General features: G+C 33.1%; 52 protein-coding genes, 3 tRNA genes, 1 other RNA gene and 2 pseudogenes (1 of these 58 running past the window's edge). 49 read left to right on the plus strand and 9 right to left on the minus strand.

The annotated features are described in order from the left end of the window. On the minus strand, positions 1-211 hold a 211-nt coding region (locus A3I1_RS0101505; protein WP_018369556.1), incomplete at its 3' end, for a helix-turn-helix domain-containing protein. Between the two features lie 193 nt (positions 212-404). Between A3I1_RS0101505 and parE the strand changes: the two genes are divergently transcribed. From parE to A3I1_RS07725, 8 genes are all read left to right on the plus strand, one after another. Then, on the plus strand, positions 405-2,354 hold the full coding sequence (gene parE, locus A3I1_RS0101510; RefSeq protein ID WP_018369557.1) for a DNA topoisomerase IV subunit B: 1,950 nt from the start codon (positions 405-407) through the stop codon (positions 2,352-2,354). Between the two features lie 15 nt (positions 2,355-2,369). Next, positions 2,370-4,829 (plus strand): DNA topoisomerase IV subunit A, encoded by a 2,460-nt coding sequence (parC, locus tag A3I1_RS0101515; RefSeq protein ID WP_018369558.1) that lies wholly within the window; start codon positions 2,370-2,372, stop codon positions 4,827-4,829. Between the two features lie 67 nt (positions 4,830-4,896). After that, the gene (locus A3I1_RS0101520; RefSeq protein ID WP_018369559.1) at positions 4,897-5,127 is read left to right on the plus strand and encodes a DUF2969 domain-containing protein; all 231 of its coding nucleotides are present in this window, start codon (positions 4,897-4,899) and stop codon (positions 5,125-5,127) included. Positions 5,128-5,184: 57 nt separating this feature from the next. Next, positions 5,185-5,265: transfer RNA gene (locus A3I1_RS0101525), tRNA-Tyr, on the plus strand. 5 nt (positions 5,266-5,270) lie between these two features. Next, positions 5,271-5,342, plus strand: a tRNA-Gln gene (locus tag A3I1_RS0101530). 126 nt (positions 5,343-5,468) lie between these two features. Then, a complete protein-coding gene (gene rpsA / locus A3I1_RS0101535) occupies positions 5,469-6,668 on the plus strand; it encodes a 30S ribosomal protein S1 (protein WP_018369560.1) in 1,200 nt (399 codons plus the stop codon). Between the two features lie 95 nt (positions 6,669-6,763). Next, positions 6,764-7,110: a transfer-messenger RNA gene (gene ssrA / locus A3I1_RS08320) on the plus strand. 40 nt (positions 7,111-7,150) lie between these two features. Further along, the gene (locus A3I1_RS07725; RefSeq protein WP_018369561.1) at positions 7,151-7,807 is read left to right on the plus strand and encodes a DUF3862 domain-containing protein; all 657 of its coding nucleotides are present in this window, start codon (positions 7,151-7,153) and stop codon (positions 7,805-7,807) included. A 25-nt stretch (positions 7,808-7,832) separates the two neighbouring features. On the opposite strand, the gene A3I1_RS0101545 is transcribed toward A3I1_RS07725, so the two are convergent. The 4 genes from A3I1_RS0101545 to A3I1_RS0101560 all read right to left on the minus strand — a co-directional run bounded on the left by A3I1_RS0101545 (position 7,833) and on the right by A3I1_RS0101560 (position 9,846). Next, positions 7,833-7,904: transfer RNA gene (locus A3I1_RS0101545), tRNA-Arg, on the minus strand. Between the two features lie 53 nt (positions 7,905-7,957). Then, positions 7,958-8,767, minus strand: a complete 810-nt coding sequence (locus tag A3I1_RS0101550; protein WP_018369562.1) for a hypothetical protein — start codon at positions 8,765-8,767, stop codon at positions 7,958-7,960. Positions 8,768-8,781: 14 nt separating this feature from the next. Then, positions 8,782-9,480 (minus strand): ABC transporter ATP-binding protein, encoded by a 699-nt coding sequence (locus A3I1_RS0101555; RefSeq protein ID WP_018369563.1) that lies wholly within the window; start codon positions 9,478-9,480, stop codon positions 8,782-8,784. Further along, complete coding sequence (locus tag A3I1_RS0101560) at positions 9,481-9,846, minus strand: GntR family transcriptional regulator (protein WP_018369564.1); 366 nt, start codon at positions 9,844-9,846, stop codon at positions 9,481-9,483. A gap of 160 nt (positions 9,847-10,006) precedes the next feature. Between A3I1_RS0101560 and A3I1_RS0101565 the strand changes: the two genes are divergently transcribed. The 11 genes from A3I1_RS0101565 (at position 10,007) to A3I1_RS0101615 (ending at position 22,105) form a co-directional block, all read left to right on the plus strand. Beyond that, the gene (locus A3I1_RS0101565; RefSeq protein ID WP_018369565.1) at positions 10,007-13,111 is read left to right on the plus strand and encodes a DNA polymerase III subunit alpha; all 3,105 of its coding nucleotides are present in this window, start codon (positions 10,007-10,009) and stop codon (positions 13,109-13,111) included. An 81-nt stretch (positions 13,112-13,192) separates the two neighbouring features. Then, a complete protein-coding gene (gene pfkA / locus A3I1_RS0101570; protein WP_018369566.1) occupies positions 13,193-14,203 on the plus strand; it encodes a 6-phosphofructokinase in 1,011 nt (336 codons plus the stop codon). 53 nt (positions 14,204-14,256) lie between these two features. Beyond that, on the plus strand, positions 14,257-15,759 hold the full coding sequence (pyk, locus tag A3I1_RS0101575; RefSeq protein ID WP_018369567.1) for a pyruvate kinase: 1,503 nt from the start codon (positions 14,257-14,259) through the stop codon (positions 15,757-15,759). Positions 15,760-15,850: 91 nt separating this feature from the next. Continuing rightward, positions 15,851-16,408, plus strand: a complete 558-nt coding sequence (gene lepB, locus A3I1_RS0101580) for a signal peptidase I (protein WP_018369568.1) — start codon at positions 15,851-15,853, stop codon at positions 16,406-16,408. Positions 16,409-16,566: 158 nt separating this feature from the next. Then, positions 16,567-18,384 carry a glutamine--fructose-6-phosphate transaminase (isomerizing) gene (gene glmS, locus A3I1_RS0101585; protein WP_018369569.1) on the plus strand — a complete coding sequence of 606 codons (1,818 nt, stop codon included), beginning with the start codon at positions 16,567-16,569 and terminating at the stop codon, positions 18,382-18,384. A gap of 379 nt (positions 18,385-18,763) precedes the next feature. Continuing rightward, positions 18,764-18,883 (plus strand): hypothetical protein, encoded by a 120-nt coding sequence (locus A3I1_RS08580; RefSeq protein WP_233275089.1) that lies wholly within the window; start codon positions 18,764-18,766, stop codon positions 18,881-18,883. Between the two features lie 298 nt (positions 18,884-19,181). Beyond that, complete coding sequence (locus tag A3I1_RS0101595; RefSeq protein ID WP_018369571.1) at positions 19,182-19,661, plus strand: hypothetical protein; 480 nt, start codon at positions 19,182-19,184, stop codon at positions 19,659-19,661. Positions 19,662-19,672: 11 nt separating this feature from the next. Next, on the plus strand, positions 19,673-20,485 hold the full coding sequence (locus tag A3I1_RS0101600; RefSeq protein ID WP_018369572.1) for a hypothetical protein: 813 nt from the start codon (positions 19,673-19,675) through the stop codon (positions 20,483-20,485). Positions 20,486-20,705: 220 nt separating this feature from the next. Further along, positions 20,706-21,014 carry an Imm26 family immunity protein gene (locus A3I1_RS08585; protein ID WP_018369573.1) on the plus strand — a complete coding sequence of 103 codons (309 nt, stop codon included), beginning with the start codon at positions 20,706-20,708 and terminating at the stop codon, positions 21,012-21,014. A 62-nt stretch (positions 21,015-21,076) separates the two neighbouring features. Further along, positions 21,077-21,565, plus strand: coding sequence for an Imm51 family immunity protein (locus tag A3I1_RS08590; protein WP_018369574.1), 489 nt, complete (start codon positions 21,077-21,079; stop codon positions 21,563-21,565). A 207-nt stretch (positions 21,566-21,772) separates the two neighbouring features. Continuing rightward, positions 21,773-22,105 (plus strand): zinc ribbon domain-containing protein YjdM, encoded by a 333-nt coding sequence (locus A3I1_RS0101615; protein ID WP_018369575.1) that lies wholly within the window; start codon positions 21,773-21,775, stop codon positions 22,103-22,105. Positions 22,106-22,126: 21 nt separating this feature from the next. Here A3I1_RS0101615 and A3I1_RS0101620 read toward each other — a convergent pair whose 3' ends face one another. Then, on the minus strand, positions 22,127-23,329 hold the full coding sequence (locus A3I1_RS0101620; RefSeq protein ID WP_149031787.1) for a cation diffusion facilitator family transporter: 1,203 nt from the start codon (positions 23,327-23,329) through the stop codon (positions 22,127-22,129). 189 nt (positions 23,330-23,518) lie between these two features. Between A3I1_RS0101620 and pcrA the strand changes: the two genes are divergently transcribed. The 19 genes and pseudogenes from pcrA (at position 23,519) to A3I1_RS0101710 (ending at position 42,643) form a co-directional block, all read left to right on the plus strand. Then, entirely contained in the window at positions 23,519-25,771 is a 2,253-nt protein-coding gene (pcrA, locus tag A3I1_RS0101625; RefSeq protein WP_018369577.1) for a DNA helicase PcrA, read from the plus strand. Between the two features lie 69 nt (positions 25,772-25,840). Continuing rightward, positions 25,841-26,803 carry an aromatic acid exporter family protein gene (locus A3I1_RS0101630; RefSeq protein WP_018369578.1) on the plus strand — a complete coding sequence of 321 codons (963 nt, stop codon included), beginning with the start codon at positions 25,841-25,843 and terminating at the stop codon, positions 26,801-26,803. Positions 26,804-26,858: 55 nt separating this feature from the next. Further along, positions 26,859-27,036, plus strand: a pseudogene (locus tag A3I1_RS08670) (DUF2130 domain-containing protein); the annotation flags it as partial. A gap of 173 nt (positions 27,037-27,209) precedes the next feature. Further along, positions 27,210-28,112: pseudogene (locus A3I1_RS0101635) on the plus strand (DUF2130 domain-containing protein); the annotation flags it as partial. A gap of 39 nt (positions 28,113-28,151) precedes the next feature. Then, positions 28,152-29,039: a tRNA pseudouridine(55) synthase TruB gene (gene truB, locus A3I1_RS0101640; protein WP_018369580.1), complete on the plus strand. Its 888-nt coding sequence runs from the start codon at positions 28,152-28,154 to the stop codon at positions 29,037-29,039. A 42-nt stretch (positions 29,040-29,081) separates the two neighbouring features. Then, positions 29,082-29,993 carry a bifunctional riboflavin kinase/FAD synthetase gene (locus A3I1_RS0101645; RefSeq protein ID WP_018369581.1) on the plus strand — a complete coding sequence of 304 codons (912 nt, stop codon included), beginning with the start codon at positions 29,082-29,084 and terminating at the stop codon, positions 29,991-29,993. A gap of 122 nt (positions 29,994-30,115) precedes the next feature. Further along, entirely contained in the window at positions 30,116-30,532 is a 417-nt protein-coding gene (locus tag A3I1_RS0101650; protein WP_018369582.1) for a Spx/MgsR family RNA polymerase-binding regulatory protein, read from the plus strand. After that, the gene (locus A3I1_RS0101655; RefSeq protein ID WP_026216729.1) at positions 30,522-30,803 is read left to right on the plus strand and encodes a UPF0223 family protein; all 282 of its coding nucleotides are present in this window, start codon (positions 30,522-30,524) and stop codon (positions 30,801-30,803) included. Before A3I1_RS0101650 ends, A3I1_RS0101655 begins: the two co-directional genes overlap by 11 nt. After that, positions 30,790-31,545: an inositol monophosphatase family protein gene (locus A3I1_RS0101660; RefSeq protein WP_018369584.1), complete on the plus strand. Its 756-nt coding sequence runs from the start codon at positions 30,790-30,792 to the stop codon at positions 31,543-31,545. The genes A3I1_RS0101655 and A3I1_RS0101660 overlap by 14 nt, the downstream gene beginning before the upstream one ends. Before the next feature lie 76 nt (positions 31,546-31,621). Beyond that, a complete protein-coding gene (locus A3I1_RS0101665; RefSeq protein ID WP_018369585.1) occupies positions 31,622-32,929 on the plus strand; it encodes an RsmF rRNA methyltransferase first C-terminal domain-containing protein in 1,308 nt (435 codons plus the stop codon). A 77-nt stretch (positions 32,930-33,006) separates the two neighbouring features. After that, positions 33,007-33,882: a phosphate ABC transporter substrate-binding protein PstS family protein gene (locus tag A3I1_RS0101670; RefSeq protein WP_018369586.1), complete on the plus strand. Its 876-nt coding sequence runs from the start codon at positions 33,007-33,009 to the stop codon at positions 33,880-33,882. Continuing rightward, the gene (gene pstC / locus A3I1_RS0101675) at positions 33,875-34,807 is read left to right on the plus strand and encodes a phosphate ABC transporter permease subunit PstC (RefSeq protein ID WP_018369587.1); all 933 of its coding nucleotides are present in this window, start codon (positions 33,875-33,877) and stop codon (positions 34,805-34,807) included. The genes A3I1_RS0101670 and pstC overlap by 8 nt, the downstream gene beginning before the upstream one ends. Continuing rightward, positions 34,797-35,681, plus strand: coding sequence for a phosphate ABC transporter permease PstA (pstA, locus tag A3I1_RS0101680; protein WP_018369588.1), 885 nt, complete (start codon positions 34,797-34,799; stop codon positions 35,679-35,681). The genes pstC and pstA overlap by 11 nt, the downstream gene beginning before the upstream one ends. 12 nt (positions 35,682-35,693) lie before the next feature. Then, the gene (pstB, locus tag A3I1_RS0101685; protein ID WP_018369589.1) at positions 35,694-36,494 is read left to right on the plus strand and encodes a phosphate ABC transporter ATP-binding protein PstB; all 801 of its coding nucleotides are present in this window, start codon (positions 35,694-35,696) and stop codon (positions 36,492-36,494) included. A gap of 16 nt (positions 36,495-36,510) precedes the next feature. Further along, positions 36,511-37,269: a phosphate ABC transporter ATP-binding protein PstB gene (gene pstB, locus A3I1_RS0101690; protein ID WP_018369590.1), complete on the plus strand. Its 759-nt coding sequence runs from the start codon at positions 36,511-36,513 to the stop codon at positions 37,267-37,269. Positions 37,270-37,277: 8 nt separating this feature from the next. Next, on the plus strand, positions 37,278-37,931 hold the full coding sequence (gene phoU / locus A3I1_RS0101695; RefSeq protein WP_018369591.1) for a phosphate signaling complex protein PhoU: 654 nt from the start codon (positions 37,278-37,280) through the stop codon (positions 37,929-37,931). A 43-nt stretch (positions 37,932-37,974) separates the two neighbouring features. Next, a complete protein-coding gene (locus A3I1_RS0101700; RefSeq protein WP_018369592.1) occupies positions 37,975-40,521 on the plus strand; it encodes a M1 family metallopeptidase in 2,547 nt (848 codons plus the stop codon). Between the two features lie 159 nt (positions 40,522-40,680). Beyond that, positions 40,681-41,355: a response regulator transcription factor gene (locus A3I1_RS0101705; protein WP_018369593.1), complete on the plus strand. Its 675-nt coding sequence runs from the start codon at positions 40,681-40,683 to the stop codon at positions 41,353-41,355. Continuing rightward, a complete protein-coding gene (locus tag A3I1_RS0101710) occupies positions 41,345-42,643 on the plus strand; it encodes a sensor histidine kinase (RefSeq protein ID WP_018369594.1) in 1,299 nt (432 codons plus the stop codon). The genes A3I1_RS0101705 and A3I1_RS0101710 overlap by 11 nt, the downstream gene beginning before the upstream one ends. 22 nt (positions 42,644-42,665) lie before the next feature. Here the strand turns inward: A3I1_RS0101710 and rpsT are convergent, their stop codons facing one another. Continuing rightward, positions 42,666-42,902 (minus strand): 30S ribosomal protein S20, encoded by a 237-nt coding sequence (rpsT, locus tag A3I1_RS0101715; protein ID WP_018369595.1) that lies wholly within the window; start codon positions 42,900-42,902, stop codon positions 42,666-42,668. A 67-nt stretch (positions 42,903-42,969) separates the two neighbouring features. Further along, positions 42,970-43,890, minus strand: a complete 921-nt coding sequence (gene coaA / locus A3I1_RS0101720; RefSeq protein ID WP_018369596.1) for a type I pantothenate kinase — start codon at positions 43,888-43,890, stop codon at positions 42,970-42,972. Between the two features lie 171 nt (positions 43,891-44,061). Here coaA and A3I1_RS0101725 point away from each other — a divergent pair, with 171 nt between their 5' ends. The 9 genes from A3I1_RS0101725 to nox all read left to right on the plus strand — a co-directional run bounded on the left by A3I1_RS0101725 (position 44,062) and on the right by nox (position 53,372). Beyond that, positions 44,062-44,685: a class I SAM-dependent methyltransferase gene (locus A3I1_RS0101725; RefSeq protein ID WP_018369597.1), complete on the plus strand. Its 624-nt coding sequence runs from the start codon at positions 44,062-44,064 to the stop codon at positions 44,683-44,685. Then, a complete protein-coding gene (locus tag A3I1_RS0101730) occupies positions 44,672-45,949 on the plus strand; it encodes a pyrimidine-nucleoside phosphorylase (protein WP_018369598.1) in 1,278 nt (425 codons plus the stop codon). The genes A3I1_RS0101725 and A3I1_RS0101730 overlap by 14 nt, the downstream gene beginning before the upstream one ends. A 26-nt stretch (positions 45,950-45,975) precedes the next feature. Beyond that, on the plus strand, positions 45,976-46,638 hold the full coding sequence (gene deoC, locus A3I1_RS0101735) for a deoxyribose-phosphate aldolase (RefSeq protein ID WP_018369599.1): 663 nt from the start codon (positions 45,976-45,978) through the stop codon (positions 46,636-46,638). Continuing rightward, entirely contained in the window at positions 46,625-47,014 is a 390-nt protein-coding gene (locus A3I1_RS0101740; RefSeq protein ID WP_018369600.1) for a cytidine deaminase, read from the plus strand. Before deoC ends, A3I1_RS0101740 begins: the two co-directional genes overlap by 14 nt. Before the next feature lie 85 nt (positions 47,015-47,099). Continuing rightward, positions 47,100-48,161, plus strand: a complete 1,062-nt coding sequence (locus A3I1_RS0101745) for a BMP family lipoprotein (protein WP_018369601.1) — start codon at positions 47,100-47,102, stop codon at positions 48,159-48,161. Positions 48,162-48,293: 132 nt separating this feature from the next. Then, positions 48,294-49,826 (plus strand): ABC transporter ATP-binding protein, encoded by a 1,533-nt coding sequence (locus A3I1_RS0101750; RefSeq protein WP_018369602.1) that lies wholly within the window; start codon positions 48,294-48,296, stop codon positions 49,824-49,826. Next, positions 49,819-50,892, plus strand: a complete 1,074-nt coding sequence (locus A3I1_RS0101755; RefSeq protein ID WP_018369603.1) for an ABC transporter permease — start codon at positions 49,819-49,821, stop codon at positions 50,890-50,892. Before A3I1_RS0101750 ends, A3I1_RS0101755 begins: the two co-directional genes overlap by 8 nt. A gap of 1 nt (position 50,893) precedes the next feature. After that, entirely contained in the window at positions 50,894-51,850 is a 957-nt protein-coding gene (locus A3I1_RS0101760; RefSeq protein WP_018369604.1) for an ABC transporter permease, read from the plus strand. Positions 51,851-52,001: 151 nt separating this feature from the next. Beyond that, entirely contained in the window at positions 52,002-53,372 is a 1,371-nt protein-coding gene (nox, locus tag A3I1_RS0101765; protein ID WP_018369605.1) for a H2O-forming NADH oxidase, read from the plus strand. Between the two features lie 70 nt (positions 53,373-53,442). On the opposite strand, the gene A3I1_RS0101770 is transcribed toward nox, so the two are convergent. Continuing rightward, positions 53,443-54,426 carry an L-lactate dehydrogenase gene (locus tag A3I1_RS0101770; RefSeq protein ID WP_018369606.1) on the minus strand — a complete coding sequence of 328 codons (984 nt, stop codon included), beginning with the start codon at positions 54,424-54,426 and terminating at the stop codon, positions 53,443-53,445. Positions 54,427-54,612: 186 nt separating this feature from the next. Here A3I1_RS0101770 and gyrA point away from each other — a divergent pair, with 186 nt between their 5' ends. Both gyrA and A3I1_RS0101780 read left to right on the plus strand, forming a co-directional pair. Further along, positions 54,613-57,084 carry a DNA gyrase subunit A gene (gene gyrA / locus A3I1_RS0101775; protein WP_018369607.1) on the plus strand — a complete coding sequence of 824 codons (2,472 nt, stop codon included), beginning with the start codon at positions 54,613-54,615 and terminating at the stop codon, positions 57,082-57,084. Then, positions 57,077-57,671: the 5' portion of a class A sortase gene (locus A3I1_RS0101780; protein WP_018369608.1), read on the plus strand. It continues 146 nt past the right edge of the window; 595 of the gene's 741 nt are visible here — the first part of the coding sequence; it begins with the start codon at positions 57,077-57,079; the stop codon falls past the right edge of the window. The genes gyrA and A3I1_RS0101780 overlap by 8 nt, the downstream gene beginning before the upstream one ends.

The following is a 57,671-nucleotide window of genomic DNA, read 5'->3' on the forward strand; positions in this document are numbered from 1 at the left end:
GTCGGAAGTAAATTTTCTTTGCATTGACCTGTTTGACTTGTTTAACAGTCCCGCGTTTGAGCTCACGAGAGATGGTAGAGCGATTTCTTCCAAGACGTCTTGCAATTTCAGCGGGTTTCAAACTTTCCGAGAGATAGGCTTCAATTTTCCCTCGTTCAGCTTCTGAAAGGTGGCGATAGGACTGTTTTGTGGTAGAATAGTGAGTGGACATGTTCATCTTTCCTTTATACTTTGTTCGCAACTTTAGTATATCAGATGAACATGTCTTTTTTGTTGCACCTCATTTTACAACGGGGCATTAAAAAATTTTTCAATTTTTCAAAAAATATTAAAAATAAAATTTTTTTTGCAAAAAAAGGAAAAAACTTGTAATATTAAAAGGATGAGAAAAGTGGAGGTCATAGATGCCTAAAAAGGAAATTAATTTAAGTAATTATAATGATGATGCCATTCAGGTATTAGAAGGGCTTGATGCTGTTCGTAAAAGACCTGGAATGTATATCGGATCAACTGATGGGACAGGTCTACATCACTTGGTTTGGGAATTAGTTGACAATGCTGTCGATGAGGCTCTTTCAGGATTTGGTGATAGGATTGAAGTCACCATTTATAAAGATGGATCATTAAGTGTTTCTGATAAAGGCCGTGGCATGCCTATAGGGATGCATGCTAAAGGTATTCCAACTGTTGAAGTTATCTTTACGGTCTTACATGCTGGGGGTAAATTTGGCCAAGGTGGCTATAAAACTTCAGGGGGGTTACATGGTGTTGGTTCATCGGTTGTTAATGCTTTGTCAAAATGGCTTGAAGTTGAAATTGTTCGGGATGGGCATGTTTATCGTCAACGGTTTGAAAATGGTGGAAAACCTGTCACTACACTTAAAAAAATAGGATCAGCACCGAAATCAAAAACAGGAACAACTGTTACTTTTATGCCTGATAGTACTATTTTTTCAACAATTGATTTTAAATTTAATACCATAGCTGAACGTCTAAATGAGTCTGCCTTTTTATTAAAAAATGTGACACTCTCTTTAATCGATAAGAGAACTGATGAACAAAAAGATTTTCACTATGAAAATGGTGTTCAAGATTTTGTCTCTTACTTAAACGAAGATAAAGATACTCTAACACCCGTTATCTATTTTGAAGGTGAAGAAGACAGTTTTCAAGTGGAAGTTGCCATGCAGTATAATGATGGTTTTTCTGATAGCATTCTTTCTTTTGTTAATAATGTAAGAACAAAAGATGGTGGTACTCATGAGACTGGTTTAAAATCAGCTATTACTAAAGCTTTAAATGATTATGCTAGAAAAACGAATCTCTTAAAAGAAAAAGAAAAAAATCTTGATGGCTCTGATTATCGTGAAGGGCTATCCGCTGTCTTATCAATTTTAGTACCAGAAGAACATCTTCAGTTTGAAGGTCAAACTAAGGATAAATTAGGTAGCCCCCTTGCTCGTCCTTTTGTTGATGGCATTGTTTCTGAAAAGTTGGGTTATTTCCTTATGGAAAATGGTGAAATTGCTTCAAGTTTAGTCAGAAAAGCTATTAAGGCGAGGGCAGCTCGTGAAGCAGCTAGAAAAGCACGAGATGAATCAAGAAACGGCAAGAAAAATAAAAAAGATAAGGGGCTTTTATCTGGTAAATTAACACCGGCACAATCCAAAAATCCAAAGAAAAATGAACTTTATCTGGTTGAGGGAGACTCAGCTGGAGGATCTGCCAAACAAGGGCGTGACCGAAAATTTCAGGCGATTCTGCCGTTGAGAGGAAAAGTTATTAATACAGCAAAAGCAAAAATGGCTGATATACTTAAAAATGAAGAAATTAACACAATGATTTATACCATTGGTGCTGGTGTTGGTGCGGACTTTAATCTAGATGATATCAACTATGATAAAATTATCATTATGACTGATGCTGATACTGACGGTGCCCATATTCAAACATTACTTTTAACATTTTTCTATCGCTATATGCGTCCACTCATAGAATCTGGGCATGTTTATATTGCTCTACCACCTCTTTATAAAATGTCTATAGGTAAAGGAAAAAATGAAAAAATTGATTATGCCTGGACTGACAGCGAATTAGAAGAATTACGAAAAGAATATGGTAAAAATGCTACTCTTCAACGTTACAAAGGTCTTGGTGAGATGAATGCAACTCAACTGTGGGAAACAACCATGGATCCAGAAACAAGAACCTTGATTCGTGTGACAATTGATGATTTAGCTAGGGCAGAAAGGCGCGTGTCAGTCTTAATGGGTGATAAGGTTGAACCCCGTCGTCAATGGATTGAAGATAATGTTAAATTTACACTTGAAGAAACAAACAATATACTCTTGTAGAGAAAGGAGGCTATGATGTCAAATGTTCAAGATATGTCTTTAGAAGATATCATGGGTGAGCGTTTTGGTCGTTATTCAAAATATATCATCCAAGAACGTGCTTTACCAGATATTCGAGATGGTTTAAAGCCTGTTCAACGTCGTATTTTATACTCGATGAATAAAGACGGTAATACTTTTGATAAAAGTTATCGTAAATCAGCCAAATCTGTTGGAAATATTATGGGGAATTTTCATCCTCATGGAGATTCATCGATCTATGATGCCATGGTACGTATGAGTCAGAACTGGAAAAATCGTGAAATCTTAGTAGAAATGCACGGTAACAATGGTTCTATGGATGGTGATCCACCGGCAGCAATGCGTTACACAGAAGCACGTTTATCAGAAATGGCTTCCTATCTTTTAACGGATATTGAAAAACAGACTGTTCCTTTTGCCTGGAATTTTGATGATACAGAAAAAGAACCAACTGTTTTACCGTCAGCTTTTCCTAATTTATTGGTTAACGGCTCTTCTGGTATTTCAGCAGGTTATGCCACAGATATTCCACCTCACAACCTTTCAGAGGTGATTGATGCAGTTATTTATATGATTGATCACCCAACAGCAACACTTGAAAAACTAATGACTTTTTTACCAGGTCCAGATTTTCCAACAGGAGCCATTATTCAGGGGGCTGATGAGATAAAAAAAGCCTATGAGACTGGTAAAGGTAGAATTGTTGTTCGTAGTTTGACCAGTATAGAAACGCTAAAAGCTGGCAAAAAACAAATTGTTGTTAAGGAAATCCCTTATGAAATCAATAAGGCTACACTCGTTAAAAAAATAGATGATGTTAGAGTTAACAATAAGGTTCCTGGTATTGCTGAAGTTCGTGATGAGTCTGATAGAACTGGTTTGCGTATTGCTATTGAATTAAAAAAAGAAGCAGACGAAGAAACAGTCTTAAATTATCTTTTTAAATACACCGATTTACAAATTAATTATAATTTTAATATGGTGGCAATCGATAACTCTACTCCTCGTCAAGTTGGCTTGAAAAAAATATTAAAGAGCTATGTTAATCATCGACAAGAAGTTATTCTAGCACGTTCTCATTATGATAAAAACAAGGCTGAAAAACGCCTCCACATTGTTGAAGGTTTAATCAGAGTTATTTCTATTTTAGATGAAATTATTGCATTGATCAGATCAAGTGACAATAAATTAGATGCTAAAGAAAATTTGAAAATAAGTTATGATTTCTCAGAAGAACAAGCAGAAGCAATTGTTACTTTACAGCTTTATCGTTTAACCAATACTGATATTGTTACTCTTAAAGAAGAAGAAGCTAGTTTACGTGAAAAAATTGCAACTCTTTCTGCAATCATTGATGATGAAAAAACTTTATTCAATGTGATGAAAAAAGAACTACGTAATGTTAAAAAGAAATTTTCTAATTCACGACGTAGTGAGCTTCAAGCAAAAACACAAAGTATTGAAATTGATACAGCTAGTCTAATCATTGAAGAAGATACTTATGTCAGTGTTACAAAAGCGGGATATCTAAAACGTACCAGTCCACGATCATTTTCTGCTTCAGATATTGAAGAAATTGGTAAACGTGAAGATGATGAAGTGATTTTCTTAGAACAAGCTAAGACAACACAACATTTATTGTTGTTTACTAATTTTGGTAATGTTATTTATCGCCCAGTTTATGAATTGTCAGATATCAAATGGAAGGATGTTGGAGAGCATCTTAGTCAATCTATTTCAACTTTTTCAACAGAAGAAACCATTATTTATGCTGAAATAATTGATAATTTTGAGAAGCAATCAGCTATCTATTTTTCAGTCACTCAAAAAGGCCAAATCAAACGTTTTGATCGTAAAGAAATAACACCATGGCGAACTTATAAAACAAAATCAATCAAATACGCTAAAATAAAAGATGAAACTGATCAAATCATAGCTGTTTCTCCAATTATTCTTGAAGATATTATGTTAGTTACTAATAAGGGCTATGCTTTAAGATTTGGTACAGATGAGGTCCCTATTGTTAGCAATAAAGCAGCAGGCGTTAAAGGAATTAATCTTAAAAAAGGTGATTTTGTGGTCAGTGCTTTTAAAGTTACTAGTGAAAACATGTTTATCTTAACACAACGTGGAAGTCTAAAGAAAATGGCAGTTAATCTTATTCCAAAAACAAGTAGAGCTAATCGAGGTTTGCAAGTTATTCGCGAACTAAAGACAAAGCCCCATCGTATTTTTGCAGCAGGTATTATTATTGCAAAAGATGATGAGATTAATTTATTTTCTAGTGAACTTCCAAAAGAAAAGGAATTATTAGAAGTAACTTCACAAACACAAGAGAAATATAATGTTAATTTAGCCACTCTTCCACAGTCAGAAAGAACAAGTAATGGTAGTTTTATTTCTGATACTATTTCTGAGCAGGGAGTAATAAGTGTTAGATTAGTAAGAAAATAAAAAGTAGATGAGTTTGCTCTTGCAAGCTCTTGCTTTTTTGTGTAAAATTTATAACAAGAGGTGAACTATGAGTAAAAAAGATAAAAAAATCACAGTAGAAATTGTGGAAGGTAAAGTAAGTCTTTCAAACAGTGAAGTAAATGGTTTTCAATTGATAATTGGTCGAAAAATCATTGGTAATATTACTGAAATTGATGATAAGTTTGCTGTAGTCCAAAATAATGAAGTATCAAACTTTCATAAAACAATGGATTTGGCAGTTACCAATATCATAGAAAATTATAATTTAAATCACTAAAATTCCTTAAAAAGGCTTGATTACAATAAGAATTTATGTTAAAATTGTTTCTGTTGTGGAAAGATAGCGAAGAGGCTAAACGCGGCGGACTGTAAATCCGCTCCTTCGGGTTCGGGGGTTCGAATCCCTCTCTTTCCATTTCATGGGGTATAGCCAAGCGGTAAGGCAAGGGACTTTGACTCCCTCATGCGTTGGTTCGAATCCAGCTACCCCAGTCATGGTATTAGGTTTTACCTAAGACCGTCAAAGATAAATTTTGTTGTCATTTGCGGGTTACCTTGAGAAAATATATTGTTATCAGAAAATTAGAAGACTGATTTTCTGTTGGAGGATTTTTTAGAATGAATGAATTTGAAGATTTGCTAAACAGTGTTAGCGAAGTGAATGCTGGTGACGTAGTTACCGCAGAAGTATTGACAGTTGATAACGATCAAGCCAACGTTGTTATCAGTGGTACTGGTGTTGAGGGTGTGTTAACACTTCGTGAGTTGACTAATGATCGTAATGCTGACATTAATGATTTAGTAAAACCAGGGGAAACACTTGAGGTACTTGTTCTTCGTCAAGTAGTTGGAAAAGATACTGATACAGTGACTTTCCTAGTGTCTAAAAAACGCTTAGAAGCTCGCAAAGCTTGGGACAAACTTATTGGTCGCGAAGGCGATGTTATTACAGTTAAAGTTACTCGTGCTGTTAAAGGTGGATTAGCTATTGAATTTGAAGGTCTACGTGGCTTTATTCCGGCTTCAATGATTGATACACGTTTTGTACGTAACACAGAAAAATTTGTTGGACAAGAAGTTGATGCTCGTATTAAAGAAGTTGATGCTTCTGAAAATCGTTTTATTCTTTCTCGTCGTGAAGTAGTTGAAGAATCAGCTGAAAAAGCTCGTAAAGAAATTTTCTCAACACTGTCAGAAGGATCAGTTGTTACTGGGAAAGTAGCTCGATTAACTAGCTTTGGTGCTTTTATCGATCTTGGTGGTGTTGATGGTCTTATCCATGTGACTGAACTTTCTCATGAAAGAAATGTCTCTCCTAAATCAGTTGTTTCTGTTGGTGAAGAAGTTGAAGTTAAAGTACTTTCAATTGATGAAGAAGCTGGTCGTGTTTCACTATCGCTTAAAGCTACAACTCCAGGACCATGGGATGGTGTTGAACAAAAACTTGCTGCAGGTGATGTCATTGAAGGAAAAGTAAAACGCCTTACTGATTTTGGTGCATTTGTTGAAGTTCTTCCTGGCATTGATGGGTTAGTTCACATCTCACAAATTTCTCACAAACGTGTTGAAAATCCTAAAGATGTATTATCAGTTGGTCAAGATGTAACGGTTAAAGTTCTTGAGGTTAATGCTGCTGATGAACGTGTTTCATTGTCAATTAAAGCATTAGAAGAACGTCCTGCTCAAGAAGAAAATTCTGAAGAAAAACGTCAATCTAAACCTCGTCGTCCAAAACGCCAAGAAAAACGTGATTATGATTTGCCAGAAACTCAAACTGGATTCTCAATGGCTGATTTATTTGGAGATATTGAATTGTAATGATAGCAAAAAGCTCACTATTTATTAGTGAGTTTTTTTTAACTTTGCTAAAGATTATTTTTTTTGATATACTAATAATGTGTTATTACTACTTAGGGGTCGTTACGGATTCGACAGGCATTATGAGGCATATTTTGCAACCCATCGGCAGATGTAAAATGCCAGTTAAATATAACTGCAAAAAATAACACAACTTACGCAGTAGCTGCCTAAAAACCAGCTCTCGTGACTTTTATGAAATTGCTTGCGTTTCATTAAAAGTCTTAAAATAGTAAGCTACGTGTGATTATTGTCTAGCTAATCACAAAGAGACTGATAGACTCGCTGATTTGTGACTTGAGCTATGTGTCATTAATAAGTTAAAAAAAGACATAGCCTATGGTTGTAGACAAATATGTTAGCAGATGTTTGGACGTGGGTTCGACTCCCACCGGCTCCATTTAATATTTTAATAAGTGTGATATAAAAGAATGTGAGAAAAAATGAAAAGAATCCTTTTATTTTTAGCAATTACCCTATCAAGTTTTTTAATGATTTCCTGTTCAAGTAATAGTGAAAAAAAAGTTGATGAAATAACGACAAAAGAAGATTCAGTTTTAAATCAAAAACAAGTTGAAATTGCTGAACACCAAGATATTCGTTTGAAGTTTAATGATGTTCACATTGCTCTTTTACAAGATGAGTTTAAAGGTGGGACAACAATTGAAGAATTAAAAACTCTTTTTGGGGATCCAACTACAATAGAGCAAGAGTCGGCTGGTCAAGTTACTCTTGATGTTTATAAGTGGCAGTTTGATAATGTTGAAGTCACAGTAAAATTATATGAAAACAGTACGGTTGTCAGATCAATCTCAAATTTTAGTTTTATTCGTAAAGCAACTATCTCTAAAGAAACATATAATGATATTGCTGATGGAACTTCTTACCTAGAAGTTAAACAAGTTCTTGGAGAGCCAGATGTTTTATCAGAAGTTTCTTCATCAGATGGTCGTGAGATCCAAGCCATTTGGATAAGTGGCTTAAAATCAGATGGTGTGGCTACTGTTGAAATGTTTTTTAATCAAGATGGACTAATATCAAAAGAGCAGTCTGGTTTAAAAGAAGAAAATACTGAAAAAAAGGAAAAGAAAGACAAATAAAAAAGGCACAAAAGTGCTTTTTTCATCCAACTTGAGGGAATCGAACCCCCATTTCAAGAACCGGAATCTTGCGTGATATCCATTACACTAAAGTTGGTAGCTTTATTATATCATAAAAACAAAGAGAGCCTCAACAGCAGAGGCTCTTTCTTATTGAATATTAAATTTATTTTTGATGATATAGTGAGTACCGAAGTAATAAGTGGCAGAGAAGACTAAATAAACAAAGATTTCTCTTATAAAGAAGAGTTTAATACTTAAAAAATTATAATCAGAATAGTAACCGTCAGCAGAAAGATTTGTATCACCAAATATAAGGTATTTTATGATAGAAACAAAAATACTGATTGCAAAGAATGCCACAAAACCTTTTAGTGCACGTCTATCTTGAAAAAGCTGTCCAATTGAAATCGCAAGGTAAACTATAAGAATTGAAGAAATAGTAGTTACGATAAGATAAGCTAGGGTGATAAAAAATATATCAAAAGGAATATTAGCAATAATAGTAGGTAGGTGTAAGAAAAGTTCATCTAAGGGGATACTTGGTAATATTAGTAAAAAAACACTAAATAAAAGAATTATTGCGCTTAAAACTGACCACATAAATGAAACAAATAATTTTGAAAGAATAATCTGATGTGTTGATACTGGAAGTGTTAGGGTTAAATAGCCTTCGCGACCGAAAATATTTTTGTTGAAGCGATTGACAACAATAAATAGAGTAGATATTCCGATTCCAATGATTAATGAAACAAAAATAAGTATAATAGCAAACATAATGATTGCTTCTGAGGTTGATAACTCTCGTCCATTGACAAAGAATTCACCAGTCATTCCATCATCATTGAGGCGACTAATATACAGTCCTAAAATAGTGGCACAAAATAAAATAGCACCATAAAGAGCAAAATACCACTTACCAACAGATTTGATTTCATATTTTATTAATTTTCCAAACATTGAGTTATTCTCCTTTAAGCTTTAAACGTTTCTCTAAAAATAGCATCAATTGACTGTCCTTTTTCTTCTCTTAAATCATCAGCGTTGCCTTGAAGGACAATTTTACCATTTTGAATAAAGACAACTTCATCTAAAATAGGTTCAATATCAGCAATCAAATGTGTTGAAATGATAACAGAAGCTTCCTCGGAATAGTTATTAATGATAGTTTTTAATATGTAGTCTCTAGCAGCTGGATCGACACCACCAATTGGTTCATCAAGAATATAAAGTTTTGCTTTACGACTCATGACCAAAATTAATTGAACTTTTTCCTTATTTCCTTTAGACAAGTTTTTTAGTTTTTGATTGAGAGAAATATTCAAATCATTTAAAAGAGTCATTGCGCGTTCACTATCAAAATCTTCGTAAAAATCTTTAAAAAGAACCAAAAGATCTTCAACCTTCATATTGTCTTGCAAATAAGTGGTATCTGGGAGATATGAAATAATTTTTTTGGTTTCAACCGATGGTCTAAAGCCATTAATGACAATATCACCATTCGTTGGTTGAAGGAGCCCATTAATTAATTTAATAAGGGTTGTTTTTCCGCTACCATTTGGTCCAAGAAGGCCAATAATTTTTCCAGCAGGTAAATTTAGGGTAATATCATCTAATGCATTAAATTTACCATAATTTTTAGAGACATGATGTAGTTGTAGTAAATCTGTCATTTAATTTTCTCCTAAACAATTTTTTAATTCTTTTATAATTTGTTCATTATCAAACCCAATTTTTTTCATGTGATTAATAAAATTTTTGATCTCAGCTTCAGCAAGCTCATGACGTTTTTGTTCAATAAGCTCTTTATCATCTGTCACAAATCTACCAGACGTTCGCTGGGAATAAACGATTCCATCACGTTCAAGTTCAATAAAGGCCCGCTGCATGGTATTTGGATTAACGCCAGCTTCCTCAGCAAATTCTCTAACTGTTGGTAATTGCTCACCACTTTTAATATTTTTGCTAATAATCTTCATCTTAATATGTTGTGCAATCTGAACATAAATGGGAGATTTTTCATCAAATTTCCAAGCCATCAGAATCCCCTTTCGATATATTATTTGTACTATTTAAATAATACAGAAAAACCATTAAATTGTCAAGAAAAATGACGCAAAAAAGAATTAGCACTCTTTTAGTATTTCATAGTATAATAATAGATGAGAGTTTGTAAAAAGGAAAAAGAAAGGAGAGATAATGTTTGTTCAACTAGACACAAAAACTGTTTATTCATTTATGGATAGCCTGATTGACTTGGATCTCTATATTCAATCTGCTAAGAATTTAGGTTATTCCCATCTTGGGATTATGGATAAAAATAATTTGTATGCTGCTTATCATTTTATCAATAAATGTCAACAAAATAATATTAATCCTATTTTGGGATTAGAGACGATAATTATTTTAAATAATCAAGAAATAAAGATAAATTTTATTGCTAAAAACAATGTTGGTTATCGTCATTTATTGAAATTATCTACCGAATTAATGAAGGGTGAAAAGAATATTTTACAATATAATGATTATTTTGAAGATTTAATCATTATTATTCCTTATTTTAATGGTATTGATGAATTATCTTTTCCTTTTGATTATTATATTGGTGTTTGTTTAAATTCTCCTATTAGATCCTTCCATAAACCAATCCTCCCTTTACATACTGTTCGTTATTTTGAAAGCCAGGATAAAGAAGTTCTTCAGGTTTTACATGCTATTAAAGATAATGTGTCATTAAAGGAAACAAAACCCATTGAAGGCAATCAAATGTTCTATAATGCTTCAACAATGACAAAGCTATTTGAGGAAAGATTTCCACAAGCATTAAAAAATCTTGAAAAGATAGTTTTAAGTATTTCCTATCACTTTAATTCATCATTTAAATTGCCACGCTTTAATCGTGATAAAGATGCTAGTATTGAATTACGAGAAAAAACTTTTCAGTCTTTGAAAGCAAAACAATTAAATAGTTCAGTTTATTTAAAACGTCTTGAGACAGAACTGTCTATTATTCACGATATGGGATTTGATGATTATTTTCTTATTGTTTGGGATTTAATTCGTTTTGGAAAAAGTAAAAACTATTATATGGGGATGGGAAGAGGTTCTGCAGCTGGGAGTCTTGTTGCCTTTCTTCTTGAAATTACTGGTATTGATCCTGTAAAAAATAATCTTTTGTTTGAACGTTTTTTAAATAAAGAACGCTACAGTATGCCTGATATAGATATTGATTTACCTGATATTTATCGTTCCGAGTTTCTTCATTATGTTAGAGATCGTTATGGCAGTGAGCATGTTGCTCAAATTGTGACTTTTTCTACTTTTGGAGCTAAACAAGTTATTCGAGATGTCTTTAAGCGTTTTGGTGCAACAGAGTATGAATTGGGAACTTTGACAAAGCGTATTGCTTTTCAGGACACCTTATCAAGTACTTATGAAAAAAATGCTTATTTTAGGGAATTGATAATGAATAAATTAGAGTTTCAAAAAGCATTTGCTATTGCTAAAAAGATTGAAGGCCAACCAAGACAAACTTCAATTCACGCAGCTGGTGTTGTTTTAACTGATGATAATTTAACTAATCATATTCCCTTAAAACAAGGTGAAGATATGATGATTACTCAATATGATGCTCAAGCAGTTGAAGCAAATGGATTATTAAAAATGGATTTTCTTGGTTTGAGAAATCTAACATTTGTCCAAAAAATGCAAGAAAAATTATTTAAAGAAAGAGGTATTTTGATTGATATCAAAGCTATCAATCTAGAAGATAAAAAAACATTAGCTTTATTTGCAAATGGAAAAACAGCTGGCATTTTTCAATTTGAAGCACCTGGAGCTATCAATTTACTAAAACAAATAAAACCATCACGTTTTGAAGAAATAGTGGCTACAACAAGTTTAAATAGACCTGGTGCTAGTGATTATATCAAAAATTTTATTAAGAGAAAATTTAAAAAAGAAGCCGTTGATTTGATTGATCCAGTGATTGCACCAATTTTAGAGCCAACCTATGGTATTATGCTTTATCAAGAGCAAGTGATGACAATTGCACAAATATTCTCAGGTTTTTCTCTTGGAAAAGCAGACTTGCTTCGTAGAGCTATGTCAAAAAAAGATCGAGAACAGATGAATGTAATGCGTTCTCAATTTTTGGAAGGTGCTAAACAATTAAATAGACAAGAAAAAATCGCTTCTCATCTTTTTGATATGATGGCTAAATTTGCTGGTTATGGCTTTAATCGAAGCCATGCTTATGCATACTCTGCATTAGCTTTTCAGTTGGCTTATTTTAAAGCCCATTATCCAAATATTTTTTATGATATTATGCTCAACTATTCAGGTAGCCATTATATTGGAGATGCTATTGATAGTGGTTTTAAGGTAAAAAAATTATCCATTAATAATATTTCTTATTATGATAAGGTTGTTAATAATAATATTTTTATAGGTTTAAAACATATTAAAGAATTGCCAAAAGAACTTTCTTTGTGGATTGAAAACAATCAACCCTATCAAAATATTGAAGATTTTGTAACACGTATACCTAAAAGATATCAAGATAAAAAATTTATAGAGCCTTTAGTCTTACTTGGGTTGTTTGATGATTTCGACAAAAATAGGAAAAAAGTTCAAAAGAACATAGAACCACTTTTGACTTTTGTTAGTGAACTTGGCAGCCTTTTTTCAGAAAATTCTTATCAATGGTTAGATGAAGCTGATTATACAAATGCTGAAAAATTTCAGTTAGAAAAAAACATTATTGGTTTTGGCATTAGTCCTCATCCACTGGTTGAAGAAATGGAAAAAAGAAAGGGACAATTCACACCTTTTTCAAAATTAGTTGAAAATCATTTAACGACTATTCTTGCTGAAGTTGAAAAAATAAAAATTATTAGAACAAAAACAACAGGTGAAGAAATGGCTTTTTTAACCGTTTCTGATACAAATAAAAAATTGGATATTACGTTATTTCCAGAAACTTATAAAAAATATCAAAACATAATCACACAAGGACAATTTTATCTTTTTCATGGAAAAATTCAGTTGCGAAATCAACAGTTACAGATGCTTCTTCAGACATTGATTGTTCCCACAGATGAAAAATGTTGGTTGTTGGTTACAAATCACGAAAATGATTTTCAAATATCGAAAATTTTAAAACAATTCCCAGGATCCTTACCTGTTGTCATTCACTACGAAGAGTCAAAAGAGACTTTACAAAGTCAAAAATATTTTGTCTCAAATGATGAAAACTTAGTTAATCTTCTCAAGCCCTACGTTTTGAAAACGGTTTTTCGTTGAAAAGTATTTGAATATAAAGATTTTTATCAGAGTTTGTGCTATAATAGGAACGTTAAAAATAAAAAAGGAGCACTAAAAATAATGAAACGTATTGCTGTTTTAACCAGTGGAGGAGACTCACCTGGGATGAACGCTGCTGTTCGTGCAGTTGTTCGCAAAGCAATTTCAGAAGGTATGGAAGTTTTTGGTATTAATTATGGCTATGCTGGTATGGTTGCAGGGGATATTTTCCCATTAGATTCAAGAGCTGTTGGAGATAAGATTTCACGTGGTGGAACATTTTTATTCTCAGCAAGATATCCAGAGTTTAGTAAACTTGAAGGACAACTAGCAGGCATTGAACAATTAAAAAAACATGGAATTGAAGGTGTTGTTGTTATTGGTGGAGACGGGTCTTACCATGGGGCCATGCGTCTAACAGAACATGGTTTTCCTGCAGTAGGTATTCCTGGAACGATTGATAATGATATTGTTGGAACTGATTACACTATTGGTTTTGATACTGCTGTTAGTACTGCAACATCAGCACTTGATAAATTACGTGATACCTCATCAAGTCACAAAAGAACTTTCATTGTTGAAGTGATGGGTAGAAATGCTGGAGATATTGCACTTTGGGCTGGAATTGCTTCTGGAGCCGATCAAATCATTGTTCCAGAAGAAGATTATGATATTCATCAAGTTGTTCAAAAAATTAACCAAGGATTTGCTAATGGTAAAAACCATCATATTATTGTTCTTGCAGAAGGTGTTATGAGTGGTGATGAATTTGCGGCTAAATTAAAAGATGCTGGAAATACTAATGATTCAAGAGTAACTAATTTAGGTCATATCTTACGTGGTGGCTCTCCTAGTCCTCGTGATAGAGTTTTAGCTAGTTGGATGGGAGCAAGAGCTGTTGAGTTATTAAAAGAAGGCATGGGTGGCTATGCTATTGGTATTCAAAATGAAAATTTAGTTGTTAGTCCTATTTTAGGAACAGCTAAAGAAGGTGCCTTATTTAGTCTTGATAACAATGGCAAGATTATAGTCAATAACCCACATAAAGCACGCTTAGATTTTGCAGTTTTAAATCGTATATTAGCTCAGTAAACTGACTATCTAAGCAGATTAATAATATGTAAGAAATGAAGGAGTTTTAAAGAATGAATAAACGTGTTAAAATTGTTGCTACACTTGGTCCAGCCGTCGAAATTCGTGGTGGGAAAAAATATGGTGAAGATGGCTATTGGAGTGGAGAACTTGATGTTGAACAATCTGCTCAAAATATTTCTCAGTTAATTAAAGCTGGGGCAAATGTTTTTCGTTTTAATTTTTCACATGGAGACCATAAAGAACAAGGTGACCGTATGGCAACGGTTCGTAAGGCTGAAGAGATTGCTGGTCAAAAAGTTGGTTTCTTATTAGATACCAAAGGTCCAGAAATGAGAACTGAACTTTTTGAAGATGACGCAAAAGAGTACACTTATCAAACAGGTGATAAAATTAGAGTGGCTACTAAGCAAGGTTTACATTCAACAAGAGATAAAATTGCTTTAAGTGTAGCTGGTAAACTTGATATCTTTGATCACGTAGAAAAAGGACAACAGATACTTGTTGATGATGGTAAGGTTGGATTAAGAATTATTTCCAAAGATCATACTAATCATGAATTAGAAGTTCTTGTTGAAAATGATGGAGTTATTGCTAAACAAAAGGGTGTTAATATTCCAAATACTAAAATTCCTTTTCCAGCTCTAGCTGAAAGAGATAATGCTGATATTCGTTTTGGTTTAGAACAAGGTCTTAATTTTATTGCTATTTCATTTGTTCGTACTGCAAAGGATGTTGAAGAAGTTCGTTCTATTACTCGTGAAACAGGAAATGATCATGTTAAACTTTTTGCTAAAATCGAAAATCAACAAGGTATTGACAACATTGATGAAATCATTGAAGCAGCAGATGGTATCATGATTGCTCGTGGTGATATGGGAATTGAAGTACCATTTGAAATGGTACCTGTTTATCAAAAAATGATTATCACTAAAACAAATGCAGCAGGTAAAGCAGTTATCACTGCAACAAATATGCTTGAAACAATGACTGAAAAACCTCGAGCAACACGTTCAGAAGTTTCTGATGTATTTAATGCTGTCATTGATGGTACTGATGCAACTATGCTTTCAGGTGAATCAGCAAATGGTAAATACCCAGTAGAGTCAGTAAGAACAATGGCTACTATTGACAAAAATGCTCAAACTTTACTTAGTGAGTATGGCAGATTAAATTCTGATAATTTTGAGCGTTCAAATAAAACTGAAGTTGTAGCGTCTGCTGTAAAAGATGCTACTCGTTCAATGGATATTAAATTAGTAGTAACCATTACTGAAACAGGAAATACAGCACGTCTGATTTCTAAATACCGTCCTGAGTCAGATATTCTTGCGATTACCTTTGATGAAAAAATTCAAAAATCACTAATGGTTAACTGGGGAGTTATTCCTGTTGTAGCAGATAGACCAGACTCAACAGATGACATGTTTGAGGTTGCTGAACAGGTTGCTCTTTCAACAGGTTTAGTTGAATCAGGTGATAATATTGTTATTGTTGCTGGTGTTCCAGTTGGTACTGGTGGAACTAACACAATGAGAATTCGCACAGTAAAATAACAAAAATAAAGATAGCTTTTAATTTATGGGCTATCTTTTTTTATTCTTAAAAACATGTTATAATATAAAAAAGAGTTATGAGGGAGAGACAATGGTTAAACGAGATTTTATTAGAAACATTTTTTTAATCATTAGTGGTATCGTTCTTGTTTTTATATTACGTCTCTTCGTTTTTTCAACACATGAAATTTCAAAGAGTGAGGCCAATAATTTTCTGAATGAAGGAGATCTTGTAACTGTTCAAACAACAACCAAGCCGACATTTAAAGATTTTGTTGTCTACAAGGTTGATAAAAAAGAATATGTCGGCCGTGTTGTTGCAGTACCTGGTGATTCTGTTACATTTATGGATGATATTTTTTATCTCAATGCCATGATTGAAGAAGAACCATACATTGATAATCTTAGAACAGATTATCAAGATAGCAATGGCTTTGATGCCTACTTCACCTCAGACTTTACTCTTGAAACCTTGACTCAGTCAAATATTACAAAAATTCCTAGAGGTTATTTTTTAGTTTTAAATGATAACAGGCAAAACACAAAGGATAGTAGAGAGTTTGGGCTTATTAGTCAAAAACAAATTAGAGGAGTTGTGAACTTCCGCATTCTTCCTTTAGATCAGTTTGGATTTATCGAAAATGAATAGAAAACTATTCATTTTTTTATTGCAATTAGACTATACCAATTATTCCTTTGACATTTAATAAACCTTGTAATATACTATTAACATCTATTTATTATAAAATAAATTAGACTATACCAATTATAAGGAGAGTGTGGTAACCAGTTACCACCAATGAATATATGTGTGGAATAGTAGGTGTTGTTGGCAATCGAAATGCCAAAGATATTTTAATGCAAGGCTTGGAAAAACTTGAATACAGAGGTTATGACTCATCTGGTATTTTTCTAGTGGATGGTAATAAATCAGCCAAGTTAATTAAGGCGGTCGGTAAAATTGCTGATTTAAGAGAAAAAATTGGGATTGACTTAGCTGGAGATATCGGCATTGGTCACACAAGATGGGCGACACACGGTAAACCTAGTGTTGAAAATGCCCATCCACATCAATCTTCCACTAAAGAACTGACTTTAGTTCATAATGGAGTGATCGAAAATTATTTAGAACTTAAGGAGACTTATCTCGCTAATCATGATTTTCTAGGAAGTACAGATACTGAAATTGTGGTTCATTTGATTGAACAGTTGGCCAAGGATGACTCACTAACAACATTTGATGCTTTTAAAAAAGCTTTGAGCATTATTCAAGGGTCTTATGCCTTTGCCTTAATTGATAGCAAGCAAGCTGATACAATTTATGTCGCTAAAAATAAATCACCCCTACTTATCGGCTTGGGCGATGGTTACAACATGGTCTGCTCAGATGCAATGGCGATGATTCGAGAAACCAGTGAATTTATGGAAATCCATGATAAGGAAATTGTAACCGTTAAAAAAGACAGCGTCAGTATTGAAGATTTTAGTAGCAATCCTATTGAAAGAGAGAGCTACACAGCAAGTCTAGACTTGTCTGATATCGGTAAAGGGACTTATCCTTATTATATGTTAAAAGAAATTGATGAGCAGCCTAGCGTCATGCGTCGTCTTATCAAAACATATAGTAATGACAACCAAGAAATTGTTGTGGATGATGCTATTATTGATGCTATTAAAACATCAGACCGTCTTTATATTATTGCAGCAGGAACATCCTATCATGCAGGTTATGCAGCTAAACAGTTTTTAGAACAATTAACCCAGATACCTGTTGAATTAGGGATTGCATCCGAATGGGGTTATGACTTACCCTTATTGAGTAAAAAGCCAATGGTGATTCTTCTAAGCCAGTCAGGAGAAACAGCTGACAGCCGACAAGTGCTTGTTAAGGCTAACGAACTTAGTATCCCAAGCTTGACCATTACAAATGTTGCTGGATCTACCTTATCACGCGAAGCCAACTACACCATGTTAATCCATGCAGGGCCAGAGATTGCTGTGGCTTCCACAAAAGCTTATACGGCACAGATTGCAACGCTAGCCTTTCTTGCTAAGGCAGTGGGTGATAAAATCGGAAATCCAAAATCTCTAGATTTTGATTTGATTAAAGAATTATCGATTGTGGCACAATCCATTGAAGCAACTCTTTCACAAAAAGAAGTGATTGAAAAGAAAACACAAGAGCTATTAGAAACGACAAGAAATGCTTTTTATATCGGACGTTCAAATGATTATTATGTTGCTATGGAAGCCAGTTTGAAATTGAAAGAAATTTCCTATATCCAGTGTGAAGGCTTTGCTGCTGGTGAGTTGAAACACGGTACTATCTCTCTCATCGAAGACGGAACACCTGTGATTGCTCTCTTATCCAACAATCAATCTGTTCTGTCACACACAAGAGGAAATGTTTCAGAAGTTATCGCAAGAGGGGCGTCCGTTTTAACCATTGTTGAAGAAGGAGCAAACAATGACTCAGACGATATTGTTGTGATGGCGGTCCACCCGTACCTCTCAAGTATAGGTATGGTTGTTCCAACTCAACTGATCGCCTACTATGCCTCACTCCAAAGAGGATTAGACGTTGATAAACCACGAAATCTTGCCAAGTCAGTGACTGTTGAGTAGTTTTTTTCTGCTTTATTAAAAATGAATGTTACTTGCTAAAATAAAGGAAAAACATTATAATGAAAGTGTAGATGAGTAGTCGGCTCATGGTCAATCTGATAGTAATCTTGGACATAAGGGCCAAGTGGTGGTAGACACCAGAATAAACCGACTAAATAGACGACTCAGTTAATGAGTCGTCTATTTATTTATGGAGGATTAATGGTCAAGTATCCAAAAAGTTATAAAAAGCTAAACAATAATGACATATTAGTTTTGAAACGCCATTTAGGTCTTTTAAATGATGCGGCTAAATTTTTTCAAACATACTTTGTTAATCAAGTAGTGACTTATTGTACTGATGATAAAAAAAGATGTTTACTTTTCTTATTCCAATTTCATGCACTTGTGTGGGATAGATTATGAAAAAGGGAGTCATAGTTTTAATGATTGTTTTTCCATTCAAGTTGTCCTACAAGCTATAAAGATTAAAAAGGATGGAACAACGCTACAAAAATGACAAGCACTAACCTCCATTAGAGACTTAATAGGTAAACACGTGAGATTGGTTACTAGAGGAACATATCTTTATCATTCATTTGATTACGCTCTTAGAACAAATAAACATATTTTGGCATTGACGTTATTAGATGCTCACTATAAAATAGTTCCATAATCGTTACTTAACTTAAAACGTCAAAAATCCTTCCCAAAGGGTGATATTGTTAGATGTATTTATGTAAAGACTTATTGACTTATAAGAAAAAGATATATATTAAAATGTAACACACAAGTCATAGAATAAATGAGTCAATGGTTTGATTCAAGGTCAGTTTACAAATGGTGAACTATCTGGTGTTAAATTAAGCGCCTTAGATGTAGTGACTAGCAGTCTTGGTATAGAAGATGGGAACTTAAAAGCCAATCTCTCACTAAGTTTATTTGGGAATACGGTAGAAGTTAATGCGGGTATTGGAAAAGATGGACTAGATATCTCAGCTGGAGCCGATAATGGTAAAAATGGTTATGATGTTGGTCTTAATCTTAATGCAGATTTTGAGCATGGTCTTTTGGGTGCCTATACTGATAGTAGAACAATTATCACGGATCCAAATGGTGTGATAACGACTAACACAACAGAGTCCGGGTTTAGGGTAATGAATGATAAAATAATAGCTGTAGGACTTTTAGCTGGATCTGTGTTTGTTCTTTTTGCAAGTATTGGGACAGGTGCTGTACCAGCTAGCATAACCGCATCAGCTGCATTAGCAATTATTTTGGGAACTAAAGATGAATAGAAGGAGTTTAAATGTTTAAACAACGTATTTTAAAAATGTCAAGTAGGGAATTTGAAAAACTTAGTAAATTTATACACGTTTATGCAATTTATATTAATTTGTTGATAATTTTTAGAACAATTATATTCCAACAAACTATTTATTATCATATTTTTCTTTTGTTAGGTGTTATTTATTTAATTTTAGCATTTGACATAATCCAGTCTGTTAAAAAAGCCTTGAGATACATTTTACATGGAGAAAAAGACTTAAAAAAATATCGTGCCTTTCTTGAAGCGGAACAAAGTTCTTTAAAAAACTGGAAAATCCATAAAATTTTACGAGCACAATCTTATTTAAACTTCGCTATTTTAACTTTTCATGAAGGAAATTTCAGGAAGTCTATTACTTTTTTGGATAAAATAACCATTGACACTTTTCCCAGATTGTCTAGGAAAGCAATGACAATTGAAAAATCATTCCTCTTGGCTTTTAATTATTTATTGTTAGGAGAGTCTTTACAGTTTGAAATTTATTACCAAAACTTATTGAACATTGAAGGCAATAAAAAAGTAACAGCATTAAAAAATCGTTATTTAACATTTCTAGAAACATTTAGAGACTTATTGTTGTTAGAAAAAGAGAATCATTTTTTCGATGATAGACCAAAAGAAGGAAGTCTCTCTGATTATTTTAATCTCTATTGTAGTGGCTTAAATGCCAAGCTTATGGAGGATGGCGAGAGTGCCAAGAAATATTTTGGCGAACTTGCTAAAGAAAGTTCAGACTTTTATTTTGTGAGAGAAGCTAAACGTCAATTAGCTGAATTAACTGTCTTACAATGATTTTAGCAGTAAAGATGACTAATACCCTCATTAGAGGGTGTTTTTCTGTTATAATAGTCTGTAAGAGTTGAAAAACCAAGTATCTAGAAAGAGACAATAATGAATAATCCCAATTTGATAGCAGATCGTATAGAGGAAACGTTATCTTCAATTAGATAAAGAGACACAAAGAAACTTAGATGATTTCTATAAAAATAGAGCGGATTCTCACCAACTACAAGTGATTGAGAAATCAAAGATTTCTCCCCAAACTGGAGATGTCTTTCTCTTCTCTCCTCGAAAAGGCCTGTATTTTTACGGAAAAGTTCTTCTGGCTAATATTCATCGAGTTGATTTTGATCCTTTTGCAGAAGGCAGTCATCTTGTTGTTTTATTTAAAAATAGAGTAACCGACTTGAACATGAGTAATTATCAACCAGATTATGATGATTTGCTCATCTTTCCGGCAATTGTTCCAGTAGATTATTGGAAACGGGGTTACTTTACACGCTTACCAACATCCCTCTCACCGAAGAAGAAAAAGGATTAGACATAGGTTTTTATAGCATTTCTTTTCGAGGTAACTATTTTTGTAAAGTCACTGGAGAGAAGATGGAAAGAGAACCTCAAATACTCGGAATAGATGGTACTACGACTCTAACAGGAATTGCTTCAGAGGTGGAACGAGAGTTAATTATTGACCCTACTTTAGTGGAAGGTTATCCCTTAAGTGAAGATGAATTAGAGTCAAGCACAGATAATAACTTTCTAATCCATGATACTGATGAAAGTTTTGTGTCTCTTGACGTTTCTGATCCAACTGTTTGGGCAATTGCCACAAAAGTAGATGATGCTTATGATGTTTACCTTAATGGTTATGGTTGGGAAGTCTTTTTGAGACATTACTGGCAAGAAAAAGCACCAGAATTATTAGACGGCTTAGAGATGGACCCAGAAGCTTCAAGTATTGTCTTTACCTATTCACCAGTGAATGAAAGACTATTAAAATCCTTATATGAAAACTTGAAACAGCTTATAGAAAACCCTCAATTTATCTCTGAGTACATTAAAAACAATCATGACAAGATTGATTGGGATTAAGATTATACAAAAAATGCTAAGATTACTCTAAGTAGTCTTAGTTTTTGTGTCTTAACATGATATTGTTAATAATGATTTGTTTAGATAACAATTTTTCTTAACCGGTAAATCTTTTCTTTGTTAATCTAGCAGTAAAAAATCTTAATCATCTTGCCATATCACTCAAGATAAAGTAGAATGGTAGTAATTGACGAAAAGGAGATAAAAATGTCATTACCAAATTGTCCAAAATGCCAATCAGAATATGTTTATGAAGATGGTGTCTTACTGGTTTGTCCAGAGTGTGCTTATGAATGGTCTTTAGATGATGAGACTGTTGAAGAAGGGCTCATCGTCTTAGACAGTAACGGCAATCGTTTAGCAGATGGCGATACCATCACTGTTATCAAAGATTTAAAAGTTAAAGGTGCCCCTAAGGATATCAAACAAGGCACACGTGTTAAAAACATTCGTCTTGTTGAAGGAGACCACAATATCGATTGTAAAATTGATGGCTTTGGTGCCATGAAGTTGAAATCAGAATTTGTTAAAAAAATATAATCTCATAAAGAAAAACGGCTCTTAAAAGAGCTCGTTTTTTTTCGTGATTTGATGAAAAATCAATTGCCATTCTTCATGACGACGCCACAAGCTAGTGTGTGAACTCCCTTCAAGTTCATAAGTCACTAGTATTATTTTTGGACTAATACTGATCAGTTTAAAATTCTTAAAGTTGTTTGGGAAATGCTCATCTGTTGCTTGTAAGTCATTAAGAAACAGGTACTGACCGCTATTTGCAATCAAATAAAAATCATCTGCTAATAGTTTTTCATAATCAGGTATTTTTGATAAAAATAATTTTTCATTTTTATAGAGTGTCTTATAAATGAGTCCTTTTTCTTTATCTTCTTTAATTTTTGCCGGTTCCACATGGATATCAATATCGTAAACGCCAAATTTTTGCTTTAACAAGGTTTCAACCTCTTCTGTTATAGCATGGCTCTCAAAAACAGACAAGTCGGGATGCATTTCTAAAACAAGGTCAAGGTAAACATTACTCCCATAAGTTCTTCCTCTTTGTGATTTAACGGATAGAATTTTAGGAATTTTCAAAATAGCCACTTTGTATTCGGCAAGACGATTGTCATCAAAACCATCAGAAAGACTAAAGGCACTAGATTTAAAAATGTCAAAAGCCGTTTTGATGATAAAAAGGCTGATAATAATGGCAACCATTTTATCAATAATAGGAAATTGCAGACGACTAGCAACAATCGCAATAGTTGTTCCAAGTGAAGTGGCGATATCGGTTAAATTATCTTTAGCAGCAGCGATGAGAGCTCCAGATTTGAGTTTTCTAGCTAGTGAATGATTGAAATGATAGACAGCATAAATACAAAGAGCAGAAAATAGTCCAACCAAAGCACCCAATGGATCAATAGGTGTATGGGTATTTGCAATCATCATTTCTATGGTTTGAATAAGGACTTGAAGACCTACGATAAACATAATAAATGATGTCAACAAGCTAGCCAAATCTTCAATCTTCCAATGACCAAACTTGTGATCGCTGTCAGCAGGCTTTCTAGCCATTCGTAAGCCAATCAATAAGGTAGCATTACCAACAATATCAGCCATATTATTAAAGCCGTCAGCAATTAAGGATGAGGATTGAATCAGATAACCAACTAATAGTTTGGCTAAGGACAAGAGCAGATAAACGACAATGCTTAGAAGAGGTCCTTTTTCAGCTTGCTTCAAATTTTCTGAAGGGTTGTTCATTATCGTCTCCTATCTTTTTTAATCACATTATTATATCATGTTTAAGGCAAATAAAAAACTCATTTATCATTTGGTAACATCCATTATAGACGTTAGTACTTAAAATGATACGCAAGTCACTGATGTAAGATTTTCTTTTTTTGTGATAGAAAAAATGGTATAATTTTTAAATAGACTTGTAAGGGAGAAAACATGAATTCACTATTAAAAGGCATGAATCAAAAACAAAGTGAGGCTGTTCAAACGACCGAAGGACCATTACTCATTATGGCAGGTGCAGGGTCTGGGAAAACACGTGTATTAACCCATCGAATTGCTTATCTGATTGATGAAAAAGGTATCAATCCCTGGAATATTTTAGCCATCACTTTCACCAATAAAGCAGCAAGAGAAATGAAAGAAAGAGCTATGGCGCTAAATCCTGCCACACAGAATTCTTTAATTGCTACTTTTCATAGTATGTGTGTACGCATTCTTAGAAGAGAAGCTGAATTTATCGGCTACAATCGCCAGTTTACGATTATTGATCCTGGTGAGCAAAGAACACTCATGAAACGAGTGGTGAAAGAACTCAACATTGATCCAAAACAATGGAGTGAACGTAGTATTTTAGGTACTATATCCAATGCCAAAAATGATTTGATTGATGCTAAGACCTATGAAAAGACTGCTAGTGATATCTATCAACGAATTGTTGCAAAATGTTATACCCTTTATCAATCAGAATTACAAAAAAGTCAAGCTATGGATTTTGATGATTTAATCATGCTGACCTTACGATTATTTGATGAAAATCCACAAATTCTATCCTACTATCAACAACGTTATCAATACATCCATGTAGATGAATACCAAGACACAAACCACGCCCAGTATCAGCTAGTCAAATTATTAGCCAGTCGTTTTAAAAATATATGTGTGGTTGGTGATGCTGACCAATCGATTTATGGTTGGCGTGGAGCTGACATGCAAAATATCCTTGATTTTGAAAAGGATTACCCAGATGCCAAGGTTGTTTTATTGGAAGAAAACTACCGTTCGACAAAGAAGATACTTCAAGCGGCAAATAAGGTTATTGAAAATAATAAAAATCGTCGTCCCAAACGCTTATGGACTCAAAATAATGATGGCGAAGCCATTGTTTATTATCGAGCGAGTGATGAGTATGATGAGTCTATTTTCGTTGTCAGTGAAATTGCTAAGCTAGTTAAAGAAACAAAAAGAAGTTACCAAGATTTTGCAGTGCTTTATCGCACAAATGCCCAATCAAGAACGATAGAAGAAGCCCTTTTAAAAGCTAATATGCCATATACCATGGTTGGTGGGACAAAGTTCTACTCTCGTAAAGAAATTCGTGATATTATTGCATTTTTAAATGTGATCGCAAATCCAAGCGACAACATCAGTTTTGAAAGAATTGTTAATGAACCCAAAAGAGGTGTTGGTCCTGGTACCATTGATAAATTACGTCAATTTGCTTCATTAAATGATTTTTCTCTTGTAAAAGCAGCTAGTCAAATAATGATGTCTCAGATAAAAGGAAAAGCAGCTCAAGCTATTTTTGACTTATCAAACAATCTTCTTCAATTAAGAGAACAATTGGATCAGTATTCTATTACTGATTTGACAAAAAAAGTTTTAGAAATCACAAGTTATCTAAGAGCCCTTCAAATTCAAAATACACTTGAGAGTCAATCACGAATGGAAAACATTGAAGAGTTTCTGTCAGTGACCAAGCATTTTGACGACTTAGAAACAGAATCACAAAAGGAGACAGGACTTGATCGTTTAATACGTTTTCTTAATGATTTAGCTTTAATCAGTGATACAGATGATGGTTCAACAGAAAATGCTCAAATAACACTAATGACACTTCATGCGGCTAAAGGATTGGAGTTTCCTATCGTGTTTCTTGTCGGTTTAGAAGAAAATGTATTTCCTTTGTCAAGGGCGCAAGAAAACCAAGATGAATTAGAAGAAGAACGTCGCTTGGCCTATGTTGGTATTACTCGTGCTGAAGAAGTTCTTTATCTGACTAATGCTAATTCTCGCATGCTCTACGGAAAAACAAGTTATAATTTCCCAAGTCGTTTTATCAAAGAAATTGATGACGACTTACTAGACTATCAAGGCTTTGCTAGACCTACAAATGTTTCAATATCTCCTGTTCCATTTTCTTCAAATAATGCCTCGCCAAACACTCGCAAAGCAAGTACATTCAAAAACGAAAGATCATCAATCATACCTTTAGGGCAAACTAAGGCATCAGTCGGCCAAGAGGTGACAAAATGGGAAATTGGTGATATTGCCCTTCATAAAAAATGGGGACAAGGGATTGTTTTGGAAATTTCAGGTAGTCAAGATTCCCCAGAACTGAAGATTAAGTTTCCTGAGATTGGTCTAAAAAAAGTATTAGCCAACATAGCACCTATTACAAAAAAATAAGATGTATTTAAATCAAAAAATGACTGACATTACTCTTTTTAGATAAATTTTTAAAGAAAGGGAATTATCATGTCTCTTTTGCAACGAACGATTAAATTGGTTTTTGCGACTATTATTGCTATTTTTTTGGCAAATCAATTAGGTTTGTCAAATCCTACCTCAACTGGAATTATTGCCATTCTTAGTATTTTAGACACGCGCCGGTCATCTTTTAAAATTGCTAGACAACGATTGTTTTCAACAATTTTAGCCCTTTTTATTGGAACTATAGTTTTTTTATTTCTGAATTTTTCCCTTTTTAGTTTAGCAATTTACTTACTCATTTACATACCCCTAGCATATACTTTCCAACTAGAGAGTGGTATTGCACCAAGTACTGTGTTAGTAACTCATTTGTTAATAGCCAAAAATGTATCGTTTCCTTTTTTCTTAAATGAATTTTCACTATTTTTAATTGGAACTGGTGTTGCACTTGTTTTCAATCTTTATATGCCTTCTAAACAAAAAGAAATTGAAGGCTATCTTACTGAAGTAGAGTCACTTTTAAAAGAGATTTTACTAAAATTTGATTGTTTTTTAAGAACAGGTGACGGTCGAAATGATGCAGAACTCATTAATCAATTGGATATTCTTTTAAAAAAAGCTTTATCAGTTGTTTATCTTGATAGACGAAATCAGTTGTTTAAACAGACTAATTACCAAGTCCACTATTTTGAAATGCGACAAGCTCAATTAAAAATTTTAAAAGAAATGGCCAAACGTATTAATCATTTTCAATATAAAAGTCCCGAAAGTTATCTTTTAGCTCAACTCTTTGTTGAAGTATCCTCTCAACTTAGTGAAAAAAATTCTGGCAAAAGTTTGTTAAAAGATATCAATGCCTTTTTAGAGTCCTTTAGAAAACGAGAGCTCCCTAAAACACGGCATGAATTTGAGACACGTGCTATTTTGTTTCAACTCTTATACGATGTTGAGCGGATTATCCAACTAAAAGTAGATTTTTATCATGATTATAGTGATACACTGTCTTAAAATGATTTACTTACTCTAATTATATTTATACTGTTAGAAAGCAATGAGGTTAGTAATGAATACAATCAAATGTCCACATTGTGGTACCACTTTTACTGTCAATGAAACCGAATATAGTGAACTTTTAGCACAAGTTCGTGGGACAGAATTTGAAAAAGAAATCCATGAGCGTTTGGCAAAAGAAGTTGCTTTATTAGAAGAAAAAGCTAAAAATCAACTTCAAAAATCTTTGAGTGAAAAAGAACAAAGGATTGTGACTTTAGAAAACCAAATAAAAACTCAAGAAAAGGCAAAAAATCTTGAGATAGAAAGCTTGTTAGCTAAAAAAGAACAAGAAATTATTACTGTCAAAAATCAACTCAATCAAGTGACGCTTGAAAAAGATTATGAGTTAAAAGAAAAACTCTCTCAAATTGAAAAAGAAAGAGATGATGCTAAAAGTGCTCTTATCTTGCAAGAACAAAAGCAAGAATTAGCTTTAAAAAACATTCAAATTGATTATGCAGCTCAATTAAAAGCAGCTAATGAACAAGTTGAATTTTATAAAAATTTCAAAGCTCAACAATCAACAAAAGCAATTGGTGAGAGTTTAGAGGTTTTTGCAGAGACAGAATTTAACAAAGTGAGAAATCTTGCTTTTCCTAATGCTTATTTTGAAAAAGACAATCAAGTGTCTCAAAGAGGCTCAAAAGGGGATTTTATTTACCGAGAAACCGATGATAATGGTGTTGAGATTCTTTCCATCATGTTTGAGATGAAAAATGAATCCGACGAAACAAAAACCAAGCATAAAAATGAAGATTTTCTCAAAGAACTCGATAGAGATAGAACTGAAAAAAATTGTGAATATGCTGTTTTAGTCTCTATGCTTGAAGCAGATAATGATTATTATAATACAGGTATTGTTGATGTTAGCCATAAATATGAGAAAATGTATGTTGTCAGACCACAATTTTTCATTCAATTAATTGGGATTTTGCGTAATGCCTCAATGAATTCATTGAAATTCAAACAAGAATTGGCTCTAGTCAAAGAGCAAAATATTGACATCACACATTTCGAAGAGGATTTAGAGGTCTTCAAAAAAGCTTTTGCTAAAAATTATCAATCGGCAAGTTCTAATTTTAAAAAAGCCATTGATGAGATTGACAAAACCATTAAACGAATGGAAGCCATTAAAGCAGCATTAACAACTAGTGAAAATCAATTAAGACTAGCTAATAACAAATTAGATGATGTATCAGTTAAAAAATTAACAAAAAAGAACCCAACCATGAGAGAAAAATTTGATCATCTTAAAAAGCAATAAAAAATTATCGCTAAGAAACGAGTGTGCTATAATAAGAATATGATTTCAGGAATAATTAATTTAAAAAAAATAGCTGGCATGACATCTCACGATGCTGTCTTTAAGCTTAGAAAACTTTTAAACGAAAAAAAAATAGGACATGGTGGAACACTTGATCCTGATGTTACTGGGGTTTTACCTATTGCTGTTGGTAAGGCTACCCGTGTTATTGAATTTATGACAGATTCTGGAAAAGTTTATGAAGGTGAGGTGACACTTGGTTTTTCCACAACAACTGAAGACAGTAGTGGTAATCTTGTTGATGTGTCGCCCATTCATTCTAACGAATTAACCGAAGAAAAAGTTGATATCGCCATGAAAAGCTTTATTGGTGAAATTGAACAAGTGCCCCCAATGTATTCTGCTGTTAAAGTAAAAGGTAAAAAATTGTATGAGTATGCAAGAAATGGCGAAACTGTTGAGCGTCCGAAGCGACAAGTGAGAATTGATGAGTTCGTAAGAACAAGCCCTCTATGTTTTAAAGATGATACCTGTTCTTTTTCTTTCAAAGTAAAATGTAGTAAAGGCACTTATGTTAGAACACTAGCAGTTGATTTAGGAAAACAACTTGGTTTTGCTAGTCACATGTCGTTTCTAACTCGTACAAGTGCTGCTGGTCTAAATTTATCAGATGCGCTAACACTTGATCAAATTGATAAAATGATTGCACATAATGATTATTCTTTTCTTTTACCAATGACTTTTGGTGTTTTAGATTTACCAAAAATTGAATTAACTAAGGAGATGGTTACCGAGATTTCTCATGGTCGCTTTATTCATCTTGCTGAAAATAAGCAAATGATTCTTGCTGGTTTTTATAACAATCAATTGATTGCTATTTTAGAAAAACGAGATCATCACTATAAACCCAGAAAGGTTCTCATTTAAATACTTTTGCACTGTTTTTGCAAAGTATGATAAAATTACAATATGAAAATTTTCGAAATAAAAGATTTTAATGATATTACCCAAAATGAAGAGACTGTTTTAGTACTCGGTTATTTTGATGCTTTACATAAAGGCCATCAAAAACTTTTGACAAAAGCAAGAACAGTAGCTGATAAAAATCAGTCTAAAGTTGCTTTAATTACTTTTAAGGAATCACCAAAAGTTGTTTTTGCTCCTTATGAGGAAACACTTTTAAAGCATGTCCATTACCCTGAAAAACGTTACGCTAAATTAGCTGAGTTTGGTGTTGATTATCTTTATTTAATTGATTTCACTAGCCGTTTTGCAAGAATAAGTGCTAATGATTTTATAAAAACCTATATAACTAGACTAAAAACAACAACTATTGTAGTTGGTTTTGATTATCGTTTTGGCAGTGATTTACAGAACTCTTCTTATCTAGAGAAACATTTTTCTGGTCAAGTAATTGTCATTTCTCCAGTTACTGTTGACCATAAAAAAATCAGTTCTAGCTGGATTAAAGAGTTGATTGCTAAGGGTCAAGTTGCAAAAGCTAACGATTTATTGGGGTTTCCCCTTTCAACAAGAGGAATTGTTTCTCGTGGTGATGCAAGAGGAAGAACTATTAGCTATCCAACTGCCAACCTTGCATTAATTGATAAAACGTTTGTACCGGCTGATGGTGTTTATGTGACTGATGTTATCGTTCAAGAAAAAAAATACCGTTCTATGACAAGTATTGGAAAAAATATTACATTTGATGGCAAAAAATCAACCATTGAAATTCATATATTTAATTTTAATGAAGAAATTTATGGTGAAACAATTGAAGTTATCTGGCTTGAAAAGATTAGAGAAATGATACGTTTTTCTGATGTGAAAGCATTAGTTGGCCAGTTAAAAATTGATGAACAAATTGCTAAACATTGGTAATCAATAGAAAAACAACAATTTTGTTAAAATTATCAATTATTTTAATAATATTCAAAAAAAACATAGCAAAAGTGGTTTGTTTTTGTTATAATGAAGTAAATAAGTGTAAAGAGGTTGATAATATGATTACCTTATTTTTGTCTCCAAGCTGTACGAGCTGTCGTAAAGCAAGGGCTTGGTTAAAAAAACATGAAGTCGAATTTAAAGAGCATAACATCATCACAAGTCCTTTGAACCATGATGAATTAATGAGTATTTTGTCATTTACTGAAAATGGCACAGATGACATTATTTCTACTCGATCAAAGGTGTTTCAGAAACTAGATATTGATGTTGATGATTTATCAATTTCTGAGTTAATTATCTTAATTGGAGAAAATCCAAGTTTATTAAGAAGACCAATCATTATGAATGATAAAATGATGCAAATTGGTTATAACGAGGATGAGATTAGAGCTTTTCTTTCTCGTAGTTATCGTAAACAAGAACTTAAGGACGCCACTATCCGAGCAGAAATCGAAAGGAAAGATGATGTCTAATTATTCTTATCCGCTAGATTTATCTTGGAGTACTGAAGAAATGATATCAGTACTCTATTTTTTAAATCAGATTGAAAAAGCCTATGAATCAAAAGTTGAAGTATCAACTTTATTAAGTGCGTATGAAAATTTCAAAAAAATAGTGACCAGTAAAAGTCAAGAAAAACAAATTAACAAATCATTTGAAAAAGTTAGTGGATATTCTATTTATCAAGTAATGAAATTTGCTAAAGAAAAACAGAAGGGCGTGATTTCTTTTGGAAAAAATTGAATTTGCGAAACAGTTAATTTTGGAAGCTGGACAGTTTATCAAAAGTAAAATGAATCAAAAACTCAAAATTGAAATGAAAGATTGTTTTAACGATCTTGTCACTAATATTGATAAAGATGTTCAAGAGCTAATCATCACTCAAATTAAAAAAAAATATCCTTTTGATTTTATTTTAGCAGAAGAAAATAATGTCAGACACGAATGGAATAAAGGAAATGTCTGGATAATAGATCCAATTGATGGCACAGTAAATTTTATCGCTCAAAAAACTGATTTTGTTGTTATGATAGCTTACTTTGAAGAGGGAGTTGGAAAATTTGGATTAATCTATGATGTTATGAATGACATTTTATTTAGTGGTGGTGGGGATTTCCCAGTTTATTGTAATGAAAAACCACTTCCTATTTATCAGCCTAAAGAACTTCATCAAATGCTAATTATTAGTAATGCCAAGATGTTTGCTGAAAATGACCATGGTATTGCTAATTTGGTAACACATAGCTTGGGTTGCCGTAACTATGGAAGTGCAGGAATTAGTATGAGTCGTGTTTTAAATGGACAGGCTTGGGCATATTTTTCTTATATTTATCCTTGGGATTATGCTGCAGCAAGTATTATGGGTGAAAAACTTGGCTACCAACTTCTTACACTATCAGGAGAAAAACCAAATTTTAAAACACGTCAAAAAATGATGTTTTTTCCAAAAGTTGATAAAAAAATCATTGATCAATTTATTAAATAATTATCTCATTAAAACCCATTTTAGGGTTTTTATTTTTTTCTATACGATTGACAATAAAGTATAGTATAATGGAATTATGAATTTACCAAATGAATTTTTGAAAAAATATAACCAATTATTACAAGAAGAAGCAGTGGCTTTTTTTGATAGTTTTTCTCAACAACCAATATCAGGATTTCGCGTTAATCCTTTAAAAAAACAGCTTCCAGTATTTTCAGACTCTATTAAAAACACACCATGGGGATATTATGGTAAAGTGTCTGGTCATTCAATTGATCATGTGACAGGGGTTATATACTCACAAGAACCTGCCTCACAAATGGTAGGACAAATAGCAGCACCACAAAAAGATGATAGAGTATTAGATTTAGCTGCAGCACCAGGCGGTAAAAGCACACATTTATTATCTTATCTTCGAAATACTGGTGTTCTTGTCAGTAATGATATTTCTTCTAAAAGAAGTAAAATATTAGTAGAAAATATTGAACGTTTTGGTGGTAGAAATGTTGTTGTAACCAATGAAAGCTCTAAAAAATTAGCAACAGTTTTTAAAGAATATTTTGATATCATCGTTTTAGATGCTCCGTGTTCTGGAGAAGGAATGTTTCGAAAAAATTCTGAGGCGATTACATATTGGAATGCCGATTATCCTTTGAAATGTAGTTTTTTACAAAAAGAAATCCTTGAAGATGCTTTAAAAATGTTAGCACCTGGTGGAAAATTAATTTACTCTACTTGTACATGGTCTAAAGAAGAAAATGAAGATATTGTTTCTTGGTTATTAGAAACCTATGATTTTTTGAAATTAGTTGACATTGAAAAAATAAATGGTATGAAAGAAGGAATTGGCATACCTGAAACTGCAAGAATGTACCCACATCATTTTAAAGGAGAAGGTCAATTCGTAGCCATGTTAATGGACAAAAGAGAGAAACTAAAACATTCTTGTAAACCTGCAAAGTCTAATTTGTCAAAAGTACAATTACAACTTTGGCATGATTTTCAAAAAAAACACTTGACTAATAAATTAGAAGGGCTTTTACAATGTTTTGGACAAGAACTTTATCTTTTACCATTGGACTTACCAGATTTGTCAAAACTTAAAATAGCAAGAAATGGGCTGCATCTTGGTACTTTTAAGAAAAATCGTTTTGAACCAAGTTTTGCACTGGGTGTTGCTTTAACAAGTGATGAGGTTATTAATACTATTGAAATTGATGAAAAAAACTTTAAAAACTACCTTTCTGGAAATACTATTACCTTAACTAAAGAACGTTCAAAGGGATGGTATCAACTATTAGTTAAAGGAAATGGTCTTGGTTTTGTTAAAATTGTTGGAAATACAATTAAAAATTTTTATCCAAAAGGTCTTCGTCTCCCTTAAAAGATTTATTTATCTGATATTGGATAATTTATTTATGATATCTATAGTTTAATGTTATGAAAGTAAAAGGTTTGAATATGAAAAAATTGAAACAGTTTCTTGGTTTAAGTTTATTAATTCTAGGATTGCTATTTTTAACTTCTTGTTCCAGTTGGATTGATAAGGGAGAATCTACTACAGCAGTTGGTTCAACAGCACTACAACCACTTGTTGAAACAGCAGCAGAAGAATTTTCCAAAGAGCATATCGGTAAATTTATTAATGTTCAAGGTGGTGGCTCAGGAACAGGTCTATCTCAAGTACAATCAGGTGCTGTAGATATAGGTAATAGTGATTTGTTTGCTGAGGAAAAACAAGGAGTAGATGCTTCTATTTTAGTTGACCATCAAGTAGCAGTAGTTGGAGTTACTCCTATTGTTAACTTAGAAGTTGCAGTTGATAATCTATTAGTTGATGATCTTAGAAAGATTTTTTCTGGAGAGATAACCAATTGGAAAGAAGTCGGAGGTAATGATTTAGAGATTGTTATTATCAATCGCGCTTCAGGTTCTGGAACAAGAAAGTCTTTTGATGATATTATCATGAAAGGAACACCATCTAAAAAATCTCAAGAACAAGATTCTAACGGAACTGTTAGAAGTATTGTATCTCAGACACCAGGTGCTATATCTTATCTTTCTTTTTCTTATGTTAATGATATGATTAAAGCTGTGAGTCTTGATGGCTTTGCGCCTACTGAGGAAAATGTTCATGTCAATAATTGGCCAATTTGGTCATATGAACACATGTATACTAAAGGTGAGCCTACAGGTTTAACCAAAGAATTTTTAGATTACATGCTTAGTGATACTGTTCAAGAAGGAATCGTGAAAGAAATAGGTTATATTTCTATTAACGATATGAAAGTTATCAAAAAAGCTGATGGCACAGTCATGGAGAAATTAAATGAATGACATTTCTAAACGTTTATTATCGAAATCAAAGAATTCTCGTCTTGAGAAAATGGGAAAGACATTCACTTTTTTTTGTTTACTACTGATTGTTTTTGTGGTGATTTTAATTTTACTTTTTATTGCTCAAAAAGGCTTATCCACTTTTTGGGTCAATAAAGTTAATGTCTTTAATTTTTTGTTTGGGACAGAATGGAATCCATCTTTAAAAGATGACAATGGTCAGTATGTTTTAGGGGCTTTACCAATGATTTTAGGCTCTTTTATTGTGACTGTCTTATCTGCAATCCTTGCGACACCCTTTGCAATTGGAGTAGCCTTATTCATGACAGAAGTATCCCCTAAAAGAGGAGCTAAAATAATGCAACCAGCAATAGAATTACTTGTAGGCATTCCTTCGGTTGTTTATGGTTTTATCGGGCTAACAGTCATAGTGCCAATAATTCGTTTCTTTTTTGGCGGATCAGGTTTTGGTATCTTATCAGGTGTATTTGTTTTGTTTGTTATGATTCTACCAACTGTTACTTCAATGACAGTAGATACCTTAAAGTCACTTCCAAGACATTATAAAGAAGCTAGCTTAGCCTTAGGAGCAACTAGATGGCAAACAATAAGAAGGGTACTTTTAAAAGCTGCTACACCAGGTATTTTGACAGCAATTGTCTTTGGTATGGCGAGAGCTTTTGGAGAAGCACTGGCAATTCAAATGGTTGTTGGTAATGCAGCTATCATCCCAACAAGTTTAACAACACCAGCAAGCACTCTAACATCAATTTTGACAATGGGAATTGGAAATACAGTTATGGGTACAGTTCAAAACAATGCTCTTTGGAGTCTTGCTATGATTCTACTTTTAATGAGTCTTGTGTTTAATATGTTGATAAAACATATTACTCGTCCGAAAGGAATGAAAAACTATGCACGCTAAAAAAATTGATAATTTGGCCACCTTTATTTTATTTGCAATATCAGGAATTGTACTTTTAATTTTAATTGGCTTAATTGGTTATATTTTAGTTCAAGGAATCCCTCACATTAGCTGGAACTTTTTGGTCGGTCAATCTAGTTCTTATAAAAGTGGAGGTGGAATTGGTATCCAACTATACAATAGTATTATCCTTTTAGTAATTACTCTTTTAATTTCTTTTCCAATTTCTTTAGGAGCGGGTATTTATTTGTCAGAATATGCTAAACCTAATCAATTAACAATTATTATTAGAAATACAATTGAAATTTTAAGTTCTCTTCCTTCAGTTGTTGTAGGACTCTTTGGCTTTTTAGTCTTTGTTGTTCAATTTGGTTATGGATTTTCAATTATTTCTGGTGCTATGGCTTTAACCATTTTTAATTTACCAATGATGACAAGAAATGTTGAGGAAAGTCTAAAATCAGTTCATCATACACAGCGTGAAGCTGGGCTAGCCTTAGGACTCTCTAGATGGGAAACAATTGTTCATGTTGTTGTTCCAGAAGCTTTACCAGGTATCATTACTGGTATTGTTTTAGCAAGTGGTAGAATATTTGGTGAAGCAGCTGCACTTATTTATACAGCAGGACAATCAGCTCCATCACTTGATTGGTCAAATTGGAACCCTTTTAGTGTATCTAGTCCAATTTCCATTTTTCGACAAGCTGAAACTTTATCAGTTCATATTTGGAAAGTAAATAGTGAAGGAACCTTACCAGATGCACTTGAAGTATCTGCAGGAAGTGCAGCTGTTTTAGTGATATTTATTCTTCTATTTAACTTATCAGCTCGCTATATTGGCTACAAAATTCATCATAAAATAACATCGAAATAAAGGAGAGTTACGGTGGAATATAATTGGAATGAAAAACATATTGTCACTTTTGATAAGAATGACATCTCTCTTGAAACAAAAGATCTTCATGTTTTTTATGGCAAAAAAGAAGCTATTAAGGGAATTGATATGCAGTTTAAAAAAAATAAAATAACTGCACTTATTGGCCCATCAGGTTCTGGAAAATCTACTTATTTAAGAAGTTTAAATCGAATGAATGATACGATTGTTTCAGCAAAAGTAACTGGAGAAATTTGGTATGAAGGCATTGATGTTAATCGTCCTGAAATTAATGTTTATGAAATGAGAAAAGAAATTGGTATGGTTTTTCAAAGACCTAATCCTTTTGCCAAATCCATTTATCGTAACATAACTTTTGCACTTGAAAGAAATGGTCTTAAAGATAAACAAATATTAGATGAGGTTGTTGAAACTTCCCTTAAACAAGCTGCTCTTTGGGAACAAGTAAAGGATGACCTTCATAAATCTGCTTTATCATTGTCAGGTGGACAAAAACAAAGATTGTGTATTGCAAGAGCCATTGCTGTTAAGCCAAATATTTTATTAATGGATGAACCAGCTAGTGCACTTGATCCTATTTCAACAATTCAAGTAGAAGAAACAATGATGGAGTTAAAAAAACACTACACGATTATTATTGTAACTCATAACATGCAACAAGCTGCTAGATCAAGCGATTTTACTGCCTTTTTTTATGATGGTGATCTCATAGAATATGATAAAACCAAAACTATCTTTCAAAATGCCAACCTTTCATCAACATCCGATTATGTTTCTGGACGTTTCGGTTAAAAAGAAAGGAGAAAAAATGTCAAAAGAAATTTTACGTGTCAGTGATTTATCACTCTACTATGGTAAAAAAAAGTCACTTAATAATGTCACTATGGATTTATATCCTAATGAGATTACAGCTTTTATTGGTCCATCTGGTTCTGGAAAATCTACCTTACTTAGATGCTTTAATAGGATGAATGATCTAATTCCAGATGTAACTATTACTGGTTCAATTATGTACAAAGATCATAATATATATAGCCCAAGAATGGATACGGTTGATTTAAGAAAGAATATTGGTATGGTTTTTCAACAACCAAACCCATTTCCTATGTCAATTTATGAAAATGTTATTTATGGTTTACGAATAAATGATATCAATGACAAACAATTATTAGATGAAGTTGTTGAAACCTCCCTTAAAGAAGCATCAATTTGGGAAGAAGTTAAAGATAGATTACACGATTCTGCTCTTTCTTTATCGGGCGGACAGCAACAAAGAGTTTGTATTGCAAGAGTTTTAGCAACTAATCCTAATGTTATTTTGTTAGATGAACCAACTAGTGCACTTGATCCTATCTCTTCAAGAAAAGTTGAAGAAACCCTATATGAATTAAAAAAAGAGTACACTTTAATTGTAGTTACACACAGCATGCAGCAAGCTAGTAGAATGTCTGATAGAACAGCTTTCTTTTTAGATGGTAGTCTAATTGAATACGATAGAACAAAAAAAATCTTTTTGGACCCTGCAAAAAAAGAAACAGAAGACTATATTACCGGTAAGTTTGGATAGGAGATAAAATGTTTAGAACACAATTTGAAGAAGAATTAGAAAAACTACATAACCAATTTTATGCTATGGGAACTGAAGTCCTATCTCAAATTGGTAAAACTGTTCGTGCTTTTGTTAGTCATGATGCTGAACTTGCTCAAGAAATCATTGAAGAAGATAAGGTAGTAAATGATTATGAAATAAAGCTCGAAAAAAAATCTTTGGAAATTATTGCACTTCAACAGCCAGTGTCACAAGATTTAAGAATGGTAATTACTGTCTTAAAAGCAAGCAGTGATGTTGAGCGAATTGGAGATCATGCAGTTTCAATGGCAAAAGCTACTATTAGAACTAAGGGGCAATTGAGGCTCGATAGTGTTGAAAGTGAAATTAATGAATTAGGTCGTCAAGTTAAAATAATGGTAGAAGCCGCTTTAAATGCTTATATTAAAAGAGATGAAAAAAAGGCTATAGAAGTAGCAAGTATGGATAAACAAATTGATGAGGACACTAAGAGAATTCGAACGTTAACCCTAGAAGAAATCAAAAATCAACCTGATGCTCTTTTGTCAGGTAAGGAATATTTTCAAGTTCTAGTTGACCTTGAAAGAATTGCTGATTACGCCACAAATCTTTGTGAGTGGGTTGTTTATTTAAAAACAGGCAAAATTATAGAATTATGATATAATATGATAAGAAAATTTTTTATTTATTTAAAGGAGATTTATGAAAACTGTTGAACATTTTGTAGAAAAATTTGTCCCTGAAAACTATAATATTTTTCTTGATATTGATAGAGAAAAAAAACAATTTCAAGGGAATGTTGCTATTAATGGTGAAGCATTGCAACACCACATTTCACTGCATCAAAAAGATCTAACTATTAAGTCAGTATTATTAGACAATAAAGCACTTAGTTTTACAATGGATGATGCTAATGAAGCTGTTCATGTTGAATTACCTGAAACTGGTGTCATGACGCTTGTTATTGAGTTTTCAGGAAAAATTACTGATAACATGACTGGTATTTATCCTTCTTATTATACGGTTGATGGTGTTAAAAAAGAGGTTATCTCTACCCAATTTGAAAGTCACTTTGCGCGTGAAGCTTTCCCAAGCATTGATGAACCTGAAGCAAAAGCAACTTTTGATTTATCCATTAAATTTGACCAAGCTAATGATGAAATAGTTTTATCAAACATGCCTGAAATAAATGTTGAACTTAGAAAAGAAACTGGCGTTTGGATTTTTGAAACCACTCCAAGAATGTCATCATACTTATTAGCATTTGCATTAGGTGATTTACAAGGTAAAAAAACAGAAACTAAAAATGGTACTAAGGTTGGAGTTTTTGCTACTAAAGCACATTCAGATAAATCGTTGGATTTTGCACTGGATATAGCGGTTAGAACCATTGAGTTTTATGAAGATTATTTTGGCGTAAAATACCCAATTCCTCATTCTTATCACGTGGCGTTACCAGATTTTTCATCTGGAGCTATGGAAAATTGGGGTTTAATCACTTATCGAGAACTCCTTCTTTTAGTTGACGAAAACTCTACTGTTTCAAGCCGTCAACAGGTGGCTTTAGTTATTGCTCATGAAGTAGCTCACCAATGGTTTGGTAACCTTGTGACGATGAAATGGTGGGATGACTTATGGCTTAATGAAAGTTTTGCCAATATGATGGAGTATGTTGCTATTGATAGCATTGAACCAACATGGAACATTTTGGAAGACTTCCAAACAAGTGGTGTTCCGTACGCTCTTAAACGCGATGCAACTGATGGTGTTCAATCTGTACACGTTGCAGTTAACCATCCAGATGAAATTAATACCTTATTTGATCCAGCAATCGTTTATGCTAAAGGAAGCCGATTAATGCACATGCTTCGAAGATGGTTGGGTGATAAAGCTTTTGCTACAGGGCTTGCAGCATACTTTGAAAAACATCAATACAGCAATACTATTGGTCGTGATTTATGGAATGCTTTATCAAAAACATCTGGTAAGGATGTTGCTAATTTTATGGATGCTTGGTTAGAACAACCTGGTTATCCAGTTGTAACTGCTGAAGTAGTCGATGATACTTTAATTTTGACCCAAAAACAGTTCTTTATTGGTAGTCATGAGGATAAAGATCGCCTATGGCAAGTACCATTGAATAGCAATTGGGAAGGTATTCCTGATACACTTACTGAACGTGTGATGGAAATTCCAAATTATAGCCAATTACTTGATAAAAATCATGAACCTTTACGTTTTAACACTGAAAATACTGCTCACTACATTATTAATTACAAAGGAGAGTTGTTAGATAATCTTATTTCTGACATTCATAGTCTTGATAATGTTTCTAAATTGCAATTATTACAAGATCGTAAACTACTTGCTGAGAGTGGTGAAATCTCTTATGCTGATCTAGTAGTTTTAATTGCTGGTTTGTCTAATGAAACTTCTTATTTAGTAACTGCTGCAATTTCATCAATCATAGCTAGTCTTAAACGTTTTCTTGACACCGATAGTCCTGAAGAAGTACAATTTAAGCAATTAGTGAAGAAAATCTATCAATCAAATTATGACCGCCTTGGCTTTGAAAAACAAGCTGGTGAATCAGACGAAGATGAAATGGTTCGCGAATTAACTTTATCTTCAATGATTTATTCTGATGATTTAGCAGTTTCTCAAAAAGCAAATAGTATTTTTGAAGCTTACAAAAACAATTTAGAAGCCATTCCAGCTGCTATTCGTGCCAATGTTTTAGTTAATCAAGTCAAGACCGCTGAGACACCTGAGTTAGTTTCTCTTTTATTGAAACTTTATCCAGAAACAAATGATTCTAACTTTAGAAGACAATTAGCAAGTGCTTTATCAAACACAAAAAATAAAGAAACTATCACAACTGTTTTAGGCATTCTTAAAGACAAAGATATTGTTAAACCACAAGATTTAGCTATGAGTTGGTACGCACCGTTTCTTTCTCAAAATGAGACACAGGAAGATTTTTGGACTTGGTCACGTGATAATTGGGACTGGATCAAGAAAACCCTTGGTGGTGATATGAGCTTTGATAAATTCGTTATTTATCCAGCATCATTCTTTAAAACACCAGAAAAACTTAAAGAGTATAAAGAATTCTTTGAACCTCAATTGTCTGATATGGCGATTAGCCGTAATATTTCAATGGGGATTAATGAGATTGAAGCTCGCGTTTCATTAATTGAAAAAGAAAAAGAAGCTGTTCTTAATGCTATCACAAAAGTAATGGAATAATATCTTTTACATCAAATAACTAAAAAACTTGCTCATAATGAGCAAGTTTTTTAGTTATAGTTAAGAAAAGAGAGATAAAATAAAAGAAAATCCATTCATTTTTTATTGGATGATGGGATTTTAGTCTTGTCATGTTATAATACTTAAAGAGGTAGTAAAATGATTAAAATATTATTAGTAGAAGATGATTTAAGCTTGTCAAACTCAGTTTTTGATTTTTTAGATGATTTTGCGAATGTTACCCAAGTTTTTGATGGTGATGAAGGTCTTTTTGAAGCCGAAAGTGGTATTTATGATTTAATTTTATTAGACCTAATGCTTCCTGAAAAAAATGGCTTTCAAGTTTTAAAAGAATTACGTGAGAAAGCTACTAATACACCTGTTCTAATCATGACAGCAAAAGAAAGTCTTGATGATAAAGGACTGGGCTTTGAACTGGGGGCAGATGATTATTTAACCAAACCTTTCTATCTAGAAGAATTAAAAATGAGGATTCAAGCTCTTTTAAAACGATCTGGAAAAATAAGTGATAAACAACTCTCCTATTCTGATTTAAAAGTTGATACAAAGACCAATAGGGTTTATTATAAAGGAGAAGAAGTGGATCTTCTTGGCAAAGAATTTGATATTTTGGTTTACTTTTTACAAAATCAAAATGTGATTTTACCTAAAAGTCAGATTTTTGATCGGATCTGGGGTTTTGACAGTGATACGACAATCTCTGTTGTTGAAGTCTATGTCTCAAAAGTGAGAAAAAAATTAAAAGATAGCCAGTTTGCCAACAATCTTCAAACCTTGAGAAATGTGGGGTACATCCTAAAAAATGCTGACTAAATTAAAAAAACATTTTAAAACGGATAATTTTAGTTATTTTATTCATTTTTTTGCTGTTTTTACAGGCATTTTTATCGTCATGACGATTATCATTTTACAAGTAATGAGATTTGGAATTTATTCCTCAATTGATAGCAGTCTTCAATCGGCAAAGGAAAACATTGATCGCTATGTTTATCTCAGTATGACCAAAACCATTAGTGGGATTCCTCAAGATTTTTTTATCAATGATGACAATCCGATTGAGCGACAAATGATTGCTAATACTGACATCATTATTTACGATAATGAGGGTCACATTTTAAATGATATTGATGTATTTTCTAATCTTCAAAATGTCTATTTAAAAAAAGATGAAATAGGTAATATTGTTTCATTAAAAACCAAAAATATTGTGGGCGATGAAGAACTTTATCGCATTGTTACTCTAAATATTAGTAGTTATGATTATCCTTCTGTTGCCTATGCTACGGTTGTTATAAACACAACTCAATTAGAAGAAATTAGTCAACGTTATGTTAGAATTATTGTAACAATAATGATTATTTTTTGGCTTATCTCAGTTGCAACAAGTCTTTACTTAGCTAAATGGAGCAGTCAGTCATTGAGAGAAAACTATGAAAAACAAAAATCTTTTGTTGAAAATGCTAGTCATGAATTAAGAACACCACTTTCAGTCTTACAAAATCGCTTAGAAAATCTTTTAAGAAAACCTAATGCTACTATATTAGAAAGCACTGAAAACCTAGCATTGAGTCTTGATGAAGTTAGGAACATGCGGATTTTGACAACCAATCTATTACATTTAGCTAGACGTGATGAAGGAATTAAACCTAAAATTGATGATATTTCCCCAAAGTTTTTTGACATTCTCTTTTATAACTACAAAACTATTGCTGAAGAAAATAATCGAAGGTTTAAAGGGACTAACTACCTGAAACAGAATTTTAAGTCTGATGAAGCTCTATTAAAACAACTGATAACGATTTTATTTGATAATGCTATTAAATATACTGAGGAATCTGGTGAAATTAGTGTTGAAGTAGTGACTCAAGACAAGCAACTTATTATTCGTGTTTTTGATAATGGTATTGGTATTAAAGATGACAGTAAACTAAAAATTTTTGATCGTTTTTATCGTGTTGATAAGGCAAGGACAAGGCAAAAAGGAGGATTTGGTTTAGGTTTATCATTAGCAAAACAATTAGCAATTGTATTAAAAGCAAAAATATTAGTCAAAGATAATATCCCTAAAGGAAGTATTTTTGAAATTATAATGAACAAATAAAAAAACCTGATTAACAGGTTTTTTATTTTGCTAATTTTGTGTAAAGACGAGCTTTATCACGACTTGCTTTGTTTTTATGAATTAATCCTTTAGATTTTGCTTTATCAATGCTAGAACTTGCTGCCTTGTAAAGTTCTTCAGTTGGATTTGCTTCAAATGCTTTAATCTTTGTACGCATTGCTGACTTTTGAGCTGCATTTCTTTCATTTTGTTTTGAAGTAAGTGCAGCACGTTTGCCCGCTGATTTGATATTTGCCAATATTTTCACCTCCATTTATACTAACTATCATATTATATAGAAAAATCTGATTTTTGACAAGTCTTTCTTATTTTTTAAGATAAATTTCATCAATAAGGTGATTTTTTGATTTGTGTAAAATGAGTTCAGCTCGATTTCTTGTAGGCTCAATGTAGTTTTCCAAATTGTACAGGTTGGTATTTTTCCAAACTTTTTTAGCAAAGGTGGTTAATTCTTCAAGTGACATTTTTGCAAAACGGTTATAATAATTATTTTCATCCTTTTTTGCCATTTCCGTTAAACTATAAAAGCGTTCAAGATACCACTTTTCTATATGGTTACTATCAGCATCAATATAAATTGAGAAATCAAAATAATCACTCATGTAAAGACGGTTGTTTTGTTGATTTTGAAAAACATTAATTCCCTCAACAATTAAAAAATCTGGTTTTTTAATAAGCTGCAATTGATTAGGAACAATATCATAAGTTTCATGAGAATAAACTGGAATTTCAACATCATGACCGTTTTTAATACTATCTAAAAAGTTTAACAAAAGCTCCATATTGTAACTTTCAGGGAACCCTTTTTTATTGAGAATTTTTTTCTCTCTTAAAATGGCATTAGGATATAAAAAACCGTCTGTTGTTACCATATCCACACGACTATTTTTAAACGTTCTTGTTAATAAAAGCTTTAACAATCTACTTGTGGTTGATTTACCAACTGCTACACTACCTGATATACCAATGATAAAGGGGCGCTCTTTGATGGTTTTTTGTAGAAAAATACTTTTAGAAAATGTTAAATTTTCTTGAGAATTTTTATAAATTTTAATCAAATTAATCAGTGGGAGATAAACATCAACCACATCTTGCATACTGATTTGGTCATTCAAACTTTTAATTGAGGTTAATTCTGACTGCGTTAAAAGAGGGGCATCTTTTTTGTGCAATTGTTGCCAATTTTGTCGTGAAACTTTTTCGAAATTAATAAATTCATTTTTCATATTATACTCCTTTGTGCATTATACCATTTTATATTGAAAATTGAAATTTAACTGAAACAATAAAATTGTCTTTTTCAATTTTTTACTAACATATCTATTTTGAAAAACAACTGAATTGATAGTAAAAAAGGCTTTATTGAAAACCATTATAGATTGTGATAGACTTATAGTATGAATAGAAAAGATGATAGTTTAAAGACAACCATGTATTTTTCTGAAAATCCAGAAAGTCAACATGATATTAAAGAAATAGAAACTTACCTTTTAGGAAAAGTTTTTTATTTTCAAACTGATTCAGGTGTTTTTAGTAAAAATAAGATTGATTTTGGTAGTCAAACTTTAATTAATTATGCTGACTTTGAGGCTAATAAAACGCTTTTGGATATTGGTTGTGGATATGGTCCGATTGGAATTAGTCTTGCTAAAGTAAAAAAAATTATTCCAACTATGATTGATATTAACAACAGAGCGTTGGAATTAGCTAAAAAAAATGCGCAAAATAACCATGTTGAGGCAAACATTTTTCACTCATACCTCTATGATCAAGTTAAGGATAGGTTTGACTATATTGTTAGCAATCCTCCCATCAGAGCTGGAAAAGAAGTTGTCCATGAGATTATTTCTAAAAGCATTAATCATTTGAATGAAAATGGCAGTTTGACCATTGTTATTCAAAAAAAGCAAGGTGCACCAAGTGCAAAAAATAAAATGCAAGCAATTTTTGGTAATGTCACTGTTTTAAAAAAAGAAAAAGGGTATTATATTTTAAGGAGCTTTAAAGATGAGAACGGTTGATTTAATTCAAAAAAAGCGTGATGGAAAAGAACTTTCTACAAGAGAAATTGAGTGGCTTATTTCTGGTTATGCCAATGGTGATATTCCGGATTATCAAATATCTGCTTTAGCTATGGCTATTTATTTTACTGGGATGTCAAAAAGAGAAACACGTGATTTAACGATGAGTATGCTAGCTACTGGAGAACAAATTAATTTATCTGACATCAAAGGGATTAAAGTAGATAAGCACTCAACCGGCGGTGTAGGTGATAAGGTTACTTTAATTTTAGCACCACTAGTAGCTAGTTTTGGTGTACCTGTTGCTAAAATGAGTGGTAAAGGTCTTGGGCATACAGGGGGAACTCTTGATAAATTAGAAGCTATTAAAGGCTTTCAAATTGAAAGAACCCAAGAAGAATTTATTAAACAAGTCCAAGAAATTAATCTTTCAGTTATTGGGCAGTCTGATACACTTGTTCGCGCTGATAAACTACTATATGCTCTTAGAGACGTGACAGCAACTGTTGATATTATTCCTTTAATTGCTAGCTCAGTAATGAGTAAAAAAATAGCCTCTGGAGCTGATAGTATATTGCTAGATGTTACTGTTGGTGATGGTGCTTTTATGAAAACTATTGAAGATGCTATCAAATTATCTGAAACAATGGTTGCTCTAGGTAAAGCTGTTGGGAAACAAACTGTTGCAGTTATTACTAATATGAGCCAGCCACTTGGTCGAGCTATTGGTAATCGTTTAGAAGTTTTAGAGGCGATTGAAATCATGCAAGGAAAAGGTCGTGAAGATATCACACATTTTATTTGTGAATTAGCACAAATCATGCTTGAACTTGCTGGTAAAAATGTTGATTTGATTGAGATTAAAAACCACCTAATAGATGGTCAAGCGCTTAAAAAGTTTGAAGAATTTATTGCCTATCAAGGTGGTGATTTGAAGGATCTTCATCGCCCTTCTTCAGCACAATTTATTACAGAAATCCTTTCAGATGAAACAGGTATTATTCAAGAATTACCAGCTTTAGAATTTGGTCTTTTTGCTATGAGATTGGGAGCTGGAAGAGCTGTCAAATCAGATACACTTGATTATGAAACAGGTATTGTTTTTGAGAAAAAGGTTGGTGATAAGATTGAAAAAGGAACATCAATTGCAAAAATTTATTCAAATAAAAAAATAGAGCCAAAAATGATTACAGAATTCAAAAAAAATGTTAAAATAGGTGATGAAAGCGTTGACTCGAAAGAAATATTAAAAATTATTGTCTAACGAGTCAGAAAGGATTTTAAAAAATAATGGAAATTAATGGATATATTGATCACACACTCTTAAAAGCTGAAAGTACAGAGAAACAAATTAATCAATTAATTGAGGAAGCAAAACAGTATCAATTTGCAAGTGTCTGTGTCAATCCAAGTCATGTCAAACATGCATCAGAAAAGTTAAAAGATAGTCCTGTTAAAGTATGTACAGTAGTTGGATTTCCTTTAGGTGCTACAACAAGTGCTACAAAAGCATTTGAAACAAAAGAAGCTATTTCAAATGGTGCAGATGAGATTGATATGGTTATCAATATTGGTCAATTGAAATCAGGAAATCTTGACTTTGTTGAAAAAGATATTAGAAGTGTAGTAAAAGCCAGTGATGACAAACTGGTTAAAGTTATTATCGAAACTGCTCTATTGACAGATGATGAAAAAGTTACTGCTTGTCAAGTTGCTGTTAAAGCAGGAGCTGATTTTGTTAAAACGTCTACTGGTTTTTCAACTGGAGGTGCGACAGTTCCTGATATTGCTTTAATGCGAGAAACTGTTGGACCAGATATTGGTGTTAAAGCTGCTGGAGGTGCTCGTTCTTACGAAGATGCTCAAGCATTTATTAAAGCAGGGGCGACTCGTATTGGTACTTCTGCTGGTGTGGCAATTGTGGAAGGAAAAACAGTTAATGGCGGATACTAATTTAATGATGTTAGCAAAAACTGCTAGCAAAAACGCCTATGTTCCTTACTCAAAATTTCCAGTCGGTGCAGCACTTAAAACCAAAAAAGGTGATGTTTTCTTAGGATGTAACATTGAGAATGCTAGCTTTGGTCTTAGCAATTGTGCTGAACGAACAGCTATCTTTAAAGCTGTTTCAGAAGGTGAAAAAGACTTCTCTGAAATTGCAATATATGGTGAAACAAAAGAGCCAATCTCACCTTGTGGTGCCTGTCGTCAAGTAATGGCGGAGTTTTTTGAACAAGGCTGCAAAGTGACATTGATTGCTAAAAATGGTCAGACGGTCGAGATGACGGTCGGGGAATTACTTCCATATTCTTTTACAGATTTATCATAATCTGTAACATTTCTGCTTAAACCATGTGGTTTAAGAAACTAGCAACAGAATGTTGCAATAAAAAATTTTAGGAGGGTTCATTTTTATGAACAAGAAAATTGTTGGCGTTGGTTTGGCTACTGTTGCCGTTTTAGGACTTGCAGCATGCTCAAATCGCAATTCATCAGATTCATCAAAAAATTCTAACAAAGATGAGTCACAACTTAATGTTGCGATGGTGACAGATACTGGTGGTGTTGATGATAAATCATTTAACCAATCAGCTTGGGAAGGGTTACAAGCTTGGGGAGATGAAAATGGTCTTTCTAAAGGAAAAGGTTTTGATTATTTCCAATCTACAAATGAGTCAGAATATGCAACAAATTTAGATTCTGCTGTTAGTGGAAAATATGGATTGATTTTCGGTATTGGTTTTGCTTTACGTGATGCTGTTGAAAAAGCTGCAACTGACTATACTGATACTAACTTCGTTATTATTGATGATGTTATCGAAGGTCTTGATAACGTAGCAAGTGTTACATTTGCTGATCATGAAGCAGCATACCTTGCTGGTATTGCAGCTGCTAAAGCAACAAAAACTAAGAATGTTGGTTTTGTAGGTGGTATGGAAGGCACAGTTATCACCCGTTTTGAAAAAGGATTTGAAGCTGGTGTTAAATCTGTAGACCCGACAATTAAAATCACTGTTAACTATGCAGGTTCATTTGCTGACGCTGCTAAAGGTAAAACAATTGCTGCTGCTCAATATGCAGGTGGCGCAGATGTTATTTACCAAGCTGCTGGTGGAACTGGTGCAGGTGTCTTCAATGAAGCAAAAGCAATTAATGAAACACGTGATGAGAGTGAAAAAGTTTGGGTTATTGGTGTAGACCGTGACCAAAAAGAAGAAGGTAACTACACTTCTAAAGATGGTAAAGAATCGAACTTTGTTTTAGCATCAACTCTTAAACAAGTTGGTAATGCTCTTAAATTAATTTCTACTGATACACAAAAAGGTAACTTCCCTGGTGGGAAATTAACTGTTTACGGTCTTAAAGACGGTGGTGTAGATCTTGCTACAACAAACCTTTCTGATGACGCTGTAAAAGATATTAAAGAAGCTAAAGAAAGAATTATCTCTGGTGATATTGTTGTCCCAGAAAAATAATAAATGTCTGAAAGAGCGATCTTAATCGGTCGCTTTTTCTAACTCTGAGATAGTTTATATCTCAGTAAAGCTTGTCAGTTTTGACAAGCTTTTCTGAAATATAAAGCCAATGAAGAAAGGATAATTGTTGCCATGACAGAACATGTCATTGAAATGAGAGAAATTACCAAAGTTTTTGGTGATTTTGTGGCAAATGACCATATCAATCTCAATGTCAAAAAGGCCGAGATTCATGCTCTTCTTGGAGAAAATGGTGCTGGTAAGTCAACTTTGATGAATATGCTTGCTGGATTGTTGCTCCCAACAAGTGGTGAAATTTTACTTAATGGTCAAGTTGTTAACATCGATTCTCCAACAGTATCTTCTCGTTTAGGAATTGGGATGGTTCATCAACATTTTATGTTGGTGGATGCCTTTACTGTTGCTGAAAATATTATTTTAGGTAATGAAATTGTAAAAAATGGTTTTCTTGATATGAAAAAAGCTATTGAGGAAATCAAATCTTTGTCTGAAAAATATGGACTTGCAATTGATCCTACTGCAAAAATATCTGATATTTCGGTGGGAGCACAACAACGTGTTGAAATTTTAAAAACATTATATCGAGGTGCTGATATCCTTATTTTTGATGAACCTACTGCTGTATTAACACCATCAGAAATTCAAGAACTTATGACGATTATGAGAAATTTGACAAAAGAAGGCAAGTCTATTATTCTGATTACGCATAAGTTAGATGAGATTAGAGCAGTTGCAGATCGTGTTACAGTTATAAGGCGTGGTAAAAGCATTCAAACAGTTGAGGTTGCTGGTGCAACATCACAAGACTTAGCTGAAATGATGGTTGGTCGTTCTGTTTCCTTTAAAACTGAAAAAACCCCTTCTAAACCAACAGAAGTCATTTTGTCCATTAAAGATCTCGTGGTTAATGAAAATAGAGGAATACCTGCTGTTAAAGGATTATCTCTTGATGTTAGACGGGGTGAAATTGTTGGTATAGCTGGAATTGATGGAAATGGACAAAGTGAGTTGATTCAAGCTATTACTGGTTTAAGAAGAGCTAAATCTGGAAGAATTACAATTAAAGACATTGATGTGACAAAATTTCATTCTCGTAAAATAACGGAATTAAGTGTTGGTCATGTGCCAGAAGATAGACACCGAGATGGTTTAATTTTAGAGATGAGTTTGGCAGAAAATACTGCTCTTCAAACTTATTACAAAGAACCTATGAGTAAAAATGGTGTTCTAAACTATAATGAAATTAATAGCTATGCTCGTCATTTAATGGAAGAATTTGATGTTCGTGGAGCTAATGAACTTGTTCCTGCAAAAGGGTTTTCCGGTGGTAACCAACAAAAAGCGATTATCGCAAGAGAAGTTGATAGAAATCCAGATTTATTGATTGTTAGCCAACCAACTCGAGGTCTTGATGTGGGTGCAATTGAATACATTCATAATCGTCTGATTCAAGAACGTGATAAAGGAAAAGCAGTCTTAGTGGTTAGTTTTGAACTTGATGAGATTATAAATCTTTCTGATAGAATCGCAGTTATTCATGACGGTAAAATACAAGGGATTGTTCTTCCAGAAGAAACAAACAAACAAGAACTTGGCATTCTAATGGCTGGTGGAACAGTTGAAAAGGAGGAAACTCATGTCTAAAAGGACACAGCAAATTGCCGTTCCTTTAATATCCGTATTATTTGGGTTACTTTTAGGAGCGATTGCAATGCTTATATTTGGTTATGATCCTATTTGGGGATATGAGGGTCTATTCCAAACTGCTTTTGGTAGTGTTCGTAATATTGGTGAAATTTTACGTTCTATGGCGCCACTTATTTTAATTGCCCTAGGTTTTACAGTCGCTAGTCGTGCTGGATTTTTCAATATCGGATTATCAGGACAAGCAATGGCTGGTTGGTTCATTTCTGGTTGGTTTGCTTTGATGAATCCTGACATGCCTAGACCATTAATGATTTTAATGACTATCATTATTGGTTTAGTAGTTGGTGGTTTTGTAGGTGCCATTCCTGGTATTTTAAGAGCCTATTTAGGGACTAGTGAAGTAATTGTGACCATTATGATGAATTACATTATCTTGTATATTGGTAATTCTCTTGTTCAAAATGTTTTTGATGATAGTATTAAAAGAAGTATTGATTCAACGCTACAAGTAAGTAGTAATGCTTCTTATCGTTCAGAATTTCTTTCTGCTTTAACCAATAATTCTCGCATTAATATTGGTATCTTCTTTGCCATTATTGCAATTGTGGTGATTTGGTTTCTTCTTAACAAAACAACCCTAGGTTTTGAAATTAGATCAGTTGGGCTTAATCCTTTTGCTAGTGAGTATGCCGGCATGGCTTCAAAAAGAACTATTATTTTATCAATGATTATTTCTGGTGCCTTAGCAGGACTAGGAGGAGTTGTGGAAGGACTTGGAACGTTTGAAAATGTCTTTGTTCAAGGAAGTTCTCTATCAGTTGGTTTTGATGGAATGGCTGTTAGCCTACTTGCTGCCAACTCACCTATTGGTATCTTTTTTGCCTCATTCTTATTTGGTGTTTTAAATGTTGGAGCTCCTGGAATGAATGCTGCAGGTATTCCACCTGAAGTGATTAAAGTTGTGACTGCTTCTATCATTTTCTTTGTTGGAGCTCACTATATTATTGATCGCTTTATTAAAACTAAAAAATCAGCTAAAAAAATAGCGAAAGGAGGAAACTAGTATGAATTTGGTGACTACGCTATCTCTATTAATTTCTTCCATGTTGATTTATGCTACACCTTTGATTTTAACTAGTATTGGTGGTGCTTTCTCAGAGCGTTCGGGAGTTGTAAACGTTGGTTTAGAAGGAATTATGGTTATTGGTGCTTTTTCAGGAGTTATTTTTAACTTAGAATTTGCTAATAGTTTTGGTAATGCTACACCTTGGTTGAGTGTTTTAGTTGGAGGTATTGTGGGAATGGTATTTTCATTACTACATGCTCTAGCAACAATTAATTTTAGAGCTAATCATATTGTTAGTGGAACAGTATTAAATCTGTTAGCACCATCACTTACTATTTTTCTTGTCAAAGTTTTTTATGGTAAAGGGCAAACCGATAATATAACTGAATCTTTCGGAAAATTTAATTTTCCCGTTTTATCTGATATTCCAATTATCGGTCAAATTTTCTTTAAAAATACTTCTTTGGTTGCCTATTTAGCAATTATCCTTTCTTTTATTACCTGGTATATTTTATATAAAACAAGATTTGGTTTACGTCTTAGATCAGTTGGTGAACATCCTCAAGCAGCAGATACTTTAGGAGTTAATGTTTATCAGATGAAATATTTTGGAGTCATGATTTCTGGTTTTCTTGGTGGTATGGGAGGAGCCATTTATGCTCAATCTATTTCTGTTAACTTTTCTTCGACAACTATTCTAGGACCAGGATTTATTGCTTTAGCTGCAATGATTTTTGGGAAGTGGAACCCAATTGGTGCTATGCTTTCAAGCCTCTTTTTTGGACTTTCTCAAAGTCTAGCAGTAATTGGAAGCCAATTAGAATTTTTATCAAAAATACCAACAGTTTACCTTCAAATTGCACCGTATGTAATAACAGTAATTGTTTTGGCTATTTTCTTTGGTAAAGCAGTTGGTCCAAAAGCTAATGGTATTAATTACATTAAATCAAAATAAAAATTAGTGTAAAATAACAAAAGTGATATTATAAAAATATCACTTTTTAATTATTTGATATTGAAATCAATTGAAAGCGTATAAAACTTATGTTATACTTGAATAACAAATCATAAAATTTTATGATTAATAATTAAAAAGAGGTAACTATATGAGTAAAATTGTTGTAGTTGGAGCAAACCATGCTGGTACATCTGCTATTAAAGCAATGTTGAGTAATTATGGTGATGAAAATGAAATTGTTGTTTTTGACCAAAATTCAAACATCTCATTTTTAGGATGTGGTATGGCATTATGGATTGGTAAGCAAATTTCAAAACCTGATGGCCTTTTTTATTCTAATAAAGAAGAGTTAGAAAATGCTGGTGCTAAGGTTTATATGAACTCTCCAGTTGAATTTATTGATTACGATAAAAAAGAGGTTCATGTGCTTCTTGAAGGTAAAACAAAGCATGTTGAATCTTATGAAAAATTAATTTTAGCTACTGGAGCAGAACCAATCATTCCACCGATTAAGGGTGTAGCTCTTCAAGAAAATACTCTTGAATTTAAAGCAACTCTTGAAAATGTTCAGTTTGTTAAATTGTACCAAAATTCTGCAGAAGTTATTGAGAAATTAAAAGGTAAAGATATTGAGCGAGTAGCAGTTGTAGGAGCTGGTTATATTGGAGTTGAGCTAGCAGAAGCTTTTGAGCGTCTCAACAAGAAAGTGGTTCTTATTGATGTTGCTGAATCTTGTTTAGGTGGATACTATGATCATGATTTAACTGAAATGATGAGAAAAAATTTAGAAGATCATGGAATTGAATTAGCCTTTGGGCAAACGGTAGTTGCAGTTGAGGGTGAAAACAAAGTAGAACGTGTTATTACTGATAAAGATAGCTTTGATGTTGATATGGTAATTATGGCTGTTGGTTTCCGTCCTAACACAAGTCTTGGAAATGGCAAAATTGATTTATTTAGAAACGGTGCTTTTCTTGTTAATAAAAAACAAGAGACTAGCATTCCTGATGTTTATGCTATTGGAGACTGTGCAACAGTTTATGATAATTCATTAAATGATGTTAATTACATTGCTTTAGCATCAAATGCTGTACGTTCTGGTCTTGTTGCAGCACATAATGCTTGTGGTCATGAAATTGAATCAGTTGGGGTTCAAGGATCAAACGGAATTTCTATTTACGATCTTAAAATGGTTTCAACTGGATTAACTCTTGAAAAAGCAAAACGTGCTGGTTATAATGCTACTGTTACTGAGTTTAGTGATTTACAAAAAGCTGTTTTTATGGAAAATGACAATTATAAGGTTACTTTAAAAATTGTTTATGATAAAGATAGCCGTGTTATTTTAGGAGCGCAAATGGCTTCTAAAGAAGACATGTCAATGGGTATTCATATGTTCTCATTAGCTATTCAAGAGAAAGTTACTATTGATCGTTTAGCTCTTTTAGATATTTTCTTCTTACCACATTTTAATCAGCCATATAACTATATCACTATGGCTGCTTTAACAGCAAAATAATCTATTGAAAGTTAATTTTTTGAGATTAATTTCGAAATAAAAAACCTCCATCTTATTGGAGGTTTTTTGGTTAATTTTTAGCAGCACTTGCAAATTCTTCTTTTTGAAAAGCTTCATCGATAATATCTTTTAATTGTTTAGCAGATGCTTGCATTTGTTGTAATTCTCTATCATTTAAAGGTATATTGACAGGTCTAACAATACCATTAGCACCGATAATAGCTGGTTGACCAATAAAGACGTTTTCAACACCTTCATATTGACCTTGCTGAAAAACTGAGAGTGGTAATACGGCATTTTCATCATCAAGAATGGCTTTAGTAATACGTGCTAGAGCAACTGCAATTCCATAAAAAGTTGCTCCTTTTTTGTTAATAATTGAGTAAGCAGCATCTCTAACAGAAATAAAGAGGTCAACTAGTCCTTGTTCATCAATATCTCGATTATCTTGTAGCCATTGTTCGAGTTTTACTCCTGCAACATTAGCATGTGACCAAACTGCAAACTCAGAATCTCCATGTTCTCCCATAATATAGGCATGAACAGATCTAGCATCAATCCCAATTGTGTGAGCAAGTGCTTGACGGAATCTAGCAGAATCAAGAGAAGTCCCAGAACCAATAACACGTTCTTTAGGGAAACCAGAAAATTTCCAAGTAGAGTATGTTAAAATATCCACAGGATTAGCAGCTACTAGAAAAATTCCCTTAAAGCCAGAATTAACTATTTTAGTAACAACTTCTTTATTGATACGAAGATTTTTTTCAACTAAGTCAAGACGTGTTTCACCAGGTTTTTGCGGTGCTCCAGCAGTAAGAACTACAAGATCAGCGTCGTGAGCGTCTTCATAGTTTGCGGAGTATATTTTTTTTGGTGAGGTAAACGCAAGAGCATGACTCAAATCCTCAGCGTCCCCTTGTGTTTTTTCTTGGTAAATATCAATGATACCAAGTTCTTGAGCAATGCCTTGATTAACTAATGCAAAAGCATAAGATGAGCCAACAGCACCATCACCAACAAGAATAACTTTTTTACGTTGCTTTGATGAAATCATTATAAAAAATCTCCTTAATATTTTTACTATGTGATTACAGGTATATTTTAGCACTTTATAACTTTTTTGTCATGAATTTTAGGTAAAAAATGAAAAATGTTTTCAGAAAGCGGTACCAAAAATGATAAAATAAGCAATTTATGGTATAATGATAAAGACTTTTAACAATGGAAAGAGGCATTTCTAATGCAAGATAAAAATCTAATAAATGTTAATTTAACCAGTGAAATGAAAAATAGCTTCATTGATTATGCTATGAGTGTCATCGTGGCAAGAGCTCTTCCGGATGTTCGTGATGGTTTAAAACCTGTTCATCGCCGTATTTTATATGGTATGAATGAACTTGGTGTTACTCCTGAAAAACCTCATAAAAAATCTGCGCGTATAACTGGTGACGTTATGGGTAAATATCACCCTCACGGAGATTCTTCCATTTACGAAGCAATGGTTAGAATGGCACAGTGGTGGAGCTATCGCCACCTTTTAGTGGATGGTCATGGTAATTTTGGCTCAATGGATGGTGACGGTGCGGCAGCACAACGTTATACTGAGGCTCGCATGAGTAAGATTGCTATAGAAATGCTTCGAGACATCAATAAAAATACAGTAGACTTTATAGATAACTATGATGGTAGTGAAAGAGAGCCAGTTGTGCTACCAGCACGTTTTCCAAACCTTTTAGTTAATGGAGCAACTGGTATTGCAGTTGGTATGGCAACTAATATTCCTCCTCATAATCTTGGTGAAACTATTGAAGCTGTTAAACTAGTTATGGATAATCCAGAAGTAACGACTAAAGAATTAATGGGAGTTATTCCAGGTCCAGATTTTCCAACAGGTGCTTTGGTTATGGGTCGAAGTGGGATTCATAAAGCCTATGAAACAGGTCGTGGTTCCATTGTTTTACGTGCAAAAACTGAAATTGAAACTCTAAAATCTGGTCGAGAACGTATTATTGTAACAGAATTTCCTTATATGGTTAATAAGACAAAAATTCATGAGCATATTGTTAAACTTGCTCAAGAAAAACGTATTGATGGTATTACTGCCGTTCGTGATGAGTCTAACAGAGAAGGTGTGCGTTTTGTCATTGAAGTAAGACGTGATACAAGTGCTAATGTGATTTTGAACAATTTATTTAAATTAACTAGCCTTCAAACTAACTTTAGTTTTAATATGTTAGCAATTGAAAACGGTGTTCCAAAGATTTTATCACTGCGTAGGATTCTTGATAACTATATCGATCATCAAAAAGAAGTTGTTGTTCGAAGAACCCGATTTGACAAAGATAAGGCTGAATCAAAAGCTCATATCCTTGAAGGATTACTAATTGCTTTAGATCACATTGATGAAGTGATTAAAGTGATTAGAAATAGCGAAACAGATGCCATAGCTAAGGAAGAATTAATTAGTCGTTTTAACTTGTCAGAGCGCCAAAGTGTTGCAATTTTAGATATGCGTTTGCGTCGTTTAACAGGTTTAGAACGTGATAAAATTCAAAAAGAATTTGATGATTTACTTAATTTTATTGCTGATTTAACAGATATTCTAAACAAGCCTCATCGCATTTTAACAATCATTAAAGAGGAATTAAATGAAATTAAGCGTAAGTATGATGATAAACGTCGTACAGAACTAATGGTTGGTGAAATTCTTAGTCTTGAAGATGAAGATCTAATTGAAGAAGCTGATGTTTTGATTACTCTTTCTAACAAGGGATATATTAAACGTCTTTCTCAGGATGAATTTCGTTCTCAGCGTCGTGGTGGTCGTGGAGTGCAAGGAACTGGTGTTAATGATGATGATTTTGTGAAAGAATTAATTTCGACCAGTACCCATGATACAATGCTCTTTTTCACAAATTATGGGCGTGTTTATCGATTAAAAGGTTATGAAATTCCAGAGTATGGCAGAACTGCTAAAGGTCTACCTGCCGTTAACTTGCTAAAACTTGATGATAATGAAAGAATTCAAACAATTATCAATGTAAAACTTGATGACTTTAAAGATAAATTTTTATTCTTTGTTACACGATACGGTATGATTAAACGTGTTAGTGTATCAGCTTTTAAAAATATTAGAAAAAACGGTCTTATAGCTTTGAACCTTAAAGAAAATGATCAGTTAATCAATGTCTTACTCACTGATGGGACAAGTGATATTATTATGGGAACACAAAAAGGTTACTCAGTTCGTTTTAAAGAAACTGATTCTAGAAGTATGGGAAGAAGTGCTACAGGGGTTAAAGGAATTAATCTAAGAAAGGGAGATGTTGTTGTTGGTGCATCTTCTATAGATGATGAGCAAGAAGTTCTTATTATTACCGAAAAAGGCTATGGAAAAAGAACAAGTGCAAGAGAATATGCGACCAAACATCGTGGCGGTAAAGGAATGAAGACGGCTAATATTACCGAAAAAAATGGAATTTTAGCTGGTTTGACTACTGTTAATGGTGATGAGGATATTGTTATCATTACTGATACAGGTGTTATCATCAGAACAAGTATCAATAGTATTTCTCAAACTGGACGTGCCACTCAAGGTGTTAAAGTCATGCGTCTTGATAATAATGCTAAAATCATGACATTTGCTTTAGTTAATCCTGAAGAAAATAATGACACTTTAGAAGAAGGAAATGAGGCTTTAACGAATGAATAAAAAGAAAAAGCATTCTACTTTTAAAAGTATCGTACTGAACACTTTTGTTTTTCTTCTACTTTTAATTGGTCTAGCACTTATTTTTAATAAATCTATTAGAAACACATTAATTGCATGGAATACCAATAAATATCAGGTTACTAAGGTCACTAAAAAAGATATTGATAAAAATAAAAGTGCTAAATCAACTTTTAAATTTGAAGATGTTGAGTCATTAAATGTAGAAGCAGTTCTTAGTGCTCAGATGAGTGCACAGGACTTACCAGTTATTGGTGGGATCGCAATTCCAGAACTAGAACTTAATCTACCAATCTTTAAAGGGTTAGACAATGTCGCATTAAGTTATGGTGCAGGAACCATGAAGGAAAATCAAGTGATGGGTCAAGGTAATTATGCACTTGCTAGTCATCATGTATTTGGTCTAACTGGATCATCACAAATGCTCTTTTCTCCTTTAGATAATGCCAAAGAAGGGATGAAGATCTATTTGACAGATAAGGAAAAAGTTTATGTCTATAACATTAATATGGTAGAGCAAGTGACTCCAGATAGGGTAGATGTAGTTTATGATGTTGAAGGAAAAAATC

Origin of the sequence: Streptococcus marimammalium DSM 18627 (assembly GCF_000380045.1) — a bacterium.
GTDB lineage: Bacteria > Bacillota > Bacilli > Lactobacillales > Streptococcaceae > Streptococcus > Streptococcus marimammalium.

Bases quoted from the DNA above. Each gene is read 5' to 3' on its own strand.
- A3I1_RS0101770 (WP_018369606.1), bottom strand. From the start codon at position 54,426: ATGATTTCATCAAAGCAACGTAAAAAAGTTATTCTTGTTGGTGATGGT.
- lepB (WP_018369568.1), top strand. From the start codon at position 15,851: ATGGTTAAACGAGATTTTATTAGAAACATTTTTTTAATCATTAGTGGT.
- A3I1_RS0101700 (WP_018369592.1), top strand. From the start codon at position 37,975: ATGAAAACTGTTGAACATTTTGTAGAAAAATTTGTCCCTGAAAACTAT.
- A3I1_RS0101705 (WP_018369593.1), top strand. From the start codon at position 40,681: ATGATTAAAATATTATTAGTAGAAGATGATTTAAGCTTGTCAAACTCA.
- glmS (WP_018369569.1), top strand. From the start codon at position 16,567: ATGTGTGGAATAGTAGGTGTTGTTGGCAATCGAAATGCCAAAGATATT.
- A3I1_RS0101600 (WP_018369572.1), top strand. From the start codon at position 19,673: ATGTTTAAACAACGTATTTTAAAAATGTCAAGTAGGGAATTTGAAAAA.
- rpsA (WP_018369560.1), top strand. From the start codon at position 5,469: ATGAATGAATTTGAAGATTTGCTAAACAGTGTTAGCGAAGTGAATGCT.
- A3I1_RS0101725 (WP_018369597.1), top strand. From the start codon at position 44,062: ATGAATAGAAAAGATGATAGTTTAAAGACAACCATGTATTTTTCTGAA.
- A3I1_RS0101750 (WP_018369602.1), top strand. From the start codon at position 48,294: ATGACAGAACATGTCATTGAAATGAGAGAAATTACCAAAGTTTTTGGT.
- A3I1_RS0101520 (WP_018369559.1), top strand. From the start codon at position 4,897: ATGAGTAAAAAAGATAAAAAAATCACAGTAGAAATTGTGGAAGGTAAA.
- A3I1_RS0101710 (WP_018369594.1), top strand. From the start codon at position 41,345: ATGCTGACTAAATTAAAAAAACATTTTAAAACGGATAATTTTAGTTAT.
- A3I1_RS0101730 (WP_018369598.1), top strand. From the start codon at position 44,672: ATGAGAACGGTTGATTTAATTCAAAAAAAGCGTGATGGAAAAGAACTT.
- pstB (WP_018369590.1), top strand. From the start codon at position 36,511: ATGTCAAAAGAAATTTTACGTGTCAGTGATTTATCACTCTACTATGGT.
- gyrA (WP_018369607.1), top strand. From the start codon at position 54,613: ATGCAAGATAAAAATCTAATAAATGTTAATTTAACCAGTGAAATGAAA.
- A3I1_RS08580 (WP_233275089.1), top strand. From the start codon at position 18,764: ATGCACTTGTGTGGGATAGATTATGAAAAAGGGAGTCATAGTTTTAAT.
- A3I1_RS0101565 (WP_018369565.1), top strand. From the start codon at position 10,007: ATGTTTGTTCAACTAGACACAAAAACTGTTTATTCATTTATGGATAGC.
- A3I1_RS0101760 (WP_018369604.1), top strand. From the start codon at position 50,894: ATGAATTTGGTGACTACGCTATCTCTATTAATTTCTTCCATGTTGATT.
- pstA (WP_018369588.1), top strand. From the start codon at position 34,797: ATGCACGCTAAAAAAATTGATAATTTGGCCACCTTTATTTTATTTGCA.
- A3I1_RS0101555 (WP_018369563.1), bottom strand. From the start codon at position 9,480: ATGACAGATTTACTACAACTACATCATGTCTCTAAAAATTATGGTAAA.
- truB (WP_018369580.1), top strand. From the start codon at position 28,152: ATGATTTCAGGAATAATTAATTTAAAAAAAATAGCTGGCATGACATCT.
- parC (WP_018369558.1), top strand. From the start codon at position 2,370: ATGTCAAATGTTCAAGATATGTCTTTAGAAGATATCATGGGTGAGCGT.
- A3I1_RS0101630 (WP_018369578.1), top strand. From the start codon at position 25,841: ATGTCTCTTTTGCAACGAACGATTAAATTGGTTTTTGCGACTATTATT.
- A3I1_RS0101670 (WP_018369586.1), top strand. From the start codon at position 33,007: ATGAAAAAATTGAAACAGTTTCTTGGTTTAAGTTTATTAATTCTAGGA.
- A3I1_RS0101615 (WP_018369575.1), top strand. From the start codon at position 21,773: ATGTCATTACCAAATTGTCCAAAATGCCAATCAGAATATGTTTATGAA.
- A3I1_RS0101655 (WP_026216729.1), top strand. From the start codon at position 30,522: ATGATGTCTAATTATTCTTATCCGCTAGATTTATCTTGGAGTACTGAA.
- A3I1_RS0101560 (WP_018369564.1), bottom strand. From the start codon at position 9,846: ATGGCTTGGAAATTTGATGAAAAATCTCCCATTTATGTTCAGATTGCA.
- pyk (WP_018369567.1), top strand. From the start codon at position 14,257: ATGAATAAACGTGTTAAAATTGTTGCTACACTTGGTCCAGCCGTCGAA.
- A3I1_RS0101755 (WP_018369603.1), top strand. From the start codon at position 49,819: ATGTCTAAAAGGACACAGCAAATTGCCGTTCCTTTAATATCCGTATTA.
- pstC (WP_018369587.1), top strand. From the start codon at position 33,875: ATGAATGACATTTCTAAACGTTTATTATCGAAATCAAAGAATTCTCGT.
- A3I1_RS0101550 (WP_018369562.1), bottom strand. From the start codon at position 8,767: ATGTTTGGAAAATTAATAAAATATGAAATCAAATCTGTTGGTAAGTGG.
- deoC (WP_018369599.1), top strand. From the start codon at position 45,976: ATGGAAATTAATGGATATATTGATCACACACTCTTAAAAGCTGAAAGT.
- coaA (WP_018369596.1), bottom strand. From the start codon at position 43,890: ATGAAAAATGAATTTATTAATTTCGAAAAAGTTTCACGACAAAATTGG.
- A3I1_RS0101650 (WP_018369582.1), top strand. From the start codon at position 30,116: ATGATTACCTTATTTTTGTCTCCAAGCTGTACGAGCTGTCGTAAAGCA.
- pfkA (WP_018369566.1), top strand. From the start codon at position 13,193: ATGAAACGTATTGCTGTTTTAACCAGTGGAGGAGACTCACCTGGGATG.
- phoU (WP_018369591.1), top strand. From the start codon at position 37,278: ATGTTTAGAACACAATTTGAAGAAGAATTAGAAAAACTACATAACCAA.
- pcrA (WP_018369577.1), top strand. From the start codon at position 23,519: ATGAATTCACTATTAAAAGGCATGAATCAAAAACAAAGTGAGGCTGTT.
- A3I1_RS0101665 (WP_018369585.1), top strand. From the start codon at position 31,622: ATGAATTTACCAAATGAATTTTTGAAAAAATATAACCAATTATTACAA.
- A3I1_RS0101740 (WP_018369600.1), top strand. From the start codon at position 46,625: ATGGCGGATACTAATTTAATGATGTTAGCAAAAACTGCTAGCAAAAAC.
- nox (WP_018369605.1), top strand. From the start codon at position 52,002: ATGAGTAAAATTGTTGTAGTTGGAGCAAACCATGCTGGTACATCTGCT.
- A3I1_RS07725 (WP_018369561.1), top strand. From the start codon at position 7,151: ATGAAAAGAATCCTTTTATTTTTAGCAATTACCCTATCAAGTTTTTTA.
- A3I1_RS0101645 (WP_018369581.1), top strand. From the start codon at position 29,082: ATGAAAATTTTCGAAATAAAAGATTTTAATGATATTACCCAAAATGAA.
- A3I1_RS0101745 (WP_018369601.1), top strand. From the start codon at position 47,100: ATGAACAAGAAAATTGTTGGCGTTGGTTTGGCTACTGTTGCCGTTTTA.
- parE (WP_018369557.1), top strand. From the start codon at position 405: ATGCCTAAAAAGGAAATTAATTTAAGTAATTATAATGATGATGCCATT.
- A3I1_RS08590 (WP_018369574.1), top strand. From the start codon at position 21,077: ATGGAAAGAGAACCTCAAATACTCGGAATAGATGGTACTACGACTCTA.